The sequence below is a fragment of the Pseudoalteromonas sp. BZA4 genome, from assembly GCF_040104395.1.
Taxonomy (GTDB): domain Bacteria; phylum Pseudomonadota; class Gammaproteobacteria; order Enterobacterales; family Alteromonadaceae; genus Pseudoalteromonas.
The window spans coordinates 1-57,671 of record NZ_JBECOT010000001.1 but is presented as its reverse complement, the minus strand read 5'-3'; the positions used below and the strand labels follow the sequence as shown (position 1 = coordinate 57,671).

Annotated in this window: 44 protein-coding genes, 1 pseudogene and 2 riboswitches (1 of these 47 running past the window's edge); of the genes and pseudogenes, 27 read left to right on the top strand and 18 right to left on the bottom strand. The window is 41.6% G+C overall.

Annotated elements, in window-relative coordinates; genetic code table 11:
• On the bottom strand, window positions 1-462 hold the beginning of the coding sequence (locus ABMY41_RS00225; RefSeq protein ID WP_175081010.1) for a sodium-dependent transporter. 864 nt of this gene lie to the left of the window's left edge; 462 of the gene's 1,326 nt are visible here — the first part of the coding sequence; its start codon is at window positions 460-462; its stop codon lies off the left edge, out of view.
• A gap of 148 nt (window positions 463-610) precedes the next feature.
• On the opposite strand from ABMY41_RS00225, the gene ABMY41_RS00220 reads away from it, so the two are divergent.
• On the top strand, window positions 611-1,348 hold the full coding sequence (locus ABMY41_RS00220; protein WP_251599573.1) for a 4'-phosphopantetheinyl transferase superfamily protein: 738 nt from the start codon (window positions 611-613) through the stop codon (window positions 1,346-1,348).
• Here the strand turns inward: ABMY41_RS00220 and lysC are convergent.
• The gene (lysC, locus tag ABMY41_RS00215; RefSeq protein WP_055020817.1) at window positions 1,325-2,704 is read right to left on the bottom strand and encodes a lysine-sensitive aspartokinase 3; all 1,380 of its coding nucleotides are present in this window, start codon (window positions 2,702-2,704) and stop codon (window positions 1,325-1,327) included. The two genes, ABMY41_RS00220 and lysC, sit on opposite strands and share 24 nt — an antisense overlap.
• 81 nt (window positions 2,705-2,785) lie before the next feature.
• Window positions 2,786-2,958, bottom strand: a riboswitch (Lysine riboswitch).
• An 88-nt stretch (window positions 2,959-3,046) separates the two neighbouring features.
• Complete coding sequence (gene nhaD / locus ABMY41_RS00210) at window positions 3,047-4,297, bottom strand: sodium:proton antiporter NhaD (protein WP_054551492.1); 1,251 nt, start codon at window positions 4,295-4,297, stop codon at window positions 3,047-3,049.
• A gap of 148 nt (window positions 4,298-4,445) precedes the next feature.
• Between nhaD and ABMY41_RS00205 the strand changes: the two genes are divergently transcribed.
• The 5 genes from ABMY41_RS00205 to ABMY41_RS00185 all read left to right on the top strand — a co-directional run bounded on the left by ABMY41_RS00205 (window position 4,446) and on the right by ABMY41_RS00185 (window position 11,733).
• Window positions 4,446-5,720 carry a hypothetical protein gene (locus ABMY41_RS00205; protein WP_055196777.1) on the top strand — a complete coding sequence of 425 codons (1,275 nt, stop codon included), beginning with the start codon at window positions 4,446-4,448 and terminating at the stop codon, window positions 5,718-5,720.
• Window positions 5,721-5,722: 2 nt separating this feature from the next.
• Window positions 5,723-6,268, top strand: a complete 546-nt coding sequence (locus tag ABMY41_RS00200; protein WP_289096458.1) for a hypothetical protein — start codon at window positions 5,723-5,725, stop codon at window positions 6,266-6,268.
• Window positions 6,268-9,054 carry an ATPase gene (locus ABMY41_RS00195; RefSeq protein WP_289096457.1) on the top strand — a complete coding sequence of 929 codons (2,787 nt, stop codon included), beginning with the start codon at window positions 6,268-6,270 and terminating at the stop codon, window positions 9,052-9,054. Before ABMY41_RS00200 ends, ABMY41_RS00195 begins: the two co-directional genes overlap by 1 nt.
• A 122-nt stretch (window positions 9,055-9,176) precedes the next feature.
• Window positions 9,177-9,731, top strand: coding sequence for a DUF4136 domain-containing protein (locus ABMY41_RS00190; RefSeq protein WP_058585205.1), 555 nt, complete (start codon window positions 9,177-9,179; stop codon window positions 9,729-9,731).
• A 163-nt stretch (window positions 9,732-9,894) separates the two neighbouring features.
• On the top strand, window positions 9,895-11,733 hold the full coding sequence (locus ABMY41_RS00185; protein ID WP_289096455.1) for a TonB-dependent receptor: 1,839 nt from the start codon (window positions 9,895-9,897) through the stop codon (window positions 11,731-11,733).
• Window positions 11,734-11,899: 166 nt separating this feature from the next.
• On the opposite strand, the gene ABMY41_RS00180 is transcribed toward ABMY41_RS00185, so the two are convergent.
• Window positions 11,900-12,148 carry a YkgJ family cysteine cluster protein gene (locus tag ABMY41_RS00180; protein WP_054562006.1) on the bottom strand — a complete coding sequence of 83 codons (249 nt, stop codon included), beginning with the start codon at window positions 12,146-12,148 and terminating at the stop codon, window positions 11,900-11,902.
• 158 nt (window positions 12,149-12,306) lie between these two features.
• On the opposite strand from ABMY41_RS00180, the gene ABMY41_RS00175 reads away from it, so the two are divergent.
• From ABMY41_RS00175 to ABMY41_RS00150, 6 genes are all read left to right on the top strand, one after another.
• Complete coding sequence (locus ABMY41_RS00175; protein ID WP_175082200.1) at window positions 12,307-13,479, top strand: efflux RND transporter periplasmic adaptor subunit; 1,173 nt, start codon at window positions 12,307-12,309, stop codon at window positions 13,477-13,479.
• A gap of 3 nt (window positions 13,480-13,482) precedes the next feature.
• Entirely contained in the window at window positions 13,483-16,635 is a 3,153-nt protein-coding gene (locus ABMY41_RS00170) for an efflux RND transporter permease subunit (protein WP_349273894.1), read from the top strand.
• 157 nt (window positions 16,636-16,792) lie between these two features.
• A complete protein-coding gene (locus tag ABMY41_RS00165; RefSeq protein ID WP_349273893.1) occupies window positions 16,793-18,409 on the top strand; it encodes a L,D-transpeptidase family protein in 1,617 nt (538 codons plus the stop codon).
• An 8-nt stretch (window positions 18,410-18,417) separates the two neighbouring features.
• A complete protein-coding gene (locus ABMY41_RS00160) occupies window positions 18,418-19,281 on the top strand; it encodes a D-Ala-D-Ala carboxypeptidase family metallohydrolase (RefSeq protein WP_349273891.1) in 864 nt (287 codons plus the stop codon).
• 103 nt (window positions 19,282-19,384) lie between these two features.
• The gene (locus ABMY41_RS00155; protein WP_349273889.1) at window positions 19,385-20,074 is read left to right on the top strand and encodes a hypothetical protein; all 690 of its coding nucleotides are present in this window, start codon (window positions 19,385-19,387) and stop codon (window positions 20,072-20,074) included.
• A 274-nt stretch (window positions 20,075-20,348) separates the two neighbouring features.
• Window positions 20,349-20,675, top strand: coding sequence for a tetratricopeptide repeat protein (locus ABMY41_RS00150; protein WP_349273888.1), 327 nt, complete (start codon window positions 20,349-20,351; stop codon window positions 20,673-20,675).
• A gap of 48 nt (window positions 20,676-20,723) precedes the next feature.
• On the opposite strand, the gene ribB is transcribed toward ABMY41_RS00150, so the two are convergent.
• The gene (gene ribB / locus ABMY41_RS00145) at window positions 20,724-21,377 is read right to left on the bottom strand and encodes a 3,4-dihydroxy-2-butanone-4-phosphate synthase (RefSeq protein WP_289096706.1); all 654 of its coding nucleotides are present in this window, start codon (window positions 21,375-21,377) and stop codon (window positions 20,724-20,726) included.
• 358 nt (window positions 21,378-21,735) lie between these two features.
• Window positions 21,736-21,892: riboswitch (FMN riboswitch) on the bottom strand.
• Between the two features lie 47 nt (window positions 21,893-21,939).
• Entirely contained in the window at window positions 21,940-22,878 is a 939-nt protein-coding gene (locus ABMY41_RS00140) for a LysR family transcriptional regulator (protein ID WP_287243772.1), read from the bottom strand.
• Between the two features lie 102 nt (window positions 22,879-22,980).
• Between ABMY41_RS00140 and ABMY41_RS00135 the strand changes: the two genes are divergently transcribed.
• Complete coding sequence (locus tag ABMY41_RS00135) at window positions 22,981-23,637, top strand: nitroreductase family protein (protein WP_054562008.1); 657 nt, start codon at window positions 22,981-22,983, stop codon at window positions 23,635-23,637.
• A 36-nt stretch (window positions 23,638-23,673) separates the two neighbouring features.
• Here ABMY41_RS00135 and ABMY41_RS00130 read toward each other — a convergent pair whose 3' ends face one another.
• The 5 genes from ABMY41_RS00130 to dapB form a co-directional block, all read right to left on the bottom strand.
• Window positions 23,674-24,717 carry a S66 peptidase family protein gene (locus ABMY41_RS00130; protein ID WP_235382329.1) on the bottom strand — a complete coding sequence of 348 codons (1,044 nt, stop codon included), beginning with the start codon at window positions 24,715-24,717 and terminating at the stop codon, window positions 23,674-23,676.
• A 118-nt stretch (window positions 24,718-24,835) separates the two neighbouring features.
• Window positions 24,836-25,312 (bottom strand): transcription elongation factor GreA, encoded by a 477-nt coding sequence (greA, locus tag ABMY41_RS00125; protein ID WP_054561700.1) that lies wholly within the window; start codon window positions 25,310-25,312, stop codon window positions 24,836-24,838.
• Between the two features lie 51 nt (window positions 25,313-25,363).
• Window positions 25,364-28,582, bottom strand: coding sequence for a carbamoyl-phosphate synthase large subunit (gene carB, locus ABMY41_RS00120; RefSeq protein WP_289096445.1), 3,219 nt, complete (start codon window positions 28,580-28,582; stop codon window positions 25,364-25,366).
• Window positions 28,583-28,598: 16 nt separating this feature from the next.
• Window positions 28,599-29,735 (bottom strand): glutamine-hydrolyzing carbamoyl-phosphate synthase small subunit, encoded by a 1,137-nt coding sequence (gene carA, locus ABMY41_RS00115; RefSeq protein WP_055020805.1) that lies wholly within the window; start codon window positions 29,733-29,735, stop codon window positions 28,599-28,601.
• Between the two features lie 207 nt (window positions 29,736-29,942).
• On the bottom strand, window positions 29,943-30,740 hold the full coding sequence (dapB, locus tag ABMY41_RS00110) for a 4-hydroxy-tetrahydrodipicolinate reductase (protein WP_175079091.1): 798 nt from the start codon (window positions 30,738-30,740) through the stop codon (window positions 29,943-29,945).
• A gap of 280 nt (window positions 30,741-31,020) precedes the next feature.
• On the opposite strand from dapB, the gene ABMY41_RS00105 reads away from it, so the two are divergent.
• Both ABMY41_RS00105 and ABMY41_RS00100 read left to right on the top strand, forming a co-directional pair.
• Window positions 31,021-32,334, top strand: a complete 1,314-nt coding sequence (locus tag ABMY41_RS00105) for a Na+/H+ antiporter NhaC family protein (RefSeq protein WP_349273945.1) — start codon at window positions 31,021-31,023, stop codon at window positions 32,332-32,334.
• A gap of 92 nt (window positions 32,335-32,426) precedes the next feature.
• On the top strand, window positions 32,427-33,209 hold the full coding sequence (locus tag ABMY41_RS00100) for a nucleoside-binding protein (RefSeq protein WP_349273886.1): 783 nt from the start codon (window positions 32,427-32,429) through the stop codon (window positions 33,207-33,209).
• Window positions 33,210-33,319: 110 nt separating this feature from the next.
• Here ABMY41_RS00100 and ABMY41_RS00095 read toward each other — a convergent pair whose 3' ends face one another.
• Window positions 33,320-34,117: a M48 family metallopeptidase gene (locus ABMY41_RS00095; RefSeq protein WP_054561706.1), complete on the bottom strand. Its 798-nt coding sequence runs from the start codon at window positions 34,115-34,117 to the stop codon at window positions 33,320-33,322.
• Window positions 34,118-34,309: 192 nt separating this feature from the next.
• On the opposite strand from ABMY41_RS00095, the gene ABMY41_RS00090 reads away from it, so the two are divergent.
• Entirely contained in the window at window positions 34,310-35,500 is a 1,191-nt protein-coding gene (locus ABMY41_RS00090) for a Bcr/CflA family efflux MFS transporter (protein ID WP_055022171.1), read from the top strand.
• Between the two features lie 68 nt (window positions 35,501-35,568).
• Here the strand turns inward: ABMY41_RS00090 and grpE are convergent, their stop codons facing one another.
• Both grpE and ABMY41_RS00080 read right to left on the bottom strand, forming a co-directional pair.
• Window positions 35,569-36,177: a nucleotide exchange factor GrpE gene (grpE, locus tag ABMY41_RS00085; protein ID WP_054551515.1), complete on the bottom strand. Its 609-nt coding sequence runs from the start codon at window positions 36,175-36,177 to the stop codon at window positions 35,569-35,571.
• Between the two features lie 58 nt (window positions 36,178-36,235).
• Window positions 36,236-37,180, bottom strand: a complete 945-nt coding sequence (locus tag ABMY41_RS00080; RefSeq protein ID WP_251599623.1) for an HrcA family transcriptional regulator — start codon at window positions 37,178-37,180, stop codon at window positions 36,236-36,238.
• A 120-nt stretch (window positions 37,181-37,300) separates the two neighbouring features.
• Here ABMY41_RS00080 and nadK point away from each other — a divergent pair, with 120 nt between their 5' ends.
• The 4 genes from nadK (at window position 37,301) to ABMY41_RS00060 (ending at window position 41,032) form a co-directional block, all read left to right on the top strand.
• Window positions 37,301-38,185 (top strand): NAD(+) kinase, encoded by an 885-nt coding sequence (gene nadK, locus ABMY41_RS00075; protein WP_054561709.1) that lies wholly within the window; start codon window positions 37,301-37,303, stop codon window positions 38,183-38,185.
• 95 nt (window positions 38,186-38,280) lie between these two features.
• A complete protein-coding gene (locus ABMY41_RS00070) occupies window positions 38,281-38,844 on the top strand; it encodes a hypothetical protein (protein WP_063527477.1) in 564 nt (187 codons plus the stop codon).
• Between the two features lie 68 nt (window positions 38,845-38,912).
• Window positions 38,913-40,586: a DNA repair protein RecN gene (gene recN / locus ABMY41_RS00065; RefSeq protein WP_289096441.1), complete on the top strand. Its 1,674-nt coding sequence runs from the start codon at window positions 38,913-38,915 to the stop codon at window positions 40,584-40,586.
• Between the two features lie 47 nt (window positions 40,587-40,633).
• A complete protein-coding gene (locus tag ABMY41_RS00060; protein WP_289096439.1) occupies window positions 40,634-41,032 on the top strand; it encodes a hypothetical protein in 399 nt (132 codons plus the stop codon).
• Window positions 41,033-41,106: 74 nt separating this feature from the next.
• Here the strand turns inward: ABMY41_RS00060 and ABMY41_RS00055 are convergent, their stop codons facing one another.
• On the bottom strand, window positions 41,107-42,702 hold the full coding sequence (locus ABMY41_RS00055; RefSeq protein WP_349273884.1) for a hypothetical protein: 1,596 nt from the start codon (window positions 42,700-42,702) through the stop codon (window positions 41,107-41,109).
• A gap of 314 nt (window positions 42,703-43,016) precedes the next feature.
• On the opposite strand from ABMY41_RS00055, the gene ABMY41_RS00050 reads away from it, so the two are divergent.
• A complete protein-coding gene (locus ABMY41_RS00050) occupies window positions 43,017-43,628 on the top strand; it encodes a hypothetical protein (protein WP_289096435.1) in 612 nt (203 codons plus the stop codon).
• An 86-nt stretch (window positions 43,629-43,714) separates the two neighbouring features.
• Here ABMY41_RS00050 and ABMY41_RS00045 read toward each other — a convergent pair whose 3' ends face one another.
• Both ABMY41_RS00045 and gltB read right to left on the bottom strand, forming a co-directional pair.
• Window positions 43,715-45,130 (bottom strand): FAD-dependent oxidoreductase, encoded by a 1,416-nt coding sequence (locus ABMY41_RS00045; protein ID WP_058585227.1) that lies wholly within the window; start codon window positions 45,128-45,130, stop codon window positions 43,715-43,717.
• A gap of 9 nt (window positions 45,131-45,139) precedes the next feature.
• Window positions 45,140-49,597 (bottom strand): glutamate synthase large subunit, encoded by a 4,458-nt coding sequence (gene gltB, locus ABMY41_RS00040; RefSeq protein WP_289096433.1) that lies wholly within the window; start codon window positions 49,595-49,597, stop codon window positions 45,140-45,142.
• 696 nt (window positions 49,598-50,293) lie between these two features.
• Between gltB and ABMY41_RS00035 the strand changes: the two genes are divergently transcribed.
• From ABMY41_RS00035 to ABMY41_RS00010, 6 genes are all read left to right on the top strand, one after another.
• Window positions 50,294-51,547, top strand: coding sequence for an efflux RND transporter periplasmic adaptor subunit (locus ABMY41_RS00035; RefSeq protein ID WP_252948536.1), 1,254 nt, complete (start codon window positions 50,294-50,296; stop codon window positions 51,545-51,547).
• Window positions 51,548-51,568: 21 nt separating this feature from the next.
• On the top strand, window positions 51,569-52,276 hold the full coding sequence (locus ABMY41_RS00030; protein ID WP_054551528.1) for an ABC transporter ATP-binding protein: 708 nt from the start codon (window positions 51,569-51,571) through the stop codon (window positions 52,274-52,276).
• Window positions 52,277-52,278: 2 nt separating this feature from the next.
• The gene (locus tag ABMY41_RS00025) at window positions 52,279-53,592 is read left to right on the top strand and encodes an ABC transporter permease (protein ID WP_175079082.1); all 1,314 of its coding nucleotides are present in this window, start codon (window positions 52,279-52,281) and stop codon (window positions 53,590-53,592) included.
• Between the two features lie 11 nt (window positions 53,593-53,603).
• Window positions 53,604-54,809: an FtsX-like permease family protein gene (locus ABMY41_RS00020; protein ID WP_175079081.1), complete on the top strand. Its 1,206-nt coding sequence runs from the start codon at window positions 53,604-53,606 to the stop codon at window positions 54,807-54,809.
• Between the two features lie 81 nt (window positions 54,810-54,890).
• On the top strand, window positions 54,891-56,219 hold the full coding sequence (locus ABMY41_RS00015) for a sigma-54 dependent transcriptional regulator (protein ID WP_287245831.1): 1,329 nt from the start codon (window positions 54,891-54,893) through the stop codon (window positions 56,217-56,219).
• Window positions 56,219-57,511, top strand: coding sequence for an ATP-binding protein (locus tag ABMY41_RS00010; protein WP_289096428.1), 1,293 nt, complete (start codon window positions 56,219-56,221; stop codon window positions 57,509-57,511). Before ABMY41_RS00015 ends, ABMY41_RS00010 begins: the two co-directional genes overlap by 1 nt.
• A gap of 72 nt (window positions 57,512-57,583) precedes the next feature.
• Here ABMY41_RS00010 and ABMY41_RS00005 read toward each other — a convergent pair.
• Window positions 57,584-57,671, bottom strand: a pseudogene (locus ABMY41_RS00005) (IS200/IS605 family transposase); the annotation flags it as partial.

The following is a 57,671-nucleotide window of genomic DNA, read 5'->3' as shown; positions in this document are numbered from 1 at the left end:
AGTAAGAATAAGCATCAGTGGTGTAAACACAAAATTACGTGCCATCGAGTCACTGTGTAAAAAGTTACTTAACTCAGTAAAACCAAAGAAGCTTGCGAGTGGCTCAAGCGCATAAGCGAGCATCCACCCTGCAACTATCGAATAAAAGCTTAACATCACAACCGCACCAAATAGGCCAATATAGCCTGCTGCAGCGCCCACTTTAGGCGCTGTGTCTTGCCATGCATTAGATAATGCTTTTACTGGATTCGCTTGCGCTTGGTGACCTAAATACAGCTCAGTATACAGAGCCGGAAGCGCTAATAAGAAGATAACAATGAAGTAAACGAGTAAAAATGCACCGCCGCCATGGTTTGCCGCTTGTGTTGGAAAGCCCCAAATATTACCTAAACCTACCGCCGCACCAGAAGCTGCTAAAACGAAACCTAATCGACTTTGAAAGCCGTCACGAACTTGTGCCATACATCTACAAATCTGTTATTATTTTTCCTCATTAAACCATAATTACAGTCAACTGCGTAAACTATTTGCGTTTGTTCGTGCCTATAAATGTGCATCTGCTGTAAAAATAAACAAAACTAAATACGAGCCTTCGTGTAAGCGTTAAACCATGAGCAGTCACTACTTTTCGAATACTCTTATCATCGGGCAACAAAGCAAGACAACAGCCAAAAAAATTATGCTTATGGATGCAACACGTATTGATGTTGCAAGTTTACCCGTTGATAAATTACTCAGTGAGTTTGAATTAAGTGTGCTTGAAAAACGCAAAGTCCCTGCTGCCAAGCAAGAGTACTTAGCGACTCGCCTAACGTTAAAGTATTTGTATCAACATGCTTACCCTCATGATGATTTAGCCCTCAATGAAATATCGAGCCAGTTTGATGACAAAGACAGCAAGCTTAAATTACATACCCCAGTTAGAGAACCTGTGTGGGCCTGTTTATCACATTCAAATGGTTTAATTGGCGCAGCCCTTAACCCTGAACAACAGCTATTTGGTTTTGATATTGAACAAAGCAGTAAGCCTCGCCCTTTTATCAAACTCGCCAAGCATTTTTATCATCAAGATGAAGTTGACTTAATTAGCCGTTTTGACGCTCCCGATGAACAGGCACAGTGCTTTTTTAGAATTTGGACATTAAAAGAAGCGCTTGCCAAAGCAAGTGCTCAGCCTATTGCGAAACTACTTGCCCCTAATGTATTTGAAGAATTGAGCAAACATAATTTCAGCGCGAGTAGTAACTCTATTGAAGGTTTTGATATAAGTGTTGTGGCACAAAAAAGCACTGACTGGCAGTGCTCTTTTATTAATTTTAACGACCTACGCCGCGACTTGGCTTTCTAATAGTCGGCTATGAATAGCCTGCACGACTTCATCTGACTCGCTTTGCTCAACTAAGAAGCAAAGGTTATGTTTACTTGCACCGTGGCAAATTAAACGAATATTAAAATCACTCAATACCTGCATTAAATTCATTTCTTGCTGACGTAATTGAATTTCAGAACCAATTAAAGCCACCAGCGTTAAGTTATTCTCAACCGACACATGACAAAACTCAGAAAGCTTATCTAAACAAGCTTGATCAAGCTCAGGACGTGATGCATTCGGCGCGTTATCTAAAGTGATTGCAACACTGATCTCGGAGGTAGTAACCAAATCAACCGAAATATTAAACTCACTTAAAATGGTGAAAACACGTGCTAAGAAACCACTCGCTAGGAGCATTTCTGGGCTTTTAACCGTTAACAGAATTTGATTTTTACGCTGTGTTACGGCACGTATACCGGGTTGCTGAGATTTTTCTTTTTCAATCCATGTACCACCTAACTGTGGTTCACGACTTGAACCAACAAACACACTAATATGGCTACGGCTTGCAGGTAAAATGGTTGCAGGATGCAGTACTTTTGCACCAAACGTTGCCATTTCGGCCGCTTCATCAAAGCTTAAGCGTGCAATTGGGCTTGCTTTAGCGCATAAACGCGGATCAGTACTGAAAATACCCACAACATCGGTCCAAATATGCACGCTTTTTGCGTTAATTGCTTCTGCTAGTAATGCAGCACTGTAATCTGAACCACCACGGCCTAAGGTCGTTGTTTGATTGTGCTCATTGCTACCAATAAAACCTTGAGTTACCACAACATGGTCATCAAGTAATGGCACTAAATGCTCTTTAGCAGCCGCAGCGGTTGCTGCAACATTTGGGGTAGCTTTAGCAAATTGGCTATCTGTTTTTAGCACTTTACGTACATCAAAACGCACCGCATCAAGACCTTGCCCGCGTAATACTTGAGTAAATAAATACGATGATAAACGCTCGCCAAAGCTCAGTAGTTCATCTTGATCTGCTACTGACTTAGCCCCGTCTGATGCTAGCTTTTGAAAAGCCTTAAGCGTTTCATTAAAGCCATGTGCTAAATCAGCATCCAGCGACAGCTCTGCCAAGATTGCTTCTTGAATGGCTACCACACCAGTAATGTGCTCATCACGTTCAGCCGCACTCAAATCAGCTTTACACAATGCAACTAAATGGTTTGTCACGCCCGCACTGGCACTCACAGCAACTATACGTACTTGATTATCAGCACAAATGATTTCAGCGCAGCGGCTCATAGCATCAAAGTTAGCTACACTGGTGCCACCAAATTTTGCAACAACGTAATCTGATTTTGTGTTGGCGGCTAATTGGGTATTCATGTCGTCTCCTTTTGTGGAAAACTATCCACAGTAATTCAAGAAGAACTCGGCAAGGGGGTGCTTTGAAAATAAAGAGTAGTCCATGCCAGAAGCTCTCCACCTAGTTTGGTGACAGTTTTGAGGATTCAGCCCCATAAACCGAAAAATAACCGTGACGTCCGGTTAATTTTCTCGGCGAGTACTTCCCTCATTAATGGTCATTGGCGTTCGTCACCTCACATTAATTACCTAAGTATCGCACCTCTTCTGAATGTTAAGTTAACACCTGGTTAAAATAACAAAGCCTGCTGTTAAAAGCAGGCTTCGAAAGTTAACGTTTAGACGTCTAGCTGTCAAGTTGTTTTATGAAATTAAACTGCCCGCTAAGTGCGAACCGTAATAACCAACGGTATAAGCAATTAATAAATAAACCGACATTTTAAGATAGCTCATAAAGGTCAGTGCCTTAACCTTACTCATGGCAATAATACCTGCCGCAGAGCCGATTATAAGCATTGAGCCACCGACCCCAGTTGCGTAAGTAAACGACAGCCATTGCTGAGGGCTCATCACAATATCAGCTTTTAAAAGTGCTGCTGTTAGAGGTACGTTATCTACCGCCGCTGATAATAGCCCCATCAAGTAGTTGGCATATTCCGGTGCCATCAACTCATATAAGTGAGTAAATTTAGCAAGCATACCAACTTCTTTTAATGCGCCAACGAGTAATAATACACCGACGAAGAACAATAAGGTGTCGTATTCAATTTCACGAATATAATCGATGATTTTTTTGTTAACGTCTTTTTTGCGCATTAAGAATTGCGCAACCAAAAACATCAGAGATAAACCAAATAAAAAGGTTAATAACGGCGGCACACTATAAAGCACACTCAAAGTTAACGTAGCAATAATCGTCGAGAAGAAGATAACCGCAATGGTAATATCTGTCTTTTCGATACGACGGGCTGCTTGCTTTTCAAACACAACATTACCCGACATACCCACCGACAACATCGCCGCGAGCAGTGCAACACTTGTCAGAGCAGGGGCAATTAATAATAGTAGATTAGCAATAGTGACTTTTTCGTCTAAGAAAATCATCAGGGTTGTAACATCACCGGTGATCAGCGATACCCCACCCGAGTTAACACTAAATACAATTAAGGTCGCATATTTTATTAATTTTTTAGGATCTAATTTCAGCGACATCACCACCGCAAGCGAGATTAAAGTTGCAGTTATGTTGTCTGAAATAGATGAAAATAAAAACGCAAAGCCACCAATCAGAAACATCAGCTTTCGTTCACTGATTTGATTTGGCATAATTTTATGAACAATATTCTGGATAAAACCTTTAGAGTTTAAATACGCTACAAAGGTCATCGCAGCCATTAAGAACAGCCACAAAGTCGCGATTTCTAATATGTTGTGATCCAGTTGATGTTGTATGGTTTCTGGGCTTTGCCCATGAATTGGAGAGATAAATAAGATAATCCAGCATAAAGTGCCAAAAAAAAGCGTCGTTTTGGCCTTGTTTACATGGATAATATCCTCTATAACGATAAGCAAAAATGCCACCGCTATCAGGGTTAGGATAAGTGGGGTTACCATGGTGTTTGAACAACCTTTATAATATTGTAAAAATTGTAAGTCGAGTGTTTCGGCGCGGATTCTAGCAGCATAGAAAGCATAAAACTATTCTCAATTACATAATTTAATACTAATCGCTAACACCAAAGTCTGAATTTACTGGAGCCTTATGATCCCAGCTAAAAAGTTATTAAATACCCTTACTGAACATTGGGGGGTGTTAGAACTGCTATTTAAACGTTTTAAGATGGCTGATTTCAGCTTGAAAGACGTACAAAATGCGATAAAACAAAAACAACCTTCATGGTCAAATGAACGCATTTATAAAGAAACAAATCGTTTGTTGAATCAAGATATTATCATTCCACTGGCAAAATCATCGCAGTTAGAAATTAACCGTGCGATCGCCGATTTTGCGACTTTCTTGCTACAAGAAGAACACTTAGGTCTTGCCCAAGAAATTAGTGTGCTTGTTGATGATTTAGCTCGCCTTGGTAATCGCCTTGCTAAAGCCGGTGAAATTGAAGATTACGATGAGCTTCGCCGCTTTAGCCGTATTATGGATGATCGGGTACGCAAAATAATGAAATTGTTTGCCCACAACGAAAACGCGATTTTAAATATTGTTGAGCAAGCAAAAGCAGACAACGCGGTGCAATCACTGCAAAAACGCTACCAGGCTGTAATTGAAGCATTCGATGAATACATCGAGCCTATGCTGGAAATGGTGGATATTCGTGGTGACTTCCACGCTTGCTTTAATACCATCGAAGCGCAAATTAGCGCGCAAATAGAGCAAATCGACCGTCTTGGTAAGTCATACCAAGACAAACGCATGCTTGAACAATTACGTACCCGTATTTTAGAAATGCATTTAGTTGGCCGTGAAAGTTTACGTAAAAGCGCCGATATGCTGATGCCGCTACGTGAAGAATTACGCCGCAACAATCTAATTACTCGCCAAGCGGCTAAAGTGCTTGGTTTAGTGCGTAAAAATGGCGTCGATAACATGTTAAGTGCAGTACAGCCTAACTTTGTCTCAGACGCACAACGTTTTTCACTTGGTCAGCAACGTCATATTGTGGCCTATATGGCAGGCTTAGTTGACTTTGAGCACGATGAATATCAGCTTCCTGAACATGATGATGTGCCCGCCTATCAAAGCCCACATATTCCTGATTACAACGACGTTAAAACACAATTTAGAAAACGCTTTAAAAAAGCCAGCAAAAAAGCTCAGCCGCTGCTTAGTTTCTTAGATGAAAGCTACCCAGACTTAGAAGCTGACGAAATGCTGTTCTTGTATCAAAAATTAATTAGCGATGGCGACCTTGAAATTAGCCAAAGCCAAGAGAAAGTAAAAATAAAAATTGCCCAGCAACACTTCTCTCTTTACCCATTTAACTCATCGATTGCTGACGATAAAAAAGCAACAGAGCAATAACCATGACAGATATTAATTTAGATGATTTAACGCATCTGCAAACTATTAATAAAAAGCTCACATCAGGCTACCACATTAGCGAACAAGACACACTGATGTGGCAAGAGATTGACCAACACATTGATGCTTATCGCGCGTTATTTAACGCCCTTGGCCATGACCTGCAACATGATAGCCGTGGCTATTACTATTTTGGCAGTGATGAAAGCACCCCAAATATGGGTAAAATTTCGCGTGCCATCGCACTTACTATTTACATCTTGATTGAGCATTATGCCAATACTGGTAAAGATCCAATGCGTGCTTTGTTTGACGAAGTAAACGACCTTGAACTGATGCAAACCTTAGTGCAAATCAACAAGCACCTGTTTGATCAATTAGAAATTTTCTCAGGCTCAGATTTACGCAAAGACGTCTACCTTCGCATGGTACGTTTAGGTCTGGCTCGCGAAGTAGAAAACGGCTTTATGCTGCAAGCACCTATTTATCGTTATATCGATGCATTAATGGAAGTAAACGAAGAAACCTACCTAGGAGATGACGACTAATGCAAAGCCAAAGCCTATACGGACTCAGCAAACTTGCGCTTTTAAATACCGCAGGCTATGCAAAATGCGTGATCCCACTGGATAAAAGCAGTTCAATTTGTGCACCGAATAATACCGGTAAAAGCTCGGTAATTAATGCCCTGCAATTTCCACTGATCAATGATTTGCGTTTAACAGAATGGGATGGCCACGATTTAGACGAAACCCGAAAATTCTACTTTTCGTCAGATCAATCCTATATTTTACTCGAAGCTGACCTACCTAATGGCCCTGTGGTGATTGGTGTTGCCGGCCTTGGTAAAATTGCTGGTTACGCGCATCAGTTTTTTTGCTACCAAGGTAAATTGAACCTTGAACACTACACGCAAGGCAAAACCATTGTAAAATTCACCAAGCTTTTTAATCACTTAAAAGAGCAAGGTTTCAATCCAATTGAATTAAAAGCGCAAGAGCTTAACGCCCTACTCACTGGCGGCGCAACGCCGTTTGATGGCGATATCAACTTAAAGATGATCCCCCTCAATAACGTGCAAGATTCAGCAATTTACAAAGAAATTTTCCGCCGTATCCTTAACTTGCATAAGTTAGGTGCCAGTGATGTTAAGCGCTTTATGTTACGCGTATTTGAGCGCCATATGTCAAACTCACGGGTTGATTTTTATGAGGTATGGCGACGTTCATTTGATAAAGTGAATCGCGCTAAACGTGAATTAAAAGCCCTTGAGTCAATGCAAGAGCCAATCGCAGCTCTTGAATCTATGCTTGAAAACCAAACAGTTTTAAAAGGTAAGCTTGCTGCCTATGCGCCAAAAATTGACCAAGCACTGATTGACTTTGAAACCTATCAACAAGAGCAACTCTCTGAGCTAAATATTGCCCTTGAGGATATCGAACACGAAAAGCATGAGTTCGACCAAAAGCAGCAGCTGTATATTCAGCAATCCCGTGATATTGAACGTAAGCAAACACAAATTGAACAATGGTTTTTAGACTATCGAGCGCTTAAATCTGAGTTTGAATTAGTTAATAAAGCCACCTTAAAAGTAAGCCTTACACAGCTTAAACAAGATTATGAATCGCTATCGCATTCATTAAGCAGTGCCCAAGGGCAAAGCTTGCACACGCTTGATTACCGTATTAGCGAAACACAAAAGCAAATTAAGAGCTTAAAACTGCAGTTAAAGAACCTTGAGTTCAATTTATTCACTCGAATGCGTGAAGATTTATCTTTAAAAGAAGTTGAAGAAATTTCGCGTATTCTAAACCCAGATATCTTATCGTTTGCCACCACCAGCAATGGTGATGTTGATATCACAGACGAAGATGCATTTGGTGAGTTTTTAGAGCAATTATCGGCAAATGTGAAAGGCGGTGTACTGACTCTTCCTGGTGCAAGCATCAAACTTAAAAAGCTTAGCCCAGTGCAAATGCAAACGGGCGAAAATAAAGAACAATTAACCGCGCAACTCGCTGCCCTAGAAAACTCACTAAAAGAATTTAAACAGCAGCGCGAAGTCGCTGCTAATGTCGCCGAAAAGCAAAAAGAAAAAGACGCCTTATATGATGAGCTAATGGCCTCAGAAGAAGCTTTAAAACGCTTTGAACAATTTGAAGTGATGCAGCAATCTATCGATGCACAAACTCTGCTAAAAGAGCAGTTAAATGCAGAACGCGAACAAGTTGACGACTATCTGCAAGACATTCAAAAAAATAGTGGCTCAATCAGCGACCGTCGCTCAATTATCAAGTCGAAAAAAGATCTGCTTGCCCGCCAAGCTGACCGTTTACGCCAAGTTAAATCTGAACGTATCGATCACACACTTGATTTTTATACAGGTAAAGTCACACCATACATGATTGAAATCAATATTGATTTTGATAACTTAAGTGACCTCATTCATCATTTTAACAAAGACTGCCAAGAGTTACGTAACTTTGATATCAACGTACGTAACACCTACATGCATATTTACAATGCGGGTATTACTAAATTTGATAACGAAAACGATGCGTTTACTAAATACGAAAAGCTTATCAGCGCGTTTCATAACATCGATAACGAGCGCGATGCGGTTGAACGTCAAGGCCGAGTTGCGTTAACCGAAGTAGCCGCCACTATTAAGGGCTTGCGTGAAGACTTAGACCGCCTACGCCGCGAAATGAACAGCTTTAATAAAGGCATTAGTCAGCATCGGATTTCTAATCTTCAAGCATTCAAAATTAATGTTATTCCGCGCAAGATGTTGGTTGATAGCATTGATACTATTATTAGTACCTCAAATCAGTTTGAGCAAGGCGATACCCTAGACCTATTGAGCCAAGAGCCTTATAGCGAATCTGCGGTAAACGAAGCGAAAGATCATTTGATTAAGCTTGCCTCAGAAAAAGCTGGTTTAACACTGACCGACTTATTTGATATTCGTTTTGAAGTAGTAAACCGTGCTGGTGAAACTGAGCACTTCGAAAAAATTGACTCAGCCGGCTCTAACGGTACTCGTATTACCATTAAGCTACTGTGTGGCATGCTGTTTATTCGTTACTTATTAAGCGACCAAGAACAAAACTTGTATCGTATTCCGATTTATATCGATGAAGCAGCTGATATCGATCCACAAAACCAAAAAGCAATTATCGAAACCGCGCTTAGCTTTGGCTTTGTGCCGATTTTTGCCTCAGTTAAACCACAAGTTAGCTGTGATTACATCGTCCCTATTCGTACTGTTAAAGATGGTGCACAAAACTGGGTGGATGAAAAAGACTGGATAGAAGTAGAACACACTGTTTAATTACAAACTATTACAGTACTTTTTTGTAAATGTGCCATAGTTTTTAAATAATCATTCAGTTGAGTATTATTTGTGTTATGTTATCAATCAAGTAGTGGAAATTTTGCCAAGGAGCAAACAATATGAAGAACTTATTAATCGCGACGGCTGTATTATTTTTAGCGGCTTGTGCTAAAACGCCTGATTGGGATTACGACAAATCAGCAGATTTTAGTAATTATAAAACCTTCTCTTGGGTACCTAATGCCAGCTTGACTAAAAACGTAGCGAACTACCAAATTAGCCCTTTAATGGAAAAACGGGTTCGTGACGCTGTAAATGCTGAACTTGAAAAAAGCGGTATGAAGCTAGTTGATTTAGCGCAAGCAGATGTACTAATTAACTATCATGCCTCTGTTGATACAAAAATTGATGTAGATACCTTTAACGTAGGTTACGGCGCACGCTGGAATTACTGGGGTATGGGTTACAACACGCAAACAACTGCTCGCGAATACGAAGTGGGTACGTTAATTCTAGACGTGGTAGACCGTGCTTCTAACCAATTAGTTTGGCGCGGTGCGAAAGAAGGTCGTTTGCAAAAGAACCAATCACCTGAAAAGCGCACTGAAGTTATCAAAGAGACTGTTGCTAACATTCTAAGTAACTTCCCACCGCAATCAATTAATCAAAACTAAACACTGTTTTAGTTAAAAGACCGCGCAATTAGCGCGGTTTTTTATTGCCTGCTGAAATCTGGTTGGAGTGGTATAACTCAGTGATTCAGATACAATACCCACAATTTTCAGTGCGCCTAACTAGCCCACTACCCCAGATTAAACAAAATCAAGAGAGTTTTAGATGGTACGCGCAGTACAGCTTACACTTCCCGCATTATTCGTCACTTGCTCAGTACTAGCAGAAGACACCAACAATATTGAACAAATCACCGTTGAAGTTTCAGCAACCGCAAATAAAGAACCTGTAGGTACTTTTGATGCGCCGGTATCAAATTTAGAATATGACCCGCGTGTCGATTTGCAATCGCGTAATATGGCTGAAGCACAAGCTGATGTCACCATACGTGGTGGTATCTTTGAAAATACTGGCTTTCGTGTTGGTAGCAGTACGTTATTCGACCCACAATCTGGTCACTACTTTGCTGAAATTCCAATTGCACCACAAATGCTAACAGGACCTTCAGTGCTTACAGGTGCTGATAATGCCCTTTATGGAATGAATAGCTCGGTTGGTACGGTTTCATTTGGCTGGCGCCCTATCACGAGTACCGGTAGTGTTTCACTTGGCACAGGTACGAATGGCTTTAATTTGCAAAGTATTCATGCTGCTCATAGACAAAAGCTTGATAGCAAACCTGATTGGCGATTAGGTTTTGAGGGTGAATACTCGCACTCAAAAAGTGATGGCTCAATTGATAATGGCGACCACGACTTTGAACGTGCCTCAGCGCGTGTTCAACTTGCAAGCTCTACCTCGCAAACTGATTTAATGTTCGGACGCCAAGAGAAGTTTTTTGGTTGGCCAAATCTTTATACACCATTTAATTTTAACGAAACCGAAGATCTTGAAACCAAGCTTTTCATGCTCAATCACAAGCAAATGTATGGTGAGAGCAATACCTTTGAAGTGACTGGTTATTATCGTAAACATAACGACCATTACGTTTTGTCTCGTGAAAACCCAGCTATTTTTGAAGCGTTTCACGAAACCACGGTTAAGTCATTGGCACTCTCTGGACGTCACCGTTTAAATGACCGCTATGCAATTAATTATGCTGGGCAATTTATTGCTGATGAAATTGAATCAACATCTCTTGAAAACAACTTTACATCACGTAATTACACTAAGCTAAGTATCTTGCCTGAGTACAAATCAGCCCTTACAGCAAACAAAGAGCTTACTTTACGTGTTGGTGCTGCATTTGATGATACCAACCGTGATAGCTCAGATACCTCATTTATTGCCGATGTCAGCCTTAAAGTAGCTAACCAAAATGGCAGTGAACATACTTGGTATGCGTCATACGCCGAGGCAACACAAGTTCCCGGTTATACCGCCATCGGCGGCAGTGAAACGGGCGGATTATTCAGAAGTAACTACAGCCTTGAGCGCGAAACCACCGATAACCTTGAACTAGGTTTACTGATCGAACAGTCTTCGTGGCGTTTAGATTCAGCTATTTTCTACCGCAAAGATAAAAATCTTACGGATTGGACATATCGCTTTGATGCAACCTCAGCTCGTTTTGCAAACCCGGTTGATATAGACACCTTAGGCGTTGAGTTTTTAGCGAATAAATCGTTCGAAAGCACTGAGTTAATTGCCAGCTACACCTATTTAGAAAAGTCAGAAGACTATGGCACGGCAGATATTGATGCGAGCTTTTATGCGCTTAACTACCCTGATCACCGTGTAACACTGGGTGCAGTATGGCAACCAATGGATGTGCTTGAGCTGCGTATCGATAACGAATGGCGTAAGCAACATAGTAACCGCTTACGTAACTCTGATGATGAAGCCTTCTTCACGCAGTTAACGCTAAAATTCACCCCAGCTCAGCTTGATAATGTGTTTGTTACCTTTGCAGCTGACAACATTTGGGATGAATCTTTCGAAGAAGTACCGGGTACCCCCGGCCGCGGCGAACAATACACTCTTAGCGCTACCTATACGTGGTAAGCAAAAACAATAATGCCAGTCAATTGACTGGCATTATTGTGTCACGTTACCTTTCGAGGTATCTATCAAACCATAACCAAAATTATATTAAACGCCATAAAGAAAACTTTGCTTATAAAAATTACACCTCAGCAACCGTTAAAAAGTGTTAAAGGTTTAATCTTTTTTAAGTCATCTGCTCAAGTTCGGTAATTAAATACAGTGCTTGTTCGTTAGTGGTGCCACATACATCGATGGTAGCAGAAAAGTCACTACACACCTTAGGCCTTGATTCATCACCAAATAATTTACATAGGTTATTATCATCAAGTTGAATACAGCGTTCTCCCGCTGCTTTGCCGTTGGGCATTCCTGGGATCGGTGAGCTAATACTGGGTGCAATACAACAGGCGCCACAGCCTAATCTACATGCCATTTTATCTGTCATTGAGTACCTCTTATAGAACCTTTGTAGCGCCTTTGTAATATGTGTAATGGTTTGTTACATCTTCAAACGCCTTGTAAACACTTTATTGCGTATGCTTAGCCTATCAAATTTATTTTTAATTACCGTCAACCGTGAGGGACTATCCCGTGGCTAGTAAAAAACAAATCATTCTCCCTATCGCCGTATTAGTCGGCGGACTTGGAATGGCATTCGCATTTGCCTCTATGAAGCAACCGCCAGTCGAAAAACCAGAACAAGATCTGCGCCCGCTTGTATCAATCAAACCGTTAAGTTTTGACGCTATTACCCTTGATGTAAAATCATACGGTATCGTTAAACCTAAAAACCAAACTGAACTTGTTGCGCAAGTGAGCGGTCAGGTTGTGTCGTTATCAGATCAATTTGTACAAGGTGGATTTGTTAAGCAAGGCGACATTCTAGCACGTATTGACCCAAATGATTACGAAGCGGCACTCATTGAAGCTGAAGCCGGTTTGGCACAAGCAAGCTCTGCACTCGAGATTGAACGTGCACAGGTGTCAGTTGCGCAAGCTGAGTGGGACCGAATCAAAGGTGACTCAAACCAAATTATTCCATCTGAGCTTTATTTACGTAAACCACAACTTGCTGAAAAACTTGCAAGTTACCGTGCAGCGCAAGCAAGTGTAAAACGCGCAAAACGTAATCTTGAGCGCACATACATTAAAGCGCCTTACGATGCGATTATCGACGAGCGTCTAATTAGTTTAGGTAGTGTAGTAAACCCAGGTAACAGCTTTGGTAGCCTGAGCTCAACGTCATTGGCTGAAATTCGTTTACCTGTGGCAGATAAAGATCTGCAATACCTAAATAACCAAGGAATTGGCGCCAGCGTATCAATTAACGCTGAATTTGCAGGTAAACAAACAACCTGGCAAGCAACTATCGTACGTAGCGAAGGAGTTGTGGACCAACGTAGTCGCATGAATTACTTGGTAGCGCAAGTAGCAACGCCTTATGAACAAAAGCAGCCATTACGTTTTGGCTCATACATTAACGCCACTATCGAAGGCCGAGCGCTGGATAATGCGATTGTTGTTCCGCACCATTTAGTTAAAGACAAAAAAGTCGCAGTTTTACAAGATGGCGAAACGCTTACCTTTAAAACACTTAACATCGTTCGCGAACAAAATGGCATGGTGATCGCCGATAATGGCCTTGCTAATGGTGAGCAACTGATTACCTCGGCACTTGAATACCCAACTGAAGGCATGGCGGTCAAGCTAGATGACGCAACACTGAGTGTGCCAACAACGCAGTTAGCGTTAAAAGAGGAATAAGCCATGACCACGCACAGAGAAAAAGGGCTTATTGCCTGGTTTGCTCGCAACCCAGTAGCAGCAAACTTACTTATGATTTTCATTTTAGTGGGTGGCTTATTGACAGCAATGTCGGTGCGTAAGCAAATGTTCCCACAATTTGAAAGTAACTGGATCAGTATTCAAGCTGTCTACCCAGGGGCTGCGCCGCAAGAAGTAGAAGAAGGCATCACCATTAAGGTCGAAGAGTCTTTAGAGGGTCTCGAAGGCATTAAGCGTTTAATTACCTATTCGAACCGTGGTTTTTCACAAGCTTGGATAGAAATCGAAGAAAAGTACGACCCGCAAGAAGTACTCGATGAAATCAAAATGCAGGTTGATTCAATCAATACCTTCCCTGCGGAGATGGAACGCCCAATTGTTCGCCGTGAAAAGTTTGAGCAAGAAGTTATGATACTCGCGCTATATGGCGATATGAGTAACTACCAGCTCAAAGAACTTGGTAACGACATAAAAGATGAGCTACAAGCTTTACCACAAATTAACTTGGTCAACTTTTACAGTGGCTTAAACTACGAAATTGGCATTGAAATCAGCCCAGATAAACTACGTGAGTATGGTTTAACTTTCCGTGATATTGCCACAGCCGTTCGCAGCTTTTCTGCCAATATGTCTGCAGGTCAAATTCGCTCTGAAAATGGCTACATTTCGATGCGTGTTGAAAATCAAGCGTATCGTGGTAAAGAGTTCGAAAATCTGCCTTTATTACACCTACCTGATGGCGCACAGGTGTTATTAGGTGATGTAGCAACAATTAATGACGGCTTTGAAGAAGGCTTACAATACTCTAAGTACAACGGTAAAAACTCACTAACTTTTGAAGTAAATGCGTCGAAAGATCAAGACATCACTAAAGTTGCTGCGGTATTAAAAAAATATCTAGCAGATAAAGCACCACAGTTACCAGCAGGTGTAAAACTATCACCGATTGTTGATTTAACTTACTACCTTGAAGGTCGTCTAAACATGATGATCGACAACATGGTGTGGGGTGGTATTTTAGTAATGGTGGTACTTGCCCTATTCTTGCCACTGCGCTTAGCATTTTGGGTCATGATGGGTTTACCTGTGTCATTCCTAGGTGCATTTTTAATGATGCCTCTGGGCTTTATAGACATCACAGTTAACTTAGCTTCTTTATTCGCATTTATACTGGTGCTGGGAATTGTGGTTGATGACGCCATCGTGGTTGGTGAGTCAGCCAGTGCTGAAATTGAAAAACACGGTCACAGCCTCGATAACGTAGTACGCGGCGTAAAACGCGTTGCTATTCCAGCAACCTTTGGGGTGTTAACCACAATTGCCGCATTCTTACCGCAAACATTGGCATCAGGCCCTGGCTCTGCGTTTTCTAAAGCCATTGGTGGTGTAATTATCCTTTGCTTAATTTTCTCATTGATTGAGTCAAAACTAATTTTACCGGCTCACTTAGCGGCTATGAAAAATAAACCTGCAAATCCTAAAAACCCGTTACACCGTTTACGCTTAGGTATGGATAAAGGCCTCAAGAACTTTGTTGATAATTACTATACTCCATTTATTGGTCGCTGTATTCACTATCGCTACACCGTGATTATTGGTTTTATCTGTGTACTTATTGTCAGTGGCGGTATGTTTGCGGGTGGTTTAGTGAAATTTGTTGCGAATCCTAAAATTCCGCATGATTTCCCTCGTATCTCTGTTGAAATGAACTTATCGTCATCTGAGCAAGCAACTCTTGAAACAGCACAAACAATTGAAAAGCTGATTTTAGATGTCGATAAACAACTTGAAGAGCAATATGGTCAAGCAATGATCCGCGACTTATCGGTTAGTTTACGCGGTCGTACAAGTGCTCGTATCATGGCAATTTTAGTTGAACCCGATTTACGCCCTATTGATACATTCCAATTAAGTGCTATGTGGCGCGAACAAATGCCACCATTGCCGGGGGTGAAAACACTTAATATTGAAGATAGTATCATGAACGGAGGTCGTGATGACGGCGATGTGAGCTTTCGCTTAGAAGGCAAAGATATCAATAAGCTCAAAGAAGTTGCCGCTAAGTTAAAAGAAAAGCTAAATAGCATGCAAGGCGTAGGTGATGTAAATGACTCGCTTCAATCTGCAACTGACGAGGTTCAACTTGAACTTAAACCGCTTGCTTACAGCTTAGGGTTAACCCTTTCAGATGTGGCATCACAAGTTAGCTTTAGCTACTACGGCCTAGAAGCACAACGTATTTTACGTGACGGTGAAGAGATCAAAGTAATGATCCGCTACCCTCGTGAATCCCGAAACGCAGTAAGTGACATCACAGATGCACGTATCATTACACCAACGGGTGTTGAAGTACCGCTTGCTGAAGTTGCTAAAGTTAACATTGTTGATGGTGTAAACCGTATTCGCCGTGAAAACGCTAAACGTACTGTAAACGTGTGGGCTGCGGTTAATACTGATCAAGCTGAACCATTTGCCATTGCAAAAGAAATTCGTGACGAGTACTTACCTAGCCTACTGAAAAGCTACCCAGGTGTAGAAAGTAATGTAGCCGGTCGTATTCAAGAAGAGATGGACAGTGTGGCAGAACAAGTACGTGACTTTGCTTTATCAATGATGATTATCTTTGCGTTACTTGCTATTCCACTACGCTCGTACTCACAGCCATTTATTATCATGTCGGTTATTCCATTCGGTGTAATTGGTGCGATGTTTGGTCATATGATTTTAGGTATGACAATGAGTAGCTTATCGGTATTCGGTATCATCGCTGTTGCAGGTGTGGTCGTAAACGACTCGCTAGTGATGGTCGACTTTGTTAATAAAGCTCGCGCTGAAGGTGTAGCAATTAAAGAGGCTGTGATGCAGGCCGGTGCGCGTCGTTTTAGAGCAATATTACTGACCTCAATAACGACCTTTATTGGTGTATTACCAATCATTATGGAAACAAGCTTACAAGCAAAAATCGTTATCCCAATGGCTGTATCTCTAGCATTCGGGGTGTTATTTGCAACGGTCATTACGCTTATTTTAATCCCTTGTCAGTACGTCGCGTTAGAAGACTTTAAACGCTTAATTGGCAAGCTAAGAGGTAAAAAAGCAGAACCAGAAGCAAAATTACAAACAACCAGTAATTAAGCCCCTCTCACGATCCCAACCGAACGCTTGGCAATAAATTTGCCAAGCGTTTTTTATTTAAAAATATGTTCCTATAAATCGTATTGTTTTGCTAAGCTTAAATGAGCAAAAAAGAAACAATTCAAGAAATTACTAAATACGTTATAAGGACATAGCTATGAAAATTCTACGCTACACAGCTTTGGTAAGTTGTTTATCCATTTGTATGCCTGTGCTGGCTGAAAACCAATACTTACAACAACAGCTTGAGCCTACTCTGATTGGTGAATCTCACAGTATAGAAGGACAACAAATCCACTCTCCTGAAATGACCGTTGCCACCTATAAAGCAAATAATTTTGAACGAGTATGGGACAACGCAAAATATGCCAAGCAAGCGCTCAACTTAATTGCGCAAGCAGAACTTGAAGGGCTATCTCCTAACGACTATCACTTTGATACATTAATGGCGCTGGCCAGCGAAATAGATAAACGCGGAGCGGATGCCGTAGAAGCCCAGTTTGATGTTCTAATGACTGATGCCGTCATGACCTATGCAAAACACTTAATTCGCGGAAAAGTAAACCCTAAACAACTAGCAGCCACATGGAACTATGAACAGTTTGATGTCAGCCCAGATGCTGCAGCGGCCTCATTACTTAAACATGTAAAATCCAAAAGCCTTGATAAGGGACTTGAAAATCTAAAACCTGTTTTGCCTCATTATAAGCGTTTAAAAGACGCCCTTGTGTTTTATCGAGAGCTTGATGCTACCGGCGAGTTACCTGACTTCGCACTGCAAAATAAAGTATTAAAACCGGGGCAATCAGACCCAGCAGTGCCACTTTTAAGACAAAAGTTAAAACGACTAAAGTATTTTGACGGCAGTAACAGTGATGCCACTGATTATAACGATGAGCTAGTCGCAGCAGTTAAACGCTTTCAGAATGCGCATCAAGTTGCTGATGATGGTGTGATTGGCAATGCGACGTTAAAACTACTCAACAAAGATTACAGTGAGTACGTTAATGATATTTTAGTAAACCTAGAGCGCATTCGTTGGGTTGATAACACGCTAACAGAGCGCTTCTTAGTGGTAAATATCGCAGGTTACCTGCTGTATTTATTTGAAGACAATAAATTAAAATGGCAAACCAATGTAGTCGTAGGCAGAAACTACACCAAAACGCCAATATTTAAAGGGCAAATGAGCTATATCGTGATGAACCCAACCTGGACAGTACCGAGGAGTATTTCAGGTGGCATCATCAAAAAAATGAAAGAAAACCCAAACTACTTAAACGAGAAAGACTTTGTTGTGGTTGATAGTCGCCGTAACCCAGTTGATAGCGAGAGTATTGATTGGCCGAATGCTAGCCGCAAAAACTTCCCATATTGGTTTGTACAACAGCCTTCAGAGAATAATTCATTAGGGCAAATCAAGTTTATGTTCCCTAATAAATACTCAATCTATTTGCACGACACCCCTGCAAAAAGTTTATTCCAGCAAGACCAACGTGCATTTAGCCACGGCTGTGTAAGAGTTGATGATCCATTCACCTTAGCTGAGAAAATCTTAGAAACCTCGGATAATTGGAGCCGTAGTGAAATTGATGACGCCATTGCTGCAAAAGAAACTAAAAAAGTCAGCTTATCAAAACCGCTGGATGTACTGTTAATGTATTGGACCGTTGCGGGTAACGACGAGGGCCTACAATTTTATACCGACGTTTATAATCGCGATGGCGCGTTATTAAAAGCACTCACCACACCATTAGCAAACAATACAATTTAGAGGTCACTATGTATTTCAGCCGTATTATTTTTAGTGTGTGCTTAGCGTTAACTACATGCTCTGTTGCTGCCATTGAATTAACTGACTCGCTGCACAGCCTTGTACTTGATGCAAAACAAGTGCTCACACTTGATAACACGGCTGATTTTACAGCTACTACAGTATCAGATGTTGAGACTGAGCGATTAGGGCCAAATAGCATTGCCGTTTATGCCCCAGAAAATGCAGGGTTTTATAGCCTAGTACTGAGTAACAACAAAACCAGCAAACGCTTACTCGTTATAGTGAAAAAACCATTCAATGCTAACAATAAGCAATTGAATAATTATCAAATAGGCCTCTACCCTGCCCCTTATAAAGGCTACCCACAATACGGTGCGCCAAACGGGTTTATAGAAATTTTTGAGAAAGACCTAACACGCCAGTTGACTCCTCATGTGCAAGTTAAAAATGTAATTTGTAAGCAAGTAAGTGGCTTTCCGAAGTATCTTTATGTCAACAACGATGGCTTGATGATGCTCGAAGATCTGCTCACGTTTGTACAAAATGAAGGGATTAAAGTTAGCAAGTTTGCCTTTATCAGCGGCTATAGAACACCCCACTACAATCGCTCAATTGGTAATGGCAAACACAGCCGACACCAATACGGCGATGCCTTTGACCTATATATAGATGAAGATGGTGATGGCCGAATGGACGATTTAAACGGTGATGGCAAACTAACGATTGCTGATGTTGATGTACTTTACAAAGTGTTTGAAAAGTTCCAAAAACAGAGCCGCTACAATGGCGGTATTGGCCGCTATAAACCTGCCTCCCACCACGGTGGTTTTGTTCACATAGATAACCGTGGATTTACCGCTAGGTGGTAATACAATCTTCATATAATCCTAGAATAAATATTATCCAATTGTATTATTACTGCTTGATTGGTATGTTACTGTAAATAATAAAAATATTATAATAAAGGGAATTATGCGTTTTATCCTCTGCATTTTTTATATTTCAGTCCTTAGTGGTTGTCAGAGTTTTATTGCTTATCAAATCACTCAACCTGTAGAAGAGATATCTTACGGTGGCCCTGACGATCCAATGTTGAATACCGTTTACGAAGGTATACCTCACAAAACATGTAACACTATGCATAACTGTATAGCAGTTAGAATATTTTCCCATAATGATTTAATAGAATATTTTGAGCAAGGTGAACAATTTGGCATAACTTTTAAACTAAAATCTAAAGAGGAAATAGAAACATTTGAAACAACTTTGACCTCTATAAATGGCGCTAAACGGAAAAACGATTCAGCGATTATAGTATTCCCAGGTTATGGTGTGAGTAGCTTGATTTATAGCTTTCAAGCCCGCTGGCTTAGCCATTTTACCGGCAAAGATGTCATCCTCATGCCTGCGAGCAATCAGTATAGTGAATTCAAGTTTGGTCTAAATAGTCTTGATGTATTAAAGCATTTTTTAAATACCAACCAATACCAACAAATTGATATTTTAAGTTATTCAATGGGCAGTATTGCTGCTATGCAATTTGCGAAGCAAATGCCTAATGTAAAGCAACAGATAATGGTTGCACCAATAGTGCATTTTGACACCGCATTAATGTCCGTAGCTAAAAATTATCGCCCTACTGAACGGCAAACAATCAGCTAATAGAACCACACTCTATGTCAGTAACGCTGACCCAATAAGCCCCGCTAGTTATTGGCAAGCACTTCAAAATAAGAGTGTATCCATAGTGCATTACAGTAATTTAGACCACACCAGAATGGTAAGCCTTATCAATCAAGCCATGCGCAATGAGGTTTACATCGATTAATGTAACCAACAAATAACAAGGACAGCAATGAACATATTCTTTAATAAACTAAGGTTGCTTGTAGTTTTTTATTTAGTCGCAATTTCAAGCCTCGCACATAGCCAAAACATGCAAGCACAGATGGCTGACTTTATTAATGGCTTTCATAACTTTAAGCAGTTTAATGGCAATGTATTAGTTGCTAAGGATGGAAAAGTACTGTTTGAGCAAAGCTTTGGCTATGAATTAATGCAGATGGGTGAGCTAGACGCCGCAATCACGGTGTTTGAACTCAATAATCAATCTTATCCAGAATCAGCAAATACGTTTGACAGTTTAGGTGAAGCATATTTAGCAGCTGGTGATAAACAAAAAGCATTAGCAAGTTACAAAGGTGCGCTAAAACTTAATCCTGACAGTGAAAGTGCTAAACAAGCGATTGAGAAATTACAATAAATGTAGGCCACAATAGTGGCCTAGCTTTTTACTTACAGCTTAAAGCTTTTAACAAGCCTGTTTTTGCGTTGCTTGGATATAAGCAACTAAATCTTCAATCGATACAACGGGCATATTGTGCTCACTGGCAAACTTGCTAACTTCAGGCAAGCGAGCCATTGAACCATCTGGATTCGTTAATTCGCAAATAACACCAAACGGTGTTAAACCCGCTAACTGCATTAAATCAACCGATGCCTCAGTATGGCCACGGCGCACTAATACACCACCGGTTTGTGCTCGCAGTCCAAACACATGTCCTGGGCGAGATAAGTCTTCAGGCTTTGCATTGTCAGCTGTTGCCGCTTTAATGGTGGTTACACGATCAGCCGCTGAAACGCCGGTTGTCACGCCCGTTTTAGCTTCAATAGTCACTGTGTACGCTGTTTTGTTCTGACTGGTGTTATGCTCAACCATTTGTGGTAAATCAAGCTGTTTAACACGCTCATCGCCCATGCAAAGACACACAATACCGCTACCTTCACGGATCATCATGGCCATTTGCTCTGTGGTCAGGTGCTGTGCTGAGTACACAAAATCACCTTCGTTTTCACGGTTTTCGTCATCTACCACAAGTACGCCCTCACCTTGCTTCAAAGCAGCAATCGCACGTTCAACGCGTTCAAGTGGTTCGCCAAATTGGCTGAGTAAAGAAGACTGAATCATCATTTTTAATACCTATTAAATTAAATATGAAAAGATTCAGGACATTGAAAGGCACAGCAAAAAAGACCACCCGCAGGCAGCCAATTACTGTTTTATAGATTAACTATATTCTCTTTCATCCAAATATACCCAAACTACCTCAATATTCAGAATTCAGCGTTTCTCAGGGGCTTAATATCAAGGCGTTACTTTGTAGGAATGGCACTCCCTTTTAAAAAGTAACAACACAGAGAGTAAGTTCCTGAGAAGCGCCCTTCGGGTTGGTTTAAAAGCGATTTATTCAGCGTTATTGATTTTAACAAGGGAATAGCCATTCTTTGCAATCAATGCCTTGCCTAAATCGCTTTTAATTCCAACTGAACCTCGAATATTGAGGTGGTTTGGGTATAAGACCTCGGCTCTGGCCTCTCACCAGATCTGCTGACCTTTAACCGAAGTTAAAGCGCTCGCGGGCTCACTTAAATTCAAAGTATACCGCCGGTGGGGAATTTCACCCCGCCCTGAGAATGTTGCTTAATCAATAAGATGAATAAGCCAAGCTATTCTATACCTAAAGTAATTAGTTATCGAGTACCCGCTTATCTAATATGCCTTTTTCAATCAGTTGATTGAGGATCGCCTTGGTTTTTTCTCGGCATATATCACGCACTAGACGAACCGCGGGTGTAATGGACTGTCGACTTGGGCATATTAGCCAAAGCTCTGCACATAAGTGAGGGTAATTTTGCATCACTGGCACTACCTGCCCACTTAGTAAATCATCACTGATATCAATGCAAGATTTAACCGCTAGGCCTTTACCAGCCACACACCAACGCCTTACCAAATCACCATCATTAGATGCTCGACGGCCTTGCATTTTCACCTTAAAACGCTCGGTTCCATCGGTAAATTCCCAGACATTATTGATGATATCTTGCAGTTGATAAAATAGACCTTGATGCTGATTTAATTCATCTGGATGTGTCGGCGCGCCATGTTCTGCAATGTACTCTGGGGTTGCACATAACAGCCGCGGAACATTACAAATTTTAAAGCCATATAAATTTGAGTCGGATGGCGAGCCATACCTAAGCGCAAAATCAACGGAGTCTCGGTAAAAGTCGACATTACTATCGCTAATATGCGGGCGCATACTCAGCTTTGGATACTCATCAAGTAACTCATCTAACCATGGGATAATGATATTGCGGCCTAAGTCTGAAGATAGTGCAACCCTGAGCTCACCTTCGATTTCATCATGCTCACCTTTTAACGCAAGTGTGGCTTGCTCAAGCATGAGCACTGCTTGCTGACACTGAGGTAAAAAGCGCTCCCCAGCCGCAGATAAGCGCAAATGACGAGTTGTTCGAACAAATAACTCAGCACCCAGCGCTGCTTCAACACGCTTAATAGCAGCGCTGGCGGTGGCGGCTCGCATGTCTAATTTGGCTGCTGCGGTTGTAATACTACGAAACTCAGCAACCTTGAGGATTAATTTGAGATCTTCAACCAACATATTAACTAAAAATTTTTGATAATGTTTATTCGATTATGCGCTTTATCGTAAAGTATGCAAGGCGTAAACTGCACCTAATTGTTATACATGCGGGAGCAAATCATGACACACCCAATCATTTCTGACTTACAACGCCGTTATACAAGTAAACGTTACGACGCTTCAAAGCAAATTAGCCAAGCAGACTTAGCTGTAATTTTAGAAGCATTACGCCTGTCGCCGTCGTCTATTAATTCTCAACCATGGAAGTTTGTGGTAATTGAATCAGAGCAAGGTAAACAGCGTCTGCATGATAGTTTTGCAAATAAGTTTCAATTTAACCAAGTTCATGCAAAAGCGGCATCACACACCATTTTATTTGCTTATAACCCAAGCTATAAACGTGCTGATTATGAAAAAGTAATTGATGCCGATATTGCTAATGGCCGTACAAAAGCTGAAAACAAAGAGCAGGCTTTTGGTGCCTTCGCCTTTGTTGATTTAAATACAGATGAGCAAGGTGATAACGCCGCTTGGACTAAAGCTCAAACCTACATTGCATTAGGTAATACCATGCACACAGTGGCTCGTTTAGGTTTAGATTCAACACCGATGGAAGGTGTCGATAAAGACTTACTCGGTGAACTATTCGCTGATGAGTTAGATGGTTATGTATGTGAAGTGGCACTCGCTATTGGTTATCACGAGCCAGAGCAAGATTATAATGCTGCATTACCAAAATCGCGTTTAGATAAAGATGCGGTGATTACTGTAGTTTAAAGCCTAAATATTATGCAGGCTTGGCCTGCATAATTGTTATTTTAGGTCTGTCTTCACAACCACATTACTCGCCATACCTTCACACAAATCTGCTGTTATTGTGGCAACAGCTCCATTTATTAGTGCTAAATTTGGGGCTACGTGGCCAATGTCGGCATCAACGATAACTGGGAATAAATTACCTTTAAATGCGAGCTCTATTGCTTGGTATTCATCAAAGTAGCAGTCGTTATTAATTGCAGGGCTGCGGCCAAATACCACCGCATTTACATCAGTAAAAACATCATTCAACTTTAACGATAACAAACAACGTGCAAGGGCCATCGGACTAAGCTCTGCATTTTCTAGGTATAAAATTAACCCCTCAGGCGCATACTGCTTTTTAAATTCATGCAATGCATAGTAATTTGAGGGTAACAACAGACCTAACGTATCTAAACAGCCGCCAATTAAACGTCCAGACACTTCAATTTGGCGTTTATCTTTATAGTTAATACATCGCCATTGGCTTGGAGCGGTATAGTCAAATTGAGCCTCAGGCTTAGCTTTATAATCAATAGGCTTTTGCTGATAAAAAGGCGACGCGACTTGATGCAGTTGCTGTTTTTCTTCAAGTGACATGGCACTAAATATATTTGCTAAATAAACATCGGGATCGTCAGGATGAATTTGCATTAAATTTGCAGCGTGCAAAGTTGCCCAGCCACAACGAGTTGTTAATGCACATGCAAACGTGCTGATATCTGAAAAGCCAACCAACCATTTAGGCCTTGCTTTACTTATCGCATTGAAATCCAGAAGCGGTAAAATTTCCATGGTAAGATCACCGCCCCATGGCGGCATAATGGCTGCGATTGAATCATCAGTTAAATACTGCATTAGCTCATCAGCACGTTGCTTTGCACTATTGTGTGAATGACGTAAACAGGCACCTTCAATAACAGTAAAGCCTTTGGCGGTTAAGCCATTAAGTACTATGTCTAAGCGTTCATGAAAGACTTTATCAACACCTGATGAAAAAGCACATATGGCTATTTTATCACCTTGCTCAAGCGGTTTAGGATACTGAATTTTTGCCATTATTACTCCTTCATTACGACTGTCTTGTAGCCAACGTACCGAATAAATCCACGCCTGTAAACAGGCATAAAAAAACCGCAGTATGAACTGCGGTTTTTCTCAATGCTTGGTTAAGCTACTAAATATACTCAACTTCAATGATTTCGTACTCTACTTCACCGTTTGGTGTTTTAATGATAACGGCATCATCTACCTCTTTACCAATTAAACCACGCGCGATTGGTGAGTTAACAGAAATCAGGTTATTTTTGATATCTGCTTCGTCATCGCCTACGATTCGGTATTTTACTTCAGCATCGGTTTCAACATTAACGATAGTAACCGTTGTGCCAAAAATAACTTTACCTGTGTTAGGCATTTTAGTTACATCAATGATTTGCACATTTGAAAGCTTCGCTTCAATTTCTTGAATACGGCCTTCGCAGAAACCTTGTTGCTCACGAGCAGCATGGTATTCAGCGTTCTCTTTCAAATCACCGTGCTCACGTGCTTCAGCGATATCAGCAACGATTTTTGGACGGGTAACTGTTTTTAATTCGTTAAGTTCTTCGCGCAGTAATGCTGCACCACGAACTGTCATCGGAATTGATTGCATATTATTCTCACTTAATCCCAAGGGCGATTGCCTCGCCCTTGGCACATTTCCTTAGTTCATTCGCTGATGTAGTTCCTGAACTGACGTCACCTTGCTACGGTCGTCTGCTTGGTTTGCAGTACAGTTAGCAAATGCCGCGTTCAGAGTCGTTGTGTAGTTAGTCTTATGCTGTAACGCACCACGACGTAACACCTTCGAATCTTCAATCGCTTGGCGGCCTTCAGTAGTGTTTACAATGTAGCTGTATTCACCATTTTTAATTCTATCAAGAATATGAGGACGACCTTCGTATACTTTATTAACGCGACGAACTGCAATGCCAGCTTCTTCAAGTGCTTTTGCAGTGCCACCTGTTGCATCTAACTCGAAACCAAGTTCAGTCATGGTTTTAGCTAGTTCAACGATACGTGGTTTGTCACTGTTGCGTACCGATAGTAACGCGCGACCACCGCGTGGTAAAGTGTTGCTTGCACCTAATTGTGCTTTAGCGAATGCTTCGGCGAAAGTTTCACCAACACCCATTACCTCACCCGTTGAGCGCATTTCTGGGCCACGGATTGGGTCAACACCTTGGAACTTAGCAAATGGCAGTACCACTTCTTTTACGCTGTAGTAGGGAGGGATTACTTCTTTTGTAATACCTTGGCTTGCTAGCGACTGACCCGCCATACAACGTGCAGCAACTTTAGCAAGTGCAATACCTGTCGCTTTAGAAACAAATGGTACTGTACGTGCAGCACGTGGGTTTACTTCGATTAAGTAAACTTTACCGTCTTTCACAGCAAACTGAGTATTCATCAGACCTACTACGCCAAGCTCTAGTGCCATATCAGTCACTTGCTTACGCATTACGTCTTGTACTTCAGCAGTTAGTGAGTGAGCTGGTAATGAACACGCTGAGTCACCTGAGTGAACACCTGCTTGCTCAATGTGCTCCATGATACCACCGATGATTACTTGCTCACCGTCACAGATAGCGTCAACGTCAACTTCAATTGCGTTATCTAAGAAGTGGTCAAGTAGTACTGGCGCTTCATTTGACGCTGATACTGCTTCAGTCATGTAACGACGTAAATCGTCTTCATCATAAACTACTTCCATTGCGCGACCACCTAGTACATAAGAAGGACGTACAACCAGTGGGAAGCCGATTTCAGCAGACTTAACAATCGCTTCTTCTAAAGAAGTAACCGTTGCATTCTCTGGTTGAAGAAGATCTAGACGCTCAACAAGCTGTTGGAAACGCTCACGGTCTTCTGCACGGTCGATTGCATCTGGTGAAGTACCAATAACTGGCACGCCATTCGCTTCAAGTTCACGAGCAAGTTTCAGTGGTGTTTGACCACCGTACTGAACGATAACACCTTTTGGCTTTTCAACGCGTACGATTTCTAATACATCTTCTAGCGTGATTGGCTCGAAGAATAAACGATCAGATGTATCGTAGTCAGTTGAAACAGTTTCAGGGTTACAGTTAACCATAATTGTTTCATAGCCGTCTTCACGTAAAGCTAATGCTGCGTGAACACAACAGTAATCGAATTCGATACCTTGACCGATACGGTTAGGACCACCACCGATTACCATGATTTTATCTTTTTCAGATGGATTCGCTTCACATTCTTCATCATAAGATGAGTACATGTAAGCTGTGTCTGAGCTGAACTCCGCAGCACAGGTATCAACGCGCTTATATACAGGCACGATATCTAACTGGTGACGCTTTTTACGAATTTCTGCTTCAGAAACACCGGCAATTTCAGCGATACGCGCATCAGCAAAACCTTTACGCTTAAGCTTACGTAAAAACTCAGCATTTAGACCAGCCATACCTACTTCGCTGATTGTTGCTTCGTCTTTTAAGATGTCTTCGATTTGTACTAAGTACCAAGGGTCAATCTTAGTTAATTCGAATACGTCTTCTACGCTCATACCGTGACGCATTGCATCAGCAACGTACCAAATACGCTCAGCACCTGGCTCACGTAATTCACGGATGATTTTTTCTTTTGCTTTCGGATCATCAAGGGCAACAATTGGGTTAAAGCCCGTTGCGCCTACTTCAAGACCACGTAGTGCTTTATGCAGTGATTCTTGTTGGTTACGACCAATCGCCATAACCTCACCTACAGATTTCATCTGTGTTGTAAGACGGTCGTTTGAACCTGCGAATTTTTCGAAGTTAAAACGTGGGATCTTAGTAACAACGTAATCAATTGACGGCTCGAAAGACGCTGGTGTTTTACCGCCAGTGATGTCGTTTTGTAGCTCATCAAGGGTGTAACCTACTGCTAGTTTTGCAGCGATTTTCGCAATTGGGAAACCGGTTGCTTTTGATGCTAATGCAGAAGAACGCGATACACGTGGGTTCATCTCGATGATAACCATACGGCCATCAACTGGATTCACACCAAACTGTACGTTTGAACCACCTGTTTCAACACCGATTTCACGAAGTACCGCCATCGATGCATTACGCATGATTTGGTATTCTTTGTCAGTTAGTGTTTGCGCTGGTGCAACCGTGATTGAGTCACCAGTGTGAACACCCATAGGGTCAAAGTTTTCGATAGAACATACGATGATACAGTTGTCGTTTTTGTCACGAACAACTTCCATTTCGTACTCTTTCCAACCGATTAATGATTCATCGATTAAAAGTTCATTTGTTGGTGATAAATCTAAACCACGCTCACAAATTTCATCAAATTCTTCTTGGTTGTATGCAACACCACCACCGGTACCACCCATAGTGAATGATGGACGAATGATACATGGGAAACCGATGCGGCTAAGTACATCGTGTGCTTCTTCCATTGAGTGAGCGATTTCTGCACGCGGACACTCAAGGCCAATGTTCTTCATTGCTTCGTCAAAACGCTCACGGTTTTCAGCTTTATCGATTGCATCAGCAGTTGCACCGATTAGCTCAACACCGTGTTTTTCCAGTACGCCGTGCTTATCTAAATCAAGTGCACAGTTTAATGCTGTTTGACCACCCATAGTAGGCAGTACTGCATCTGGCTTTTCTTTTTCAATGATTTTCTCTACCACTTCCCAGTGAATTGGCTCGATGTACGTCGCATCCGCCATTTCAGGGTCAGTCATGATAGTTGCAGGGTTCGAGTTTACAAGAATTACTCGAAAGCCTTCTTCTCGTAGTGCTTTACACGCTTGTGCACCAGAGTAGTCAAATTCACAAGCTTGACCGATTACGATCGGGCCTGCGCCTAAGATAAGAATGCTTTTTATGTCGGTACGTTTTGGCATTGTTACTCCGGTTAAATTAGTTAGAACGTGCTTGCATCAGGTCGATGAAGTGGTCAAATAATGGTGCCGCATCATGTGGACCTGGGCTTGCTTCAGGGTGACCTTGGAAGCTAAATGCAGGCTTGTCTGTGCGGTGAATACCTTGTAGCGTGCCATCGAATAATGATACGTGAGTTGCACGTAAATTCGCTGGTAATGTTGCTTCGTCAGCTGCGAAACCGTGGTTTTGCGCTGTGATCATTACAACATTGCGGTCAAGGTCTTTAACTGGGTGGTTACCACCGTGGTGACCAAACTTCATTTTCACCGTTTGTGCACCTGAAGCAAGTGCAAGTAATTGGTGACCTAAACAGATACCAAAGATTGGCGTGTCTGTTTCTAGGAAAGTTTTAATTGCTTCAATCGCGTAAGTACACGGCTCAGGGTCGCCTGGGCCATTTGATAAGAAGATACCGTCTGGGTTTAATGCCAGTACGTCTTCTGCAGATGTTTGTGCAGGAACAACGGTTAATTTGCAACCGCGGTCAACTAACATACGTAAGATATTACGTTTAACACCGAAGTCATAAGCAACAACGTGGAACTTCTCGTCTGCTGCTTCTAGCGTTTTAAAGCCTGAACCTAACGTCCAGCTTGATTCGCGCCACTCAAAATTTTCCTTGGTTGAGACAACTTTTGCTAAATCCATGCCTTTTAAGCCTGGGAAGGCTTGCGCAGCTTCAAGCGCTTTATTCTCATCTAACTCGTCGCCTGCAATGATACAACCATTTTGAGCGCCTTTATCACGTAAGATACGTGTTAATTTACGAGTGTCGATGTCAGCAATACCTAAGATATTGCGTTCTTTTAAGTAATCACTTAACGATTGCTCGTTACGGAAATTACTTGCTAGCAGTGGCAAATCACGGATCACTAGGCCTTTAGCCCAGATTTGACCCGCTTCTTCGTCTTCGCTGTTAGTACCCGTATTACCGATATGTGGGTACGTCAAAGTTACGATTTGTTCCGCGTATGAAGGGTCAGTCAAAATTTCTTGATAACCAGTCATAGACGTATTGAATACTACTTCACCGACTGACATGCCGTCAGCGCCGATTGCAGTACCGCGAAACACTGTGCCGTCTTCTAGGACTAACAGAGCGGATTTAGTCAAGTTAACCTCCTAACAGTAAAAAACGGGAGTAAAGTCATTTGCTCTACTGCCCGTTTATAGCGATTGGAAACACGCATTTATGAATTTTTGGCAAATTGGCGCTATTCTACAGCAAATTAGCATTCAGATCTAATCTTAATTAATAAAATAGTAAAAATAAGCGTTATTAACTAAAAATCCACTGAAACTGCCAAAAAAGAAACTAAACTACTTCAAGTCAAGCACATCTTGCATGTCATAAAGTCCAGCTGGTTTATTTTTCAACCAGCCCGCAGCTCTTACAGCACCTAATGCGAAGGTCATTCTTGAACTTGCTTTATGAGTTAATTCTAGCCTTTCGCCAGAAGTTGCGAAATATGCGGTGTGTTCACCTACTATATCTCCGCCTCTCATAACTGAATAACCTATTTCATTTTGCGATTTTGCGTGTTCATCATTGCTTCTATCAAAACGCGCGACCTCATCATGCTGCCAACCTTTTGCCTCGGCAATAGCTTCACCAATTGCCAATGCAGTTCCTGATGGCGCATCGATTTTGTGACGATGATGAGCTTCAAATATTTCGATATCCATGTCATCGCCAAACTTCACAGCCGCAGTCTGCACTAAGTTAAGCAGTAAATTCACACCTACGCTATAGTTGCGGGCAAAAACAATCGGAATGTGTTTCGCCGCTTCATTAAGCGCATCAAGATCATCTTGGTTAAGGCCCGTAGTACCAATTACCATGGCGATATTTTTTTCGACCGCTGTTTTTAAATGGTTGCGCATTCCTGCCGGTAAAGTGAAATCAATCAATACATCAGCATCTTTTACGTCAGTTTCTTTACTAAATGTTACATCTGATGATGCAGCGCTGTTTAATTGATTAACCGCGATATCTAAAAGTGGCGAGTTATCACGGACGTACGCGCCCGTTAATGTTGCGTCATCTTTTTTTGAGACAGCTTCTAAAAGTGCAAGTCCCATGCGGCCGTTTGCGCCAAATACACCTATGCGGTTCATATAGTTACCTTATCTATTCTTCTTAGCTGGCTGGATTTTATCGAAAACTCATGTAATAGTCAGGTTAGCTTATAAAAAATACAGAGCTAATTTTAGATTTATTAATAGAACAACAATAATAACAGATAGTCTTTGCATTTAGCCATCTATACATTTAAACTTCTTCCTTTGCGCCGATTTGGTCTTTGGCTTGCGGGCGCTGTTGATGTCTTTTAGGCACAACTAAATACAGCTAAAAGAAGTGTTTGGCTGTGTTATTGGTTATCTAACGAGGAATATGATGCAGCCATCATTTAATAAAACAAAAGCAAAGCTTTCTTTGCTGCCGCTTTTGGTGTTTGTCGGCTTATTTTTAGGCGCTGGCTTATACTTACAGTCTCAAGGTGTCGATTACGCCTTCTATCAATTGCCTGCTCCAGTGGCAATTTTGCCAGCTATCATGCTGGCGTTTATCTTAAATAAAAATACCATCAACCACAGTGTTGAAACCTTTATTAAAGGTGCGGGCCATAGCAACATCATCACTATGTGTTTGATTTATTTGCTTGCCGGTGCATTTTCTGCGGTTGCTGGTGCAACCGGTGGTGTTGATGCCGTAGTTAATGCCGGTTTATCACTTATTCCACCTGCTCTGTTACTACCTGGGTTATTTCTAATTGCTGCGGTAGTGTCGACTGCGATGGGTACTTCAATGGGTACTATCGGTGCGATTGGCCCGATTGCTTATGCCGTCGCCCAAAAAACAGGCATTGATCCATCCCTGATGGCAGGCACGATTGTATCAGGTGCCATGTTTGGTGATAACTTATCAATCATCTCTGACACAACTATTGCTGCAACCCGCACGCAAGGCTGTGAAATGAAAGATAAATTTCGTGAGAACTTAAAAATCGCCTTACCTGCTGCGGCATTAACTATCGGCTTGTTATTCTTCTTAACGCCTGCTGCAGAAACTGTAGAGACACAAGACTTCGATATCTTACTAGTATTACCTTATGCCTTTATCTTAGTGCTCGCGGTAATGGGCTTTAACGTATTCGTGGTGCTGTTTAGCGGTATAATCTTCGCTGCACTTATGGGCTTTACTGGCAGCTATGAAGGTGCGAGTTTTGTTAAAGATGTTTATAAAGGCTTTACTGACATGCAGGAAATTTTCTTGCTATCGATGTTTATTGGCGGTCTTTCAGAGTTTATCCGTATTAATGGTGGTCTTGATTATATTGCTAACAAAATTCAGGCAATTACAAAAATCATTGCAAAATGGCACCGTAAAGTAGCAGATCAATTAGGTATTGCTGCACTGGTTATGACTAGTAACTTATGTATTGCCAATAATACCGTGTCTATTATTGTTGCAGGCCCAATTGCTAAAAAATTAGCAGATGATGGCGAAATTACAGGCAAGCGTTCAGCAAGCTTACTTGATATTTTTGCTTGTGTTACGCAAGGCTCATTGCCGTATGGCGCACAAGCACTTCTACTCGGCGCAACATTCAAAATTAGCCCATGGGAAGTCTCTACCTCTTCTTACTACTGCTTTATTCTTGCCTTTACTGCCGTTGCAGTAATTTGCTTACGCCGAAATAAAGCATAACTTAAATAATTTTTCTTAAGATACGCCCAAATATGGGCGTATCTGCTATAATCCAACCTTTGTATCCCCCTTTACACCATCAATATTGAGATATGAACTTGAAAAAGATCCTTTCTGTTGCTGCGCTTTGTGCAGTAAGTACTTCTGGCTATGCCGCTAATTGGAGCTCTACGCAATTACACGTTAATAACGGTGAACACAAAAACCCGTTTTCATTAACTAAGTCAAATACCACGGTTGTATCACTACAGCATGCGTCTGGTTATGACTATGGCGACAACTTCTTTTTTATTGATTACAGCGACGACGACCGTCAAGATGGCTATCAAGATAAAGACTTTTACGGTGAGTGGTATTCAACATTTAGCTTATCAAAAATCTCTGGCAGTGATTTCTCATACGGCGCAATTGCTGATGTGGGTTTAACGGCAGGTTTTAATGCCGCAGGTGACTCGAAAGTTCTTAAGTATTTACCTGGTGTAAAGCTTAGCTGGCAAGCACCGGGCTTTAGCTTTTTATCTACTTTATTTACCGCTTACATCGATGACAGTGAAGGCGTAGCACGCGGTGGCGCACCAACTGAAACAAACAGCTGGATGATTGATGTTGCTTGGGGCTACCCATTTACTATTGGCTCACAAAAGTTCAACGTAACAGGCCATGTTGAATACATTGCAGAGCGTGAAAATGAATTTGGCGAAGATGTTAAAGCGTGGATTTTAGCGCAGCCAATCATTACGTGGGATTTAGGTCACGCAATGAACATGAAAGAAAACACCTTACTGCTAGGCCTTGAATGGCAATACTGGCACAACAAGCTAGGTACAGACACAACTGAGTCAGTACCACAACTTCACGTTGAGTGGACGTTCTAATAAGCTGAAAGCTGAAAGCTGAAAGCTGAAAGCTGAAAGCTGAAAGCTGAAAAAATTAAAGCCTGTAGTCATCACTGAGTACAGGCTTTTTTAATTACTATAGATATTCTTTACAGTTTACACTGTGGGGTTTTGCCTTTTGCTTTAGCAGCTTGTTGGGCTTTTAATGCATCCGACATATGCTTTTGTAGCTCTTTAATGCGGTTACCCGGTGCTGGGTGAGTCGACATAAATTCTGGAGTACCGCTACTGCCCGCAGCACTCATATTTTGCCAAAGCGATACAGATTGCTCTGGGTTAAACCCTGCTTTTGCCATTAAATCCAAGCCAACAATATCTGCTTCTGATTCATGTGAGCGACTAAACGGTAAGACAACACCATACTGTGCCCCCAAACCTAAAGCTTGCATAATCTCACCGCGATATTGCACATTACCCATATCAAGTGCTGCACCACCAACTTGCAGACCTGTTTGTAACAATGCATTTTGTGATACACGTTCATTAGAATGCTCAGCAATAACGTGTGCAACCTCGTGACCTAGTACCGTTGCTAGTTGATCTTGATTTACAGCAACTTTTAATAAACCTGTATGAACGCCAATATAACCCCCCGGTAATGCAAATGCGTTTGCTGAGTCTTCTTCAAACACGACTACTTCCCACGATTGCTTTGCATACTCGTTAGGTAAAACGGCAATAACATCATCGGCAATACATTTCACATAAGCATTGACGCCAGGATCGGTATTAACAGGTTGTGTTTTTTTCATTTCAGCAAAACTTGCTTGACCCATTTGGCTCATTTGTTGGTCTGAATAAAGCGCGATTTGTGTACGCCCTGTTGGAGAGGTTTTACAGCCAGCTAAAACAGCGGTGGCTAACACTGCCATGATTAACTTTTTCATACTAGTCCTTCAAATACTTAGTGTAATTGTGGCTAATATAGCAAAGCATTGCTTAATTTTATATGAAAATGAACAATCACCCACTCAGTTGTTATCATTTAGTTAATTCTTTTACTTAGCAGGCAAACTAAGTTCACCACAGTGACTCACACTGCTACAATAGTGACCTAATGTTTGATGAATGAGTAAACAATGCCTTCCCCTGAGACTTTAAATAAACGCATTTTATTACCTTTACTGGCAAGTATTGTCGCGATTACGCCTTTAGCAATTGATTTATATTTACCGGCAATGTTGGTGATTGCCAACGACTTGCAAACTACCATGCCAAATGTGCAAATCTCGCTCAGTATTTATTTAGCAGGTTATGCCCTGGGTATGTTGTTTTTTGGTCCGATAGCCGATGAACTTGGTAGACGATTACTCGCAAAGGTGGGCTTAGCCCTATTTGGAATCAGCTCATTAGCACTGGCATTTTGTACCAACATCGAATTATTTTGGTCTTTAAGAGCCGTGCAAGCGTTCACAGGTGCCGCTGCGACAGTCGTAGTGCCGGGTATTATTCGCCACATTTACCGAGAGAACACCGCCAAGGGCATGTCTTATGTCTCGATGATTATGATGGTTGCCCCGTTAATTGCGCCTACTCTAGGCTCATTAATCATGGGAATTTCAACATGGCAGGTTATTTTCATTGCATTAGCTGCTTACAGTTTTGCCATTTTAGCTTTGGTGCAAATTCATTTAATCGATATTCCAATCTTTAAGAGTCAGCAACGTGGTTTGGCACTGTTCTTTAATAGTTATAAAACGGTATTTTCTCGTCGTAGTGCCCTTGCCGATATTGCCAGCTCAATGTTTGCCTCATTTGCATTCTTTTGCTTTTTAACATCGGTACCTTATGTATATCTCGATTTCTTCAAAGTAGATGAACAATTGTTCGGTGTGTTATTCGCCTTTAACGTGCTGGCTTTAATGTTCGGTAACTTTATGAATACACGTTTAGTGCCGCGCTTAGGTTCTCGTAAACTGTTATTTATTGGGCTAGGTATTGGCTTTGTGTCTGGCGGGGCATTGTTGTTATTCAGTGTGATGCATTTATCGCTGTATTTTATCGTTGCTACCATCGCACCACTGATGATGAGCTTGGGTATTGTCGCGAGTAATGCAGACTCATTAATACTGATGCAATTTGAGGAAAAGTCAGGCACTGCAACAGCTGTTATTGGTACCCTGAGATTCGGCAGTGGCGCTTTAGTTGGGCCTATCCTTGCTTTTGTTCACCCACAAAGTGCGATTCCATTTTCTGCTATGATGTTCAGCGCACTGATACTGATCTTACTTGTACAGCTTTGGCATCGAAAACGATACCAATCGACTTAAATATTGAACACAATTGTAATAAAAAAAATGCCTGTAATTAACAGGCATTTTTTATATCTCTTTAAAGCTTATTCAGCTTCTTTCGATACCATAACCATTGCAGGGCGTAATAAACGGCCATTTAATGTATAACCTTTTTGCATTACTGCAAGAACCGTATTAGGCGCTACATCATTGCTCGGCTGAATTGACATTGCTTGATGGAATTCAGGGTTAAATTGTTCACCCTGTGGGTTAACAATTTCAACACCGAATTTTGATACCGCATCATTAAAGCTCTTAACAGTCATTTCGATACCTTCAAGCACAGGCTTAAGCTGCTCATTTTCTTTATCAGAAAACTCAATCGCACGCTCTAGGTTATCGATAACAGGTAGTAATTCGTTAGCAAACTTTTCAAGTGCAAATTTATGCGCTTTTTCTACATCTTGAGCGGCACGACGACGCATGTTCTCAACATCTGCAGCAGCACGAACAACACTGTCCTTTTGATCGTTGATTGTTTGTTTAGCCGCTTCTAATTCGCTGTGTAGTAGTGCGATTTCAGCTTCAGGGCTCATTTCTTCGCCGTCAACTTGTTCAGCCGCTTTTTCTGCAGCTTCTACTTCAGCTTGCATTTGTTCAAATTCTTCGTTTAGTTCAACTTCTTGCTCTGGTGATTTTGTCTGCTCAGACATAGCTTACATGCTCCAATTCTTTACAACTGCGGTAATTATGGGGATTGAATTAAAAGATTCAAGAGGCTGATGAGCCGATTAACTTAAATTCTTGGATGATTGCTTCTATTTGCGCTGATTTTGGACAAATTACGCAAAATCGGCTTTGGTATTCATGGTTATTGAAATAAGGAACGCTGATCACCATCAACTCATTACAGTCTGTAAATGGCAATTGTTCTGTGTTTAACACCGATAACCCATTTTTAAATGCGAGTTTGTCTTCAACAAAATTTAAAAACGATACACCAATATTTAAGCTGGTTTGGCAATCAACTTGGCGGTAAAGGTAGTTTTCACCTACCACAATGCTGTTATCTGAACCGAGTTTTTGACTTAATTGCCGAGTCCATTGTGTTAAAGAGTCATGGCAATTATGTGGTGCAGTGGCTGCCATTGCCTGCATTCGATATAAGCCTTCCATTAAGGTTTGCTGGCTAAATACGGTATTAAGCCAAGTAGCAAACTGGTAACGAACGACATCCGATGAATCTTCAGGTTTGGTAATGCAAATGTTATGGCTTTGCCCTGCTCTATCGATCAGTAGAATAAGCCAATTACTGCCATCGAAATCAAGCACCTCTACTCGAAAGACCAGCTGTGAGCTGACTTGAGGTAAGCCCACACAACAACACACTTTATAGCGCTGACTTAAACCATGGGCGAGCTCAACTAATTGTGCTTGCTCGGGCTGCCAATATGTTGCAATTTCAGGCAGAGCAAAAAACTCAGTAAGCCAATAATCAAACCCAGCATTGGTAGGTACGCGGCCAGCAGAAGTATGTGGCGAATAAAGCAAGCCCACTTTTTCTAGCCGAGCCATTGCGTTACGAACCGTTGCCGAGCATACCGCCATGCCTTTTTGTTTGGCAATTCGGGTAGAGGCAACAGGCTGGCCTTCACCGTTACAGTAAAGGCTCATTACAGCTGAAAAAATTTGTTGGTCACGAGGATTTAATTTCATAATTTATACATCTTGCTTCTTGCCAGTGGATATTTGGGCGCCGCAAGTTTATTTCAAGTTATTTTCAAAGCATTAATTTTTAATGTAATCTAGCGATATGAAAGTTTAAGTGCAAATAACATGGATTCACCGTTTAAAACCATAGGTTTAATTGGCAAACCTAATCACAGCGGGGCAGCTGCCACACTTGCTCGCCTGCACACATTTTTGCGAGCCTTGGGTTTTGAAGTGCTAGTAGAACAGCGCACCGGCCGCCAACTTGAAGATCTTCCCCGAGAAAACCTTGTTAAATTGGTCGATTTAGGTGAACGTGCAGACTTAGCCATAGTCGTCGGCGGTGATGGCAATATGCTTGGCGCAGCTCGAGTTTTAGCGCGTTTTGATGTTGCCGTAATTGGTGTAAACCGTGGTAATCTAGGCTTTTTAACTGATTTAAACCCAGAAGGTTTCGAAGCCAGCCTTGAACAAGTATTAAGTGGCCAGTTTCTCGAAGAAAAACGCTTCTTGCTTGAAGTTGAAGTATATCGCCATGCCGAACTCAAAAGTGCAAACTTGGCAGTGAATGAAGCAGTACTTCATGCTGATAAAGTTGCCCACATGATTGAGTTTGAGGCCTTTATCAACAACGACTTTGTATTCTCGCAACGCTCAGACGGTTTAATTGTTTCAACCCCAACTGGTTCAACTGCTTATTCATTATCTGGTGGCGGGCCGATTTTGACGCCAGAGCTTAATGCGATTTCACTTGTGCCTATGTTCCCGCACACATTATCAAGCCGCCCTCTTGTGGTTGATGCTGATAACGAAGTGCGTTTAAAGCTCAGTCTTGAAAATACTGATAGCCTGCAAGTCAGTTGTGACAGCCATGTGGTTTTAGCTGTATTACCTGGCGATGAAGTGGTGATAAAAAAAGCAGATAAGCGCCTGCGCTTGATCCACCCTAAAGAATACTCTTACTACAATGTATTAAGAAAAAAATTAAACTGGGGAAGCCGCTTATTTTAAGCGGCTTTTTTTATCTCAATTGATTGCCAAGGCACATTGAATAGCGCAAAATAATCAAACTTAATGCTGTATTATTTTAAGGATTCTAAGGCGAAATGAGCTATATCGTTTTTCTTGCTCTGTTATTACTGATCACCTTGCTAGGTTGCTACTGGATGGTTGAGAGCAACCGTCGCAAGGCTATTGAAGCTGAAAAAAAACGTTTTAATCAACGAGTAAAAGAAATCAATAATGATTTTAAAGATAAGTTAATTGATTTCAGCGAGAGTAAAATCATTCGTCCGAAGAACATCTCGCGTTTGAGCATGATCACTAGCAATTACTTTGTTGTGCAAGCCCATAACGAAGAAAACCTCACATATCTTGAATACATTAGTGATTTACTGCTTAACACAATCATTATGGAAGCCAGTAAAGCACAAAGCCCAGAACAGATTGATCAGCTTGCAGACAGGTTACAGTATTTCATGGCTGAATTACCTTACAATGGCATTGAATATAACAAAGCGTTTTACCAAGAGTCCCTTCCATCACTCATTGAAGTAATTAAATATCAGCCCCCCGCCGATTTACAAGACGATCAGCCGCCAGCCCAGAGCACACAAGCGTCAGATGATTCCGCACCAGAAAATCAATTGTCAGAATTAAGCAAAGCTTAAAAATTTAATTTGCAAAACCCGAAAACACTGTATAAATTAACAGTTAATTAGCTGGATGGATAAACAGTATGTTAATCGGGTTAGAAATTAAAAACTTTGCCATTGTAAGTAATTTAAGTACTGAGTGGCACAATGGTATGACAGCCATTACAGGTGAAACAGGTGCGGGTAAATCAATTGCAATTGATGCCCTCTCTTTATGTTTAGGTGAACGCGCTGATGCTGGTGCCGTTCGCCCTGGTACTGATCGTGCAGAAATATGCGCACAATTTGATATTAGCCAACTCCCTCTTGCCCAACACTTTTTAGAGCAACATTTACTCTCAAACAACGAAGGCGAATGTTTACTACGCCGTGTTATTTGCAAAAATGGCCGTAGCAAAAGCTATATTAATGGCAGCTCAGTTACCGCTGCACAGTTAAAAGAGTTAGGTCAGTACTTAATTTCTATTCACGGGCAACATGCCCATCAACATTTATTAAAAGCTGAACACCAGCTACATCTGCTTGATGCCTATGCCGGCCACAATCAGTTATTAGCTGATGTAAAAGAACGCTTTAAAGCCTACCAAGCCTTACTCAAAGAATTTAACCAGCTTGAACAACAACAGCAGCAACAGGCAGCTCAAAAGCAATTACTTGAGTATCAAGTAGCCGAACTTGATGAATTTGCTCTGCAACCGGGTGAATTTGAAGAGATTGAAGCTGAGCATCATAAACTAAGCCATAGCCAGACTATTTTAGAGTCATGCCAACGTGAGCTACAACACTTATACGAAAGTGATGAGCAAAGTGCGTGTTCATTATTGCAACATAGTGCTCAACAATTTACAGAACTAGCAAGCTACGATGAGAGCTTATCTAGCATAGCATCACTACTGAGTGAAGCTGCCGTTCAAGTTGAAGAAGCAAGCCGCGAGATACGCAGCTATGTTGATGTTACCGACTTAGACCCAACACGCTTAGACGAAGTTGAAACTCGTTTAACAGGTGCTATGGATCTTGCCCGTAAACATCACATAAAGCCAGAAGAGCTTGTTGAGTTTCACCAGTCAATCTCTGAAGAATTAGCATCAATTAGTTATAACAGCGACCGCCTTGTGGCACTTGAAAGCGAAATCAGCGATGCCCTTGAGCAGTACAAACAAGCAGCTCAACTATTAAGTGAAAGCCGCCATAGTTATGCAGATACGCTTAATCAGTTAATTAGTGATAGCATGGCGAATTTATCGATGGAAAACGGCAAGTTTGCTATTGATATTCAACAAGCTAACGATAAAGCACCAAGTGCAATGGGTTTTGATACTGTGTCGTTCTTGGTATCGACCAACCCGGGTCAACCGCTACAAGCACTATCTAAAGTGGCCTCTGGTGGTGAGTTATCGCGCATTAGTTTAGCTATTCAGGTAATTATTGCTCAGCGTGTTACAACGCCAACCCTCATTTTCGATGAAGTTGATGTAGGTATTTCAGGCCCTACTGCTTCTGCAGTCGGCAAGCTATTACGCCAGCTAGGTAAATCGACCCAAGTTATTTGTGTAACTCACTTGCCACAGGTTGCAAGTTCTGGGCATCAGCAATTTTTTGTAGCCAAAGAAATTGCAAACGGCGAAACCTTTACGCAAATGAATAAACTGTCTAAAGATGGCCGTATCGATGAAATTGCCCGACTACTTGCTGGCGACAACATCAGTAAAATGGCAAGAGCGAATGCCAAAGAGCTTATTAGCGCACATGCATAAGTTAATAGTTAATACTGTTGAGAGTTTAAGTTGGTTAGAGTTTAGAAATGAATATTAAAAATATGGGTACCGCTTTAGTGCTTGGCTTGATTGCACTGAGTTCAAGTCATTCACATGGTTCAACAGTCGGTACAGCTTATCAAAGTGAACTATTAATCGTTATTTTATTTGAATGTATTTTAGTTGCCCTCCCTACTACCGGATTATTTTTGGTTGTTTGGAGTCGCTGGAAGCATTTACGTTTTAAGCAGATGCTACAAATTGTGTTAAATTCATCTTTGGTATTAATGCTGATTAGCATGTTAGCAGTTAATCAATTAGCAAACGACTTTTCGTCATGGTTAATTGTATTTGCAATAGGCCATACATTACTTGTTGGTATTAGTTATTTATTGCTTAAACAGCACACTAATAGAGTAAAAAGTACCCTAACAGGCTGTTGGTAAAAAATCATAGTTAAATATAAAAATCGCGAAGCAAAAATACTTCGCGATTTTTTATGATTATTTATATATTAAGCTTACTCAATTTCGCTGGCGAAATTAATTAAGTTCATAAATAAACGATCTGTCATGCTTGAAACACCTGTTCCATCAGTATAATTACCCTCTTTATTCTGCGAGTTAACTATACCGTTATCAGATAATAGAATGTCGCCAGTTTCAGAGTCCAACACAATCGTAGGCAAGCCATCTTGATTGACTGCTAATACTTGTGTACCTGCCGGCATCACAGAAAAATACCCTCTCGCACCACCTGCTTGATTGAAACTCGTTACACCGCCAAATGGGCCTGCAAAAATAGCTTGCTGAGCTTGAGTACTTACACCATCAGGATTTTGTGTATTTGGGCCATCGACATAACCATCACGGGTAACTGTATAACCCCATTTCGAATACACTTTCTCATCAGGCATATCTGAATCAGCTGCGATGATAACAACATTACCTTGCTTTTTAGACCAATTGTAAAGCTCTGCAACTTCAGCATCTGTGAAGTCTGTATTATAGAAACTTCCCATGAAAAAGATATCTGTGTCGTAAGAGTCGATAGCTGCTTCAGTAATAGAATTTGCAGCAGCAAAGTCATGATTAATCGACAGTGTTTTATTTACAATTCCACCTTCGCCAAAATTTGCAGAGCTCATTAGTTTTGCAACAGGTTTATCGAATAAATAAGCATTCATTGTATAATTTTGCCAAGTTGCTTTCCTCTCTTTATCGATACTCGTGATAACAAACGACTCAGCTCCTGTACTACAGATTGGCTGGGCGTAACACGCAACCGGTTTTAATGTGTTTACCGCTAAATCATTTATACGCACCGGGTAAGTCCCCATTGCACAGGTTTTACCCGTTTCAATCGACGCTTTATAAAGTTTAGTTACGTTGTAATTACCTTGATCATTTATTACTTCGCGTGAAATAAGCAATTCACCATTTTGATCAAGTGCTGCCCCCGTCACAGTTGTTAAGCCATGTTCAGACTTTTTCGATAACTCAAGTGTAGAAAGGTCTAAAGAGAAAATGCTGGTTGCAGAAACCAAATAGACGTCACCATTTTTAACAACCATATCTCCACGAAGAATATCTGAGCTATTGCCATAGCCTGTCATATTACCTACAAACTGGGTCTCGCCAGAATCTGGATAAATAATGTAAAACTTACTTCCTTTAGAGCCGTAAATAACATCACGGTTTGGGTCATAAGCTAAACGAGTCATTGGCTTTGAACGAGCAACTTCTGTATGCTCGCCTGTTTCCATGTCAACATAAGCTAATTTAGTATATTTATACTTTTCGCCTTTAATTGGTAAGTCTTTTAATTCATCATCTGATAAGTTCAAAGAGCTCGGATCTAGCTTATAAGTTAAAGCACGGGGAGCTGATACATAATACAAACGATTACGAGTACTATCGAATGCCATAGCCGCTGAAGAAAACTTCGCTTTTGAATGAATTGCTGCTGTTTGGGCTTGTTCATCAAGCGAAAAAACAACGCCTAAATGACCTCGACCAGAGTTAATACCATAAAGCTCGCCTGTACAACTATTTGCCGAAGCATCTGTAGCAACGGCTCCGCAAACCATCAATACAGATAAGATAGAATTTTTCATTGCATTTCCACCTGAAGAATTAACCAAAACTTTATTATTAGTAAAAATGATAAATAAATTATTTATCATTAACTTAATAATGCATAAATTATGTTAAAGCTAATTCTAGGCTTCAGTCTATTGAATACAATCAGAAATTTTTGATAATGGTACAAAAAGGTGAAAAATAATAACAACTCAGGTTTTACTGAATTTATTGTAGCACTATATAACTAGATAAGGTTTTGTGGGTATATTTCGTTAGCTAGTAGCTCCATAATTTGCACACATTTGCTGGTTAGTATAAGAACACATTAAGCTTATTCTAACCGCAAATGAAATACTCTTTATTTATCGCTACATGTTTACTGTCTTTTTCGTGTGTAGCAACCTCACTACCTAGCTCTCTATTAAATCAAGTCACTGACCTTGAGAACCAAGGCAAGCTCAGTGAAGCACTCACTATTCTTGAGCAATACAAAGATAATAATACCGCTACATCGACCCCCGAAATTGCTATGGCACAAGCGCCTCTTTTACGTAAACAAGGTCATTACAACGAGGCGATAGAACTGCTATCGCCATTACAAAAGCTTGCTAGTTTGAGTAAAAAAGACCAATACCACATTCAAAAAGAGCTAAGGATCAACTACCGTCGCCAAGTAAAAACAATAGAAGCAAAAAATCATTATATGGCAGCCTTAGCACTTGCAAATGAGCTTGAAGACAAAAACCTACAAGCACAAAGCCATAGCAATTTAGGTTCACTATACGACACGCTTAATGACCTTGAACAATCAATGCATCATCAAGTAAAAGCACAAGCGTTATTAGAAAACAGCGATAATTATGAACTAATTGCCACTAACTTTTATAACTTAGCAAATCTTGCTCACAGGCTTGATGACCTCTCGCAATCTGAGTACTTCTATAAAAAAGCACTCTAGTTTGATTCTCAAAACAGCTAAAAAATAGGCAATAAAAAAGCAAGCTCGGCAGCTTGCTTTTAAAAATGTTGAATGGCGCCTTAGAGTTAAACGTCTAAGTAATCCATAATCCCTTCAGCGGCATTTCGGCCTTCGAAAATAGCCGTTACCACTAAATCTGAGCCGCGGACAATATCGCCACCAGCAAAGATTTTCGGGTTGGTTGTTTGGTGAGTAAATTCACCTTTTTCTGGTGCATTGATACCACCCCAGTGATTGATTTCAACACCATACGGTTCTAGCCAATCCATTTTATGAGGTTTAAAACCAAACGCCATGAGCACCTTGGTCGCTTCAATAACATGCTCAGAACCTGCGACTTCTTCAGCACGACGACGACCATTTTCGTCTGGCTCACCAAGTTGCGTTTTCACCATCTTAACGCCAGCAACTTTCCCTTGCTCGTCAACCACAATGCCTTTAGGTTGAACGTTAAAGGTAAATTCTACGCCCTCTTCACGGGCATTTTTAACTTCGCGCTTTGATCCAGGCATGTTTTCTTCGTCACGACGATACGCACAGGTTACTTTTGCAGCACCTTGTCGAATAGAGGTTCTCACACAGTCCATTGCTGTATCACCACCGCCTAACACGACGACTTTTTCGTTCGCCATATCGATATAAGCTTGCTTATCTTCTGCATAGCCCATTACTCGGTTTGTGTTACCAATTAAGAACGGCAGTGCATCAAACACACCATCAGCATCTTCGTTTTCAAGGCCTGCACGCATACTTTGATAAGTACCAACACCTAAGAATACGGCATCATATTCTGCTAAGATTTCATCAAGCGTAATATCAACGCCAACTTCAGTGTTTAGCTGAAACTCGACACCCATTTCAGTGAAAATTTCACGACGCTTTTGCATTACTTCTTTTTCAAGTTTGAATGAAGGAATACCAAACGTAAGAAGACCACCGATTTCTGGGTGACGGTCAAACACCACAGGCTTAACACCGTTACGCACTAAAATATCCGCACAACCTAAGCCAGCTGGACCTGCACCAATGATAGCCACTTTTTTGTCAGACCATACCACATACGACATATCTGGTTTCCAGCCCATTTTAAATGCCGTATCAGTGATGTACTTTTCGATATTACCGATAGTGACAGCACCAAACTCTTCTTCAAGTGTGCAAGAGCCTTCACACAAGCGATCTTGTGGACAAACTCGTCCACACACCTCTGGTAAGCTATTTGTACGGTGAGACAGCTCTGCTGCTTCTAAAATACGGCCAGTACGAATGAGCTTTAACCACTGTGGAATATAGTTATGTACTGGGCATTTCCATTCACAGTACGGGTTACCACAATCTAAACAGCGATCCGCCTGTGAGTTAACTTGTGTCTCAGAAAATGGCTCGTAGATTTCTACGAAAGATTGTTTACGTGCTGAAATTGGCTTTTTACGCGGATCAACACGTTGTACATCGATAAACTGGTATACATTTTCGCTCATACTACCCCCTTACTGAGCCTGAACACGAAGCTCTGCGCTGCTGCGCGCTCGGTGTCCGAGTAAACTTTTTACATCACTAGATTTTGGCTTAACTAATTTAAACATAGGCATGTATAAATCGAAGTTAGCTAAAATCTGCTCAGCGCGGTTTGAGCCTGTAAGCTCTAAATGCTCAGCAATGAGTCCACGTAAATGTTCTTGGTGTGACGCCAACCCTTCAAGGGTAACAATTTCAACAAGCTCAGGGTTAATGCGTTTTTCAAAGTCATTGCCTTCATCAAGAATATAAGCAAATCCCCCTGTCATACCTGCACCAAAGTTGATACCCACTTTGCCAAGTACGCAAACCACACCACCTGTCATGTATTCACAGCCGTTGTCACCAACACCTTCTACAACCGCTTGCACGCCTGAGTTACGCACTGCAAAACGCTCACCTGCGCAGCCTGCAGCAAATAATTTACCGCCCGTTGCACCATATAAACAGGTATTACCGGCAATGGTTGCTTTATGGCTTTCGAATGATGAACCCAGCGGTGGGCGAATTACTAGCTTACCGCCAGCCATGCCTTTACCAACATAGTCATTGGCATCACCAACAAGGGTCATTTCAAGGCCGCCAGCGTTCCATACACCAAATGATTGACCCGCTGTACCATGAAGCTCAATAGAGACAGGATCAGCAGCCATACCTTGGTTACCATGTTTAGAGGCGATATAACCTGACAACATAGCGCCCACTGAGCGGTCTGTATTGCAAATACGGTTAACCAGCGAGATACCCGATTTTTCATCGATTGCTTGCTTGGCTTTTTCAAGCAAGGTTTCATTTAGCTGACCTAAGTAGTGTGAGCTATTTGGCGCACTACAATACAGTGTTTCACCCGTTGGGTTGTTAGGCACAGCAATCAAAGACGACAGATCTACTTTCTTTTGTTTCTCTGTGTTGCCTTCAATTGCTTCAAGTAAGTCCAAACGACCAATTAAATCAGTTAAACGAGTTACACCTAAGCTTGCCATAATTTGGCGTGCTTCTTCGGCTATAAACTTAAAGTAGTTCATCGCCATTTCTGGCAGGCCATGATAATGCTTTTGGCGCAGCGTATCGTCTTGCGTTGCAACACCGGTCGCACAGTTATTTAAGTGACAAATACGTAAGTATTTACAACCTAGTGCCACCATAGGGCCAGTACCAAAGCCAAAGCTTTCAGCACCTAAAATAGCCGCCTTAATGATATCTAAACCCGTTTTAAGACCACCATCAGTTTGCAAACGAATACGGTGACGTAAACCATTTTCTACCAGCGCTTGCTGGGTTTCAGCAAGGCCAAGCTCCCAAGGGCTACCTGCATACTTAACAGAAGTAAGCGGGCTTGCACCTGTGCCACCGTCATAACCAGCAATGGTAATTAAATCTGCATAGGCTTTAGCTACGCCAGTTGCGATAGTACCTACACCCGGCTCAGAAACGAGTTTCACCGAGATCAGCGCATCTGGGTTTACTTGTTTTAAATCGAAAATAAGCTGGGCTAAATCTTCAATCGAGTAAATATCGTGATGCGGCGGAGGCGAAATCAAGGTCACACCCGGCACTGAGTAACGTAATTTTGCAATATACGGCGTTACTTTTTCACCCGGTAATTGACCACCCTCACCTGGTTTTGCACCTTGCGCCACTTTAATCTGAATAACATCAGCGCTACGTAAGTAATGTGGTGTAACACCAAAACGGCCCGAAGCAACTTGCTTAATGCGTGAGTTTTTCTCTGTACCGTAGCGAAGCTTGTCTTCACCACCTTCACCAGAGTTTGAACAACCACCTAAGCGGTTCATTGCAATCGCGAGCGCTTCATGCGCTTCTGGCGATAATGCACCAATACTCATTGCTGCTGAGTCAAAACGTTTGTACAGCTCAGTTGCTGGCTCTACGTCATCAACATTCACACCTGTATCAGGAATTTTCACCGCCAGCATGTCACGTAAATTGGTGATCGGGCGGTTATTTACTAAATCAGCATATGCCAAGTAGTCTTTATAATCCCCAGAGCGCACTGCCTTTTGCAGTGTTTGAATAACATCTGGGTTATAAGCATGGTACTCACCACCGTGAACATATTTTAATAAGCCACCATGACTTAATAATTTACGTTTACTAAAAGCCAGCTTATGAAGTTTACGTTGGTCATCATCAAAATCAGTGAAACATGCCCCTTTAATACGACTAGCTACACCGTTAAAACAAGTTTCTACAACCGCATCTGATAAACCAACTGCCTCAAATAACATTGAGCAGCGGTACGAAGCGACAGTACTGATACCCATTTTCGACATGATTTTATACAGACCCTTATTAATTGCATTACGATAAGCAAGCGTTACTTCGCAATAGCTCTTGTTCAGGGTCTTTTTGTCGCTCATTGCAACTAATGATTCATAGGCAAGGTACGGATAAATTGCCGTTGCACCAAAACCAAGTAATACCGCAAATTGATGCGCATCACGGACACTGCCTGACTCGATGATGATATTAGATTCACAACGTAAGTTATTATCGACTAAACGCTTTTGAATTGAGCCAACCGCCATCGCAGCCGGGATTGGTAAATGCGTTTCGCTAAAGTTACGGTCACTTAAAATAAGCATGACACAGCCTGACGCTGCTTTTTCTTGTGCTTCATCACAAATACGTGTGATTGCGTTTTCTAAGCCTTCTTCTAGTGTGTAAGTGATATCAATTTTACAGTAGCTGTAATGCTCATCGTCAGCATTGATCAGCTGTTGCATATCAGCGTACATCAAAATCGGCGTATCAAACTGTAAACGCTTAGCATGGCCGGTTGTTTCGTTAAATACGTTTTGCTCACTACCAATACAGGTTGCCAGTGACATAACGTGATTTTCACGAAGCGGGTCAATTGGTGGATTGGTTACTTGCGCAAATTTCTGTCGGAAGTAATCGAACAGTGAACGATGACCTTCTGAAAGTACCGCAAATGGCGTGTCATCACCCATTGAACCTGTTGCTTCCTGACCATTTTCACCCATTACACGAATCACGCTATCAAGCTCTTCGTTGGTGTAGCCAAACATTTTTTGATACTTAAGCAGTGTTTCGTCATCAAAAGAACGGTTACCCGCATCTTTTTCAGATAACTGTTCAAATGGCGTTAAACGCTTAACGTTTGCTTCAAGCCATGCTTTATATGGATGGCGTGACTTAAGATCTTGGTCAATCTCATCTGAATGCCAAATTTTACCTTGATGAGTATCAATAACTAATAACTCACCAGGGCCAACACGGCCTTTCTCAACCACTTCGTCTGGCGCGTAGTCCCAAATACCTACTTCTGAAGCAAGGGTAATAAAACCATCTTGCGTGATTACATAGCGCGCAGGGCGTAAACCGTTACGGTCAAGGTTACAAGCTGCAAAACGACCGTCAGACATTACAATACCAGCTGGGCCATCCCATGGTTCCATATGCATTGAGTTAAAGTCGTAGAATGCACGTAGGTCATCATCCATAGCACGGTTTTTTTGCCATGCTGGCGGCACAAGCATACGCATTGCACGGAATAAATCCATGCCACCGGCTAAGAACAATTCAAGCATATTATCTAAACTTGAAGAGTCAGAGCCACTTTCGTTCACGAATGGTGCTGCTGATTGCAAATCAGGAATAAGTGGTGAGGCAAACTTATACGCACGGGCACGCGCCCATTGGCGGTTACCTTGAATCGTATTAATTTCACCATTATGCGCTAAATAGCGGAATGGTTGCGCCAGTGGCCAACGAGGTTGTGTATTAGTAGAGAAACGTTGGTGGAATACACAAATCGCACTGGTCATGCGAATGTCAGCTAGGTCTAAATAAAAGTTAGGTAAGTCTACAGGCATCATTAAGCCTTTATAGACAGTAACTAAACCAGATAAGCTGGCAATATAAAAATGTTCATCGTTTTCGAGGCGTTTTTCAGCACGACGACGCGCTACATACAAGCGACGCTCTAAATCTTTTGGACGCCAGCCTTCTGGTGCGCTTACAAAAATTTGTTCAAAGCCTGGTAGTTGTTTTTTTGCAATTGGCCCTAAACAAGACGCATCGGTAGGTACAACGCGCCAGCCTTGAATGCTCAAGGTTTCTTTTTCGAGTTCTTCACTCAACACATCTTTAGCTGTTTGCGCAAGTACAGGATCGGCATTTAAAAATACCATGCCAACGGCGTAGTTCTTTCCTAGGTGCCAATCATGTTCGCTGGCAATAGCGCGAAAGAAACTATCAGGTTTTTGCATTAATAAACCACAGCCATCACCTGTTTTACCATCAGCAGAAATACCACCACGGTGTTCCATGCGATCTAAGCCAGTGATTGCTGTTCGAATCAAGCGGTGACTCGCCTGACCATTGACCTGGGCTATTAAGCCAAAGCCACAATTATCTTTTTCTAATTTTGAGTCGTATAACATAGACCCCTCCCCTTGCTACAACGACTAGCGGTTCAGTCTTTTGTGACAGTGCTAGCAGACGAACAAAACTATCGCCAAATACCTCATGAGTCAATAGAGTTTTGAATACATATTCATATTCATGAATATTTCTCACTTAAGGCACTTTTTAAATTCTATGCTATTTTTTTACATTTAGTCGTATTTTACCCGTTATTTTTTTATGACACTGGTGTCAAATTTAACAACTTGTAAAAAAACAATCTAAAAACCGGACTCTTTACGTTAACGTAAACTGCGCCCCGCTTTGAATAATTATTCACATTATGAATATCAATGCAGTTTTTGACGGGGTCTCGGCTAGCCTAACTGCATCATTATTTACTCTTGGCTTTAGCATAGTTACAAACTATGCATCTGAGCAGACTACCTTAGTCGCAATGACTGAGTTTCTTTACCCTTGCGTCAACAATCAGCAATCTAAAAGTGTCCGCAGCGGACACTTTTTCTGTCCGCGGACAGGCTTTAACTCACCAATCAAACATAAAATCATTAAAAATCAATAAATTAAAAACTGGCACGCTACTGGTATAGATAAGACATCAGCGAAATTGAGGATTTCAAAATGTTCACTATCAGTTTGTTTATGGCTTCTCCACTTACCATGCTTGCCGTTGGCTTCATGATTGTGTGTTTTGAGAATCGTAAGGAGTTATGATGATTAAGGATACCAGTGCCCAAGATATTACCGTGGCCAAGAAAAACACCATTAAAAAGCCACTAATAATAGCTGCAGGTGTAATACTTGTTGGTGCGCTCGGCTTTCAAGCATTATTTGCCAGTAACGATGGCAGCATTTCGGTTGATGTAGCAAGCCTACAAATTAGTGAGGTAAGCCAAAAGACACTCACCAGAGATGTGGCAGCAAGCGGTAAAATCGTTGCAGCTAATGCGCCAAAGGTTTACAGCCCTGAACGCGGCTTTGTCGATTTAAAAGTAAAAGCCGGTGACAGCGTTGAAGTAAATGAAGTGATCGCAACCGTAACCAGCCCTGAGCTAACTAACGAACTAAAACAGCAACAATCAGTATTAGCGCGATTAGAAGGCGAATTACAACGCAAACAACTTGAAGCGCGCAGACAAAAACTAAGCCTGACTAAAGCACTAGATTTAGCGCAAGTTGAACTCAATGCCGCAGATAGAGAAAACCGCCGAGCTAAAATCTCAATCGAAAAACATTTAATTAGCCAAATAGATTTAGAAAAAGCCGTTGATGACTTAGCTCGTGCCAAGCTTTCATATAAGCACGCCGAGCAAGAAGTCAGCTTAGCTAAAGATACCCTCGCATTTGAGCTAAAAGCTGCAGAGCGTGATCTGGCACGTCAGCAACTAATTGTTGATGACTTACTCAGACAAGTAAATGAACTCACTATTACCGCAAGTGTAAGCGGCATTGTGGGTAACTTATTAGTGCAACAAAAAGAAGCGGTCACACAAAGCCAACCACTAATGACATTGGTCGATTTAAGTAACTTTGAAGCAGAACTGCAAGTACCAGAAAGCTACGCCAATGAGCTGGGTCTTGGTATGCAAGTTGAGCTTACTTTAGGTGCTCGTCATGTCACAGGTACCCTATCGGCTATTTCGCCTGAAGTGAATAACCGCGAGGTCACAACCCGCGTACGCTTTGACAATGAGATTTCTGGCATTCGCCAAAACCAACGCTTAACCGCACGTATTTTACTAGAGAATCGCGACGATGTATTACAAGTAAAACGCGGCGCTTTCTTACAACAAGGTGGCACCCATGCTTATAAAGTTGATGGTGACATGGCTTATTTAATCGATATAAAAACCGGTGCAAGCAGTATCAATGCTGTGGAGATAATTGAAGGCGTAGAGCCTGGCGATAAGTTAATTATCTCAAACTACGATCGCTTTAAAAAAGCACCCACACTGGTTTTACGCTAACAAATAAAAGGAATAATCAACATGCTTACAATGAACAACATCAGCAAAGTGTATCAAACAGATATGGTACAAACACATGCCCTTCGTGACTTTAATCTCCAAGTAGAAGAAGGTGAATTTATTGCCGTAACGGGCCCAAGTGGCTCAGGTAAAACCACATTTTTAAACATCGCCGGTATGTTAGAACCATTTAGCGAAGGCCAATACATGTTAGACGGTATTGATGTGGGTAAACTAAACGACAACCAGCGTGCAGATCTTCGTAATCAAAAAATTGGTTTTATTTTCCAAGGCTTCAACCTTATTCCAGATTTGAACCTCTATGAAAATATTGAAGTACCACTGCGTTATCGCGGTATTAAAGCTGCTGAGCGTAAGCGCCGAATTGAGCAATGCCTAGAGCAAGTTGGTTTAGCTTCACGCGCTAAACACTTACCGCAACAACTTTCTGGTGGCCAACAACAACGTGTGGCCATTGCCAGAGCCCTTGCTGGTGAACCGCGTTTTTTACTTGCCGATGAGCCAACCGGTAATTTAGATAGCTTAATGGCCCGTCAAGTAATGGAGCTACTTGAACAAATCAACCGTGATGGCGCTACTATCATCATGGTTACCCATGATCCAGAGCTTGCCCGCAGAGCACCACGTAACATCCAAGTTGTTGATGGCCAACTCGCTGACTTCACCTTGTATCAAGGCACTCAAAACCTTAAAGCGGCAGGAGTGTAACCATGTTCCTTCATTATTTAGATTTAAGCTGGCGCAGCTTTAAGCGCACGCCACTTGTGAGCTTTTTAATGGTATTGGCCATTGCCATTGGTATTGGCGTAACCATGACCAGTTTATCTGTGTATCACATGATGTCGGCAGATCCTATTCCTGAAAAAAGTAGCGACCTTTATTCTGTGCAGTTACAAACCATGGATGAAGGCCGTACGTGGTGGACTGTCGATAACATGCCACTGCAATTAACTTATCAAGATGCCGTTAACCTTAATCAAGCCAAAGCAGGTGGTAAACGTGTCACTATGGTTAGAACGGGTTTTTCGGTTTATTTAGACTCAGATAAAGTTAAACCATTTATTGGACAAGCACGCCTAACCACGCCTGATTTTTTCGATATGTTTAACCTATCGTTTATTTACGGTGGGGTTTGGAGCGCGCAACAAGAAGCCGATGCGGCCCCTGTTGTGGTGATCAATAAAGAATTAAACGACAAACTATTCGCAGGTGAAAACCCTGTCGGCAAAATGGTGTACCTCGATGATGCCAGCTACGAAGTTATTGGCGTGATTGATGATTGGGATATCACCACCAAATACTATGATCTGAACAACGGTGCATTTAATAAGACCGAGCAACTATTTTTACCATTTAGCCTAATGAAAGCACGAGAGCTTGAAAACTGGGGTAATACCAATGGTTGGAAGCACGAAAAAACCAATACCTTTAACGATAAACTCAATTCAGAAATGGTGTGGTTACAATTTTGGGTTGAACTAAAAACTCCTGCAGAAAAGCAAGCTTACCAAGACTTTTTAATGGCCTATATGCAAGAACAACAAAAGCTAGGTCGTTTTAACCGCGAAAAATTAACCGCTACCTTACGCGATGTAAATGAGTGGATGCAGTACAACAATGTCGTTAGCGAAGACAACGAAATTCTGGTTGGCCTAAGCTTTATGTTTTTAGCAGTATGCCTTGCCAATATTTTAGGTTTATTACTAGCGAAATTTTTACGCCGCGCTCCGGAAGTCGGTGTGCGCCGTGCATTAGGTGCCAGCAAACGCCAAATATTCTTTCAACATATTGTTGAGGTCGCGATGTTAGGTTTCTTAGGTGGCATCTTCGGAATTATTTTGGCGCAAGTGGGCTTATTAGGCGTACGTCAAAGCTATAGCTACTACCAAAGCTTAGCCACTATGGATTTGACCATGCTACTCAGCGCACCGGTGATTGCAATTAGCACCTGTGTGATAGCGGGTCTGTACCCTGCTTGGCTGGTATGTAAAACCAACCCTGCTATTTATCTTAAGAGCCAATAAGGAAGACACCCATGTTAGAAATTAAACCTATCTTTCACGCCTTATGCCGCTCAAAAGTTGGCGCTATTTTATTACTGATCCAAATTGCCATCACCACTGCGATTGTCAGTAACGCAGCGTTTATTATTCAAGACAGAATTAGCTATTTAAGCCAAGAGACTGGCTATCCTGAACAAGACATTTTCGTTTTTAATGTCATGATGTTTGGCAAAGATGTGTCACCGTCTCAGCAATATGAGCTTGATGAAGCCATGCTTCGTCAAATACCTGGTGTAGTTGATGCTGCTTATTCAAGTAATACACCGCTTTCGGGCAGTGGCTCTTCGTCAGATTTTAGTTTAAAGCCAGCACCTGAAGAGAGTAAATCAGCGCGTAGCTCTTACATGTTTATCGATGAGCATGGTATCAATACTTATGGTGTAAAACTCATTGCTGGGCGTAACTACACCGAAGACGAAGTGATCGTTACCGATAACTATGATGAGCTTTCAAAAGTAACCGTTGTCACTAAAACTCTACTTGATGAGCTGTTCCCTGACGGCAATGGTTTAGGGCAAACTGTCTATTTTGGTGATATTCCAATGAAAATAATTGGTGTAATTGATCTTATGAAAGGCCCATGGCTTAAAGACAGCCGCCCAGATAACGTAGCACTGCTGCCTTTTATTAAGCCTGGTACAAATGCACGCTTTGTGGTTAGAACAGAGCCTGGTCAACGTCAATCGGTCATGAACCGTGTTGAAGAAGCCATGCTGAAAAACTACAACAAACGTGTTATTTCTCGCATTCGTGGCTTAGATGACGATAAAGAGTCATACATGGCTGAAGATACATTAATGATGCGCATGCTGATTGTACTTATTACTATTTTAGTGTTGGTGACGGCCCTGGGTATTTTCGGCCTAACGCTGTTCAATATTAGTAAGCGTACTAAACAAATAGGCACTCGCCGCGCTTTAGGCGCCAGAAAATCTGCCATCATCAGCTACTTCTTAGTTGAAAACGCCATGATATGTATAGTTGGTTTAGTGATTGGTGTGATTGCTGCCGTGTATTTAGGGCAATTACTGATGCAGCACTTTTCAATTGCTCAGCTTGATATTAGCTACGTACTTGCTACTGCGCTGGCAGTGTTCGCTATGAGTTTATTAGCGGTACTTGCCCCTGCAAAACGGGCTGCGAATATCTCACCGAGCATTGCAACTCGAACCATTTAGTTCTCCCAACCTATGCTACACTGGATTAACAGTGTAGCATTCATCTTGCACCCTTATTAGGAAAATAACTAAAACAATAATATGGAAAAAATACTTATCGTCGACGATAACCCAGCAATTTTGGATGCATTGTCGTTATTACTCGAAATTCACGGTTTTGATGTTGTTACAGCAAGTAACCCGTTTGAGGCAATTCAAGCCGTACAATACCAACGCATAGCGCTTGTTATTCAAGACATGAACTTTACCGCCGACACCACTTCCGGCGAAGAAGGCAAAGAACTTTTTTATGCCTTACGAGACATTAATCCTCACCTACCGATTATTTTGATCACCGCATGGACAGAGCTTTCTACTGCCGTTGAACTTGTCAAAGCAGGGGCTGCTGATTATTTACCAAAACCATGGGATGATGCCAAGCTACTTACTTGTGTAAATAACCTAATCGAGCTGGGTAAAGCAAAACAGCAAAACGAGACTTTTACCCGCCACCAGCAAGAGCGTGACGCATCTGTACAACAAGCAAATTTGGTGGGCTTGGTTTATAAAAGTACCGCTATGGAGCACATTGTTAATCTTGCGATTCAAGTTGCTAAATCGGATATTTCAGTGCTGATCACAGGCCCCAACGGCAGTGGTAAAGAGCGCATTGCGCAAATAATACAGGCCAATTCATTATTAGCAGATAAACCCTTTATCACTGTTAATGCGGGTGCTTTACCAAGCGAGCTTATTGAGGCTGAGTTATTTGGTGCAGAAGCTGGCGCCTATACAGGTATTACTAAACAGCGCATTGGTCGTTTTGAAGCGGCCGATGGTGGCACCCTATTTTTAGACGAAATTGGTAACTTGCCACTTTCTGGGCAAATGAAATTATTACGCATTTTACAAACCGGTGAATTTGAACGTTTAGGTTCAACACAAACACGTAAAGTGAATGTGCGTGTGATTTCAGCAACCAATGAAGATTTAAGCCATGCAATTAAAGCAGGTCAATTTCGAGAAGACCTTTACTACCGCTTAAATGTAATTGAGTTAAATTTACCAAGCCTTGCCCATCGCCCCGATGATATTTTAGCTTTGGTCGCACACTTTTTACCTGAGCGCACACTGTCACTAAGTACAGAAAAAGCCCTGCTCGCCCATAGCTGGCCGGGTAATGTTCGTGAGCTTGAAAATGCCTGTAAACGCGCTGGCGTTTTAAAACCCACAGGGGTGATTGAGCTTGCTGATTTTGGCTTACAAGTTGAAACAAACAGCCCAACACAAACAAGAGCAGAGCCTAACAAACAAGAGATTGAGCTTGCCATGCGCGAGTACAAAGGTGTGATTGCTAAAGTCGCTCGCCATTTTGGCTTAAGCCGCCAAGCGCTTTATCGCAGGCTTGATAAATTTAAGATTGAGTACTAATGCGTTTTTCGTTTCGATATAAAATCATAACTTTGTGTATTGCAGCGTCTACATTGCCGCTTATATTGGTTTGTTATTTTGCGGGCATAAGCTTGCTTTACAGCCTATTAGCCCTGCTCGCTTGCACCTTGATCAGCGGATTTTTTGCCGCGCAATTATCAACCCCGCTCATTGATGGCATGAACTCGCTCGAAACCGGGCTGCTTAATTTTAAAGATGGTGAGCTGGCTACATTATTAGCCTATGATGGCAGTGATGAGCTAGGTGATTTATGCCGGCTTTATAACCAAACCGCAAAACAGCTTCGCCAAGAAAAACAATGGATATATCAGCGCGAGTTGATGCTCGACAAAGTATTACAAAGCTCCCCACAAGCTGTGCTTTTGACTAACGACCAAGGCTTTATTGTGTATAGCAACCACAGTGCCCGCAGCTTACTTGATGCTAAATCAGCCCTTGAAGGCGCCAAGCTAGAGAACTTATTAGATTCAAGCTGCGAGCAATTAACCCGTGCGATTCACAAAGGCGTTGATGGTTTATTTACCCTCGACAAAGCAGATCAAGAATCACAAACTTGGCACATGGCAACAGGCCAATTATTACTAAATAATCAGTTTCACCAACTGTATGTTTTTAAACAACTGACCCGTGAACTTAGCCGCCAAGAAGTAGAGGTATGGAAAAAAGTTATTCGTATTATTAGCCATGAGCTTAACAACTCCCTAGGGCCAATGTCGTCGATGCTTCATAGCGCGCAACTATTAACGAAAGAAGTCGATGAACCACGTTTAAAAAGGGTATTTACCACCATTGAAGACCGCATAAAACACCTTAATGAGTTTGTGCAAGGCTATGGTAAATTTGCCAAGTTACCCACCCCTCAACTATCAACGATTAACTGGCCGACGCTGATTGAGCAATTAAAAAGTCAGTGGCAAGTTGAGGTCTCACTTGATGAGCGTGTAACAACTGATGCTGATCACACTCAGCTCGAACAATTACTTATAAACTTATTAAAAAATGCCTATGAATCGGGTTCAAACCCCGAAGATGTCAGCTTAACAGTGCAACAAGAAGCAAGTGGCACACACATCACAGTGAGTGATAAAGGTAAAGGTATGAGTGAAGCTGTAATGGCAAACGCACTTATTCCCTTTTACTCCACTAAAGCAACAGGCAGTGGCCTAGGGTTAGCACTTTGCAGGGAAATAGTTGAAGCGCACCACGGGCAAATTAGCTTGCATAACCGCGAGCAAGGTGGATTAAGCGTGCATGTTTTGCTGCCAGCTTAATAAATTTGATGTAAAAGATCCACCTTCTAAAGTAAGGTGGCTTTGCATTAGCCCCCTAGAAGGGGGCGTTGTTTACTGCAGTGTTAACTGCGCCTGCTCTTGCACCTCTTCCTTTTCTTGGTGCCTGACATACCGTCTTATTATTTCTTCATTTATCCCT

What these genes read in the sequence shown, in the direction of transcription:
- ABMY41_RS00055 (WP_349273884.1), bottom strand. Translation starts at nt 42,702, where the DNA reads ATGAAAAATTCTATCTTATCTGTATTGATGGTTTGCGGAGCCGTTGCT.
- recN (WP_289096441.1), top strand. Translation starts at nt 38,913, where the DNA reads ATGTTAATCGGGTTAGAAATTAAAAACTTTGCCATTGTAAGTAATTTA.
- ABMY41_RS00015 (WP_287245831.1), top strand. Translation starts at nt 54,891, where the DNA reads ATGGAAAAAATACTTATCGTCGACGATAACCCAGCAATTTTGGATGCA.
- ABMY41_RS00035 (WP_252948536.1), top strand. Translation starts at nt 50,294, where the DNA reads ATGATTAAGGATACCAGTGCCCAAGATATTACCGTGGCCAAGAAAAAC.
- ABMY41_RS00045 (WP_058585227.1), bottom strand. Translation starts at nt 45,130, where the DNA reads ATGAGCGAAAATGTATACCAGTTTATCGATGTACAACGTGTTGATCCG.
- ABMY41_RS00205 (WP_055196777.1), top strand. Translation starts at nt 4,446, where the DNA reads ATGATCCCAGCTAAAAAGTTATTAAATACCCTTACTGAACATTGGGGG.
- ABMY41_RS00020 (WP_175079081.1), top strand. Translation starts at nt 53,604, where the DNA reads ATGTTAGAAATTAAACCTATCTTTCACGCCTTATGCCGCTCAAAAGTT.
- ABMY41_RS00025 (WP_175079082.1), top strand. Translation starts at nt 52,279, where the DNA reads ATGTTCCTTCATTATTTAGATTTAAGCTGGCGCAGCTTTAAGCGCACG.
- ABMY41_RS00160 (WP_349273891.1), top strand. Translation starts at nt 18,418, where the DNA reads ATGTATTTCAGCCGTATTATTTTTAGTGTGTGCTTAGCGTTAACTACA.
- ABMY41_RS00100 (WP_349273886.1), top strand. Translation starts at nt 32,427, where the DNA reads ATGAACTTGAAAAAGATCCTTTCTGTTGCTGCGCTTTGTGCAGTAAGT.
- grpE (WP_054551515.1), bottom strand. Translation starts at nt 36,177, where the DNA reads ATGTCTGAGCAGACAAAATCACCAGAGCAAGAAGTTGAACTAAACGAA.
- ABMY41_RS00070 (WP_063527477.1), top strand. Translation starts at nt 38,281, where the DNA reads ATGAGCTATATCGTTTTTCTTGCTCTGTTATTACTGATCACCTTGCTA.
- greA (WP_054561700.1), bottom strand. Translation starts at nt 25,312, where the DNA reads ATGCAATCAATTCCGATGACAGTTCGTGGTGCAGCATTACTGCGCGAA.
- ABMY41_RS00155 (WP_349273889.1), top strand. Translation starts at nt 19,385, where the DNA reads ATGCGTTTTATCCTCTGCATTTTTTATATTTCAGTCCTTAGTGGTTGT.
- ABMY41_RS00105 (WP_349273945.1), top strand. Translation starts at nt 31,021, where the DNA reads ATGCAGCCATCATTTAATAAAACAAAAGCAAAGCTTTCTTTGCTGCCG.
- ABMY41_RS00090 (WP_055022171.1), top strand. Translation starts at nt 34,310, where the DNA reads ATGCCTTCCCCTGAGACTTTAAATAAACGCATTTTATTACCTTTACTG.
- ABMY41_RS00140 (WP_287243772.1), bottom strand. Translation starts at nt 22,878, where the DNA reads ATGTTGGTTGAAGATCTCAAATTAATCCTCAAGGTTGCTGAGTTTCGT.
- nhaD (WP_054551492.1), bottom strand. Translation starts at nt 4,297, where the DNA reads ATGGTAACCCCACTTATCCTAACCCTGATAGCGGTGGCATTTTTGCTT.
- ABMY41_RS00010 (WP_289096428.1), top strand. Translation starts at nt 56,219, where the DNA reads ATGCGTTTTTCGTTTCGATATAAAATCATAACTTTGTGTATTGCAGCG.
- ABMY41_RS00080 (WP_251599623.1), bottom strand. Translation starts at nt 37,180, where the DNA reads ATGAAATTAAATCCTCGTGACCAACAAATTTTTTCAGCTGTAATGAGC.
- lysC (WP_055020817.1), bottom strand. Translation starts at nt 2,704, where the DNA reads ATGAATACCCAATTAGCCGCCAACACAAAATCAGATTACGTTGTTGCA.
- ABMY41_RS00165 (WP_349273893.1), top strand. Translation starts at nt 16,793, where the DNA reads ATGAAAATTCTACGCTACACAGCTTTGGTAAGTTGTTTATCCATTTGT.
- ABMY41_RS00030 (WP_054551528.1), top strand. Translation starts at nt 51,569, where the DNA reads ATGCTTACAATGAACAACATCAGCAAAGTGTATCAAACAGATATGGTA.
- ABMY41_RS00095 (WP_054561706.1), bottom strand. Translation starts at nt 34,117, where the DNA reads ATGAAAAAGTTAATCATGGCAGTGTTAGCCACCGCTGTTTTAGCTGGC.
- gltB (WP_289096433.1), bottom strand. Translation starts at nt 49,597, where the DNA reads ATGTTATACGACTCAAAATTAGAAAAAGATAATTGTGGCTTTGGCTTA.
- ABMY41_RS00060 (WP_289096439.1), top strand. Translation starts at nt 40,634, where the DNA reads ATGAATATTAAAAATATGGGTACCGCTTTAGTGCTTGGCTTGATTGCA.
- dapB (WP_175079091.1), bottom strand. Translation starts at nt 30,740, where the DNA reads ATGAACCGCATAGGTGTATTTGGCGCAAACGGCCGCATGGGACTTGCA.
- ABMY41_RS00200 (WP_289096458.1), top strand. Translation starts at nt 5,723, where the DNA reads ATGACAGATATTAATTTAGATGATTTAACGCATCTGCAAACTATTAAT.
- ABMY41_RS00135 (WP_054562008.1), top strand. Translation starts at nt 22,981, where the DNA reads ATGACACACCCAATCATTTCTGACTTACAACGCCGTTATACAAGTAAA.
- ABMY41_RS00195 (WP_289096457.1), top strand. Translation starts at nt 6,268, where the DNA reads ATGCAAAGCCAAAGCCTATACGGACTCAGCAAACTTGCGCTTTTAAAT.
- carB (WP_289096445.1), bottom strand. Translation starts at nt 28,582, where the DNA reads ATGCCAAAACGTACCGACATAAAAAGCATTCTTATCTTAGGCGCAGGC.
- ABMY41_RS00190 (WP_058585205.1), top strand. Translation starts at nt 9,177, where the DNA reads ATGAAGAACTTATTAATCGCGACGGCTGTATTATTTTTAGCGGCTTGT.
- ABMY41_RS00050 (WP_289096435.1), top strand. Translation starts at nt 43,017, where the DNA reads ATGAAATACTCTTTATTTATCGCTACATGTTTACTGTCTTTTTCGTGT.
- ABMY41_RS00185 (WP_289096455.1), top strand. Translation starts at nt 9,895, where the DNA reads ATGGTACGCGCAGTACAGCTTACACTTCCCGCATTATTCGTCACTTGC.
- ABMY41_RS00170 (WP_349273894.1), top strand. Translation starts at nt 13,483, where the DNA reads ATGACCACGCACAGAGAAAAAGGGCTTATTGCCTGGTTTGCTCGCAAC.
- ABMY41_RS00130 (WP_235382329.1), bottom strand. Translation starts at nt 24,717, where the DNA reads ATGGCAAAAATTCAGTATCCTAAACCGCTTGAGCAAGGTGATAAAATA.
- ABMY41_RS00220 (WP_251599573.1), top strand. Translation starts at nt 611, where the DNA reads ATGAGCAGTCACTACTTTTCGAATACTCTTATCATCGGGCAACAAAGC.
- ABMY41_RS00150 (WP_349273888.1), top strand. Translation starts at nt 20,349, where the DNA reads ATGCAAGCACAGATGGCTGACTTTATTAATGGCTTTCATAACTTTAAG.
- nadK (WP_054561709.1), top strand. Translation starts at nt 37,301, where the DNA reads ATGGATTCACCGTTTAAAACCATAGGTTTAATTGGCAAACCTAATCAC.
- ABMY41_RS00180 (WP_054562006.1), bottom strand. Translation starts at nt 12,148, where the DNA reads ATGGCATGTAGATTAGGCTGTGGCGCCTGTTGTATTGCACCCAGTATT.